This is a genomic window from Streptomyces sp. NPDC001744 (genome assembly GCF_042892575.1).
In the GTDB taxonomy this organism is placed as follows: Bacteria; Actinomycetota; Actinomycetes; order Streptomycetales; family Streptomycetaceae; genus Streptomyces.
The window spans coordinates 111886-160216 of the sequence record NZ_JBIAUG010000019.1 but is presented as its reverse complement, the minus strand read 5'-3'; the positions used below and the strand labels follow the sequence as shown (position 1 = coordinate 160216).

43 protein-coding genes and 1 pseudogene are annotated in these 48331 nt (G+C 73.6%); 19 read left to right on the top strand and 25 right to left on the bottom strand.

The window, feature by feature from the left end; genetic code table 11:
- Both ACFYZY_RS22570 and ACFYZY_RS22565 read left to right on the top strand, forming a co-directional pair.
- Positions 1-233, top strand: a 233-nt coding sequence (locus ACFYZY_RS22570; protein WP_388696957.1) for a transposase family protein, incomplete at its 5' end; no start/stop codon positions are given.
- Positions 234-345: 112 nt separating this feature from the next.
- Entirely contained in the window at positions 346-858 is a 513-nt protein-coding gene (locus tag ACFYZY_RS22565; RefSeq protein ID WP_388696954.1) for an SUKH-4 family immunity protein, read from the top strand.
- 23 nt (positions 859-881) lie between these two features.
- Here ACFYZY_RS22565 and ACFYZY_RS22560 read toward each other — a convergent pair whose 3' ends face one another.
- Together ACFYZY_RS22560 and ACFYZY_RS22555 are read right to left on the bottom strand one after the other, a co-directional pair.
- On the bottom strand, positions 882-1409 hold the full coding sequence (locus ACFYZY_RS22560; protein WP_388696952.1) for a transposase: 528 nt from the start codon (positions 1407-1409) through the stop codon (positions 882-884).
- Complete coding sequence (locus ACFYZY_RS22555) at positions 1406-1945, bottom strand: winged helix-turn-helix domain-containing protein (RefSeq protein ID WP_388696949.1); 540 nt, start codon at positions 1943-1945, stop codon at positions 1406-1408. The genes ACFYZY_RS22560 and ACFYZY_RS22555 overlap by 4 nt, the downstream gene beginning before the upstream one ends.
- 132 nt (positions 1946-2077) lie before the next feature.
- Between ACFYZY_RS22555 and ACFYZY_RS22550 the strand changes: the two genes are divergently transcribed.
- Positions 2078-2992, top strand: coding sequence for a transposase family protein (locus ACFYZY_RS22550; RefSeq protein WP_388696978.1), 915 nt, complete (start codon positions 2078-2080; stop codon positions 2990-2992).
- Between the two features lie 66 nt (positions 2993-3058).
- On the opposite strand, the gene ACFYZY_RS22545 is transcribed toward ACFYZY_RS22550, so the two are convergent.
- A complete protein-coding gene (locus tag ACFYZY_RS22545) occupies positions 3059-4270 on the bottom strand; it encodes a multiprotein-bridging factor 1 family protein (RefSeq protein WP_388696947.1) in 1212 nt (403 codons plus the stop codon).
- Positions 4271-4459: 189 nt separating this feature from the next.
- On the opposite strand from ACFYZY_RS22545, the gene ACFYZY_RS22540 reads away from it, so the two are divergent.
- The gene (locus tag ACFYZY_RS22540) at positions 4460-4630 is read left to right on the top strand and encodes a hypothetical protein (RefSeq protein ID WP_388696945.1); all 171 of its coding nucleotides are present in this window, start codon (positions 4460-4462) and stop codon (positions 4628-4630) included.
- 176 nt (positions 4631-4806) lie between these two features.
- Here the strand turns inward: ACFYZY_RS22540 and ACFYZY_RS22535 are convergent, their stop codons facing one another.
- The 5 genes from ACFYZY_RS22535 to ACFYZY_RS22515 form a co-directional block, all read right to left on the bottom strand.
- Complete coding sequence (locus tag ACFYZY_RS22535; RefSeq protein ID WP_388696942.1) at positions 4807-5679, bottom strand: glycosyltransferase family 2 protein; 873 nt, start codon at positions 5677-5679, stop codon at positions 4807-4809.
- A gap of 66 nt (positions 5680-5745) precedes the next feature.
- A complete protein-coding gene (locus ACFYZY_RS22530) occupies positions 5746-6546 on the bottom strand; it encodes a nucleoside phosphorylase (protein WP_388696941.1) in 801 nt (266 codons plus the stop codon).
- Positions 6543-8342, bottom strand: coding sequence for a radical SAM protein (locus tag ACFYZY_RS22525; protein ID WP_388696939.1), 1800 nt, complete (start codon positions 8340-8342; stop codon positions 6543-6545). Before ACFYZY_RS22525 ends, ACFYZY_RS22530 begins: the two co-directional genes overlap by 4 nt.
- 16 nt (positions 8343-8358) lie before the next feature.
- On the bottom strand, positions 8359-9570 hold the full coding sequence (locus ACFYZY_RS22520; RefSeq protein WP_388696936.1) for a DegT/DnrJ/EryC1/StrS family aminotransferase: 1212 nt from the start codon (positions 9568-9570) through the stop codon (positions 8359-8361).
- Between the two features lie 2 nt (positions 9571-9572).
- Positions 9573-10076 carry an RpiB/LacA/LacB family sugar-phosphate isomerase gene (locus tag ACFYZY_RS22515; protein ID WP_388696934.1) on the bottom strand — a complete coding sequence of 168 codons (504 nt, stop codon included), beginning with the start codon at positions 10074-10076 and terminating at the stop codon, positions 9573-9575.
- Between the two features lie 220 nt (positions 10077-10296).
- Here ACFYZY_RS22515 and ACFYZY_RS22510 point away from each other — a divergent pair, with 220 nt between their 5' ends.
- Both ACFYZY_RS22510 and ACFYZY_RS22505 read left to right on the top strand, forming a co-directional pair.
- Positions 10297-11751: a sporulation protein gene (locus ACFYZY_RS22510; RefSeq protein ID WP_388696931.1), complete on the top strand. Its 1455-nt coding sequence runs from the start codon at positions 10297-10299 to the stop codon at positions 11749-11751.
- Between the two features lie 60 nt (positions 11752-11811).
- Positions 11812-11946: pseudogene (locus tag ACFYZY_RS22505) on the top strand (hydroxymethylbilane synthase); the annotation flags it as partial.
- A 225-nt stretch (positions 11947-12171) separates the two neighbouring features.
- Here the strand turns inward: ACFYZY_RS22505 and ACFYZY_RS22500 are convergent.
- Entirely contained in the window at positions 12172-13326 is a 1155-nt protein-coding gene (locus ACFYZY_RS22500; protein ID WP_388696928.1) for an acyl-CoA dehydrogenase family protein, read from the bottom strand.
- A 115-nt stretch (positions 13327-13441) separates the two neighbouring features.
- Between ACFYZY_RS22500 and ACFYZY_RS22495 the strand changes: the two genes are divergently transcribed.
- The 5 genes from ACFYZY_RS22495 to ACFYZY_RS22475 all read left to right on the top strand — a co-directional run bounded on the left by ACFYZY_RS22495 (position 13442) and on the right by ACFYZY_RS22475 (position 16309).
- Positions 13442-14047, top strand: a complete 606-nt coding sequence (locus tag ACFYZY_RS22495) for a TetR/AcrR family transcriptional regulator (RefSeq protein ID WP_388696927.1) — start codon at positions 13442-13444, stop codon at positions 14045-14047.
- Between the two features lie 219 nt (positions 14048-14266).
- Entirely contained in the window at positions 14267-14959 is a 693-nt protein-coding gene (locus ACFYZY_RS22490; protein WP_388696924.1) for a TNT domain-containing protein, read from the top strand.
- Positions 14956-15198: a hypothetical protein gene (locus ACFYZY_RS22485; protein WP_388696922.1), complete on the top strand. Its 243-nt coding sequence runs from the start codon at positions 14956-14958 to the stop codon at positions 15196-15198. Before ACFYZY_RS22490 ends, ACFYZY_RS22485 begins: the two co-directional genes overlap by 4 nt.
- A 142-nt stretch (positions 15199-15340) precedes the next feature.
- The gene (locus ACFYZY_RS22480) at positions 15341-15565 is read left to right on the top strand and encodes an EF-hand domain-containing protein (RefSeq protein ID WP_388696919.1); all 225 of its coding nucleotides are present in this window, start codon (positions 15341-15343) and stop codon (positions 15563-15565) included.
- A gap of 126 nt (positions 15566-15691) precedes the next feature.
- On the top strand, positions 15692-16309 hold the full coding sequence (locus ACFYZY_RS22475; protein WP_388696917.1) for a hypothetical protein: 618 nt from the start codon (positions 15692-15694) through the stop codon (positions 16307-16309).
- Between the two features lie 301 nt (positions 16310-16610).
- On the opposite strand, the gene ACFYZY_RS22470 is transcribed toward ACFYZY_RS22475, so the two are convergent.
- A complete protein-coding gene (locus tag ACFYZY_RS22470) occupies positions 16611-17486 on the bottom strand; it encodes a hypothetical protein (protein WP_388696975.1) in 876 nt (291 codons plus the stop codon).
- 248 nt (positions 17487-17734) lie between these two features.
- Positions 17735-18097 carry a hypothetical protein gene (locus ACFYZY_RS22465; RefSeq protein ID WP_388696914.1) on the bottom strand — a complete coding sequence of 121 codons (363 nt, stop codon included), beginning with the start codon at positions 18095-18097 and terminating at the stop codon, positions 17735-17737.
- A gap of 314 nt (positions 18098-18411) precedes the next feature.
- On the opposite strand from ACFYZY_RS22465, the gene ACFYZY_RS22460 reads away from it, so the two are divergent.
- Complete coding sequence (locus ACFYZY_RS22460; RefSeq protein ID WP_388696912.1) at positions 18412-18585, top strand: CsbD family protein; 174 nt, start codon at positions 18412-18414, stop codon at positions 18583-18585.
- Between the two features lie 94 nt (positions 18586-18679).
- Positions 18680-19465 carry a restriction endonuclease gene (locus ACFYZY_RS22455; protein WP_388696910.1) on the top strand — a complete coding sequence of 262 codons (786 nt, stop codon included), beginning with the start codon at positions 18680-18682 and terminating at the stop codon, positions 19463-19465.
- Between the two features lie 117 nt (positions 19466-19582).
- On the opposite strand, the gene ACFYZY_RS22450 is transcribed toward ACFYZY_RS22455, so the two are convergent.
- From ACFYZY_RS22450 to ACFYZY_RS22430, 5 genes are all read right to left on the bottom strand, one after another.
- Positions 19583-20755: an XdhC family protein gene (locus ACFYZY_RS22450; protein ID WP_388696908.1), complete on the bottom strand. Its 1173-nt coding sequence runs from the start codon at positions 20753-20755 to the stop codon at positions 19583-19585.
- 39 nt (positions 20756-20794) lie between these two features.
- Positions 20795-22261: an NCS2 family permease gene (locus ACFYZY_RS22445; RefSeq protein ID WP_388696905.1), complete on the bottom strand. Its 1467-nt coding sequence runs from the start codon at positions 22259-22261 to the stop codon at positions 20795-20797.
- Between the two features lie 200 nt (positions 22262-22461).
- Positions 22462-24867, bottom strand: a complete 2406-nt coding sequence (gene pucD / locus ACFYZY_RS22440; protein ID WP_388696902.1) for a xanthine dehydrogenase subunit D — start codon at positions 24865-24867, stop codon at positions 22462-22464.
- Complete coding sequence (locus ACFYZY_RS22435; RefSeq protein WP_388696972.1) at positions 24864-25454, bottom strand: (2Fe-2S)-binding protein; 591 nt, start codon at positions 25452-25454, stop codon at positions 24864-24866. The genes pucD and ACFYZY_RS22435 overlap by 4 nt, the downstream gene beginning before the upstream one ends.
- A gap of 2 nt (positions 25455-25456) precedes the next feature.
- Positions 25457-26347, bottom strand: coding sequence for an FAD binding domain-containing protein (locus ACFYZY_RS22430; protein WP_388696899.1), 891 nt, complete (start codon positions 26345-26347; stop codon positions 25457-25459).
- 307 nt (positions 26348-26654) lie between these two features.
- Between ACFYZY_RS22430 and ACFYZY_RS22425 the strand changes: the two genes are divergently transcribed.
- Together ACFYZY_RS22425 and ACFYZY_RS22420 are read left to right on the top strand one after the other, a co-directional pair.
- Positions 26655-28352, top strand: coding sequence for a PucR family transcriptional regulator (locus ACFYZY_RS22425; protein ID WP_388696896.1), 1698 nt, complete (start codon positions 26655-26657; stop codon positions 28350-28352).
- Positions 28353-28746: 394 nt separating this feature from the next.
- Positions 28747-29535, top strand: coding sequence for a hypothetical protein (locus ACFYZY_RS22420; protein ID WP_388696893.1), 789 nt, complete (start codon positions 28747-28749; stop codon positions 29533-29535).
- A gap of 33 nt (positions 29536-29568) precedes the next feature.
- Here ACFYZY_RS22420 and ACFYZY_RS22415 read toward each other — a convergent pair whose 3' ends face one another.
- The 3 genes from ACFYZY_RS22415 to ACFYZY_RS22405 form a co-directional block, all read right to left on the bottom strand.
- Complete coding sequence (locus tag ACFYZY_RS22415) at positions 29569-31239, bottom strand: hypothetical protein (protein ID WP_388696891.1); 1671 nt, start codon at positions 31237-31239, stop codon at positions 29569-29571.
- A 131-nt stretch (positions 31240-31370) separates the two neighbouring features.
- Positions 31371-31700, bottom strand: a complete 330-nt coding sequence (locus ACFYZY_RS22410; protein ID WP_388696889.1) for a hypothetical protein — start codon at positions 31698-31700, stop codon at positions 31371-31373.
- Between the two features lie 367 nt (positions 31701-32067).
- On the bottom strand, positions 32068-32922 hold the full coding sequence (locus ACFYZY_RS22405) for a GntR family transcriptional regulator (RefSeq protein WP_388696888.1): 855 nt from the start codon (positions 32920-32922) through the stop codon (positions 32068-32070).
- Positions 32923-33113: 191 nt separating this feature from the next.
- Here ACFYZY_RS22405 and ACFYZY_RS22400 point away from each other — a divergent pair, with 191 nt between their 5' ends.
- Positions 33114-33980 (top strand): (2Fe-2S)-binding protein, encoded by an 867-nt coding sequence (locus ACFYZY_RS22400; RefSeq protein WP_388696886.1) that lies wholly within the window; start codon positions 33114-33116, stop codon positions 33978-33980.
- Between the two features lie 216 nt (positions 33981-34196).
- The gene (locus tag ACFYZY_RS22395; protein WP_388696883.1) at positions 34197-35306 is read left to right on the top strand and encodes a DUF2637 domain-containing protein; all 1110 of its coding nucleotides are present in this window, start codon (positions 34197-34199) and stop codon (positions 35304-35306) included.
- Between the two features lie 105 nt (positions 35307-35411).
- Here ACFYZY_RS22395 and ACFYZY_RS22390 read toward each other — a convergent pair whose 3' ends face one another.
- From ACFYZY_RS22390 to ACFYZY_RS22375, 4 genes are all read right to left on the bottom strand, one after another.
- Positions 35412-35816 (bottom strand): ATP-binding protein, encoded by a 405-nt coding sequence (locus ACFYZY_RS22390; RefSeq protein ID WP_388696880.1) that lies wholly within the window; start codon positions 35814-35816, stop codon positions 35412-35414.
- An 87-nt stretch (positions 35817-35903) separates the two neighbouring features.
- The gene (locus tag ACFYZY_RS22385) at positions 35904-37646 is read right to left on the bottom strand and encodes a pyruvate dehydrogenase (protein WP_388696877.1); all 1743 of its coding nucleotides are present in this window, start codon (positions 37644-37646) and stop codon (positions 35904-35906) included.
- Between the two features lie 27 nt (positions 37647-37673).
- Positions 37674-39278, bottom strand: coding sequence for a protein phosphatase 2C domain-containing protein (locus tag ACFYZY_RS22380; protein WP_388696875.1), 1605 nt, complete (start codon positions 39276-39278; stop codon positions 37674-37676).
- A gap of 81 nt (positions 39279-39359) precedes the next feature.
- The gene (locus ACFYZY_RS22375) at positions 39360-43121 is read right to left on the bottom strand and encodes a S8 family serine peptidase (protein ID WP_388696872.1); all 3762 of its coding nucleotides are present in this window, start codon (positions 43119-43121) and stop codon (positions 39360-39362) included.
- Positions 43122-43350: 229 nt separating this feature from the next.
- On the opposite strand from ACFYZY_RS22375, the gene ACFYZY_RS22370 reads away from it, so the two are divergent.
- Positions 43351-44334 carry a helix-turn-helix domain-containing protein gene (locus ACFYZY_RS22370; protein ID WP_388696870.1) on the top strand — a complete coding sequence of 328 codons (984 nt, stop codon included), beginning with the start codon at positions 43351-43353 and terminating at the stop codon, positions 44332-44334.
- 184 nt (positions 44335-44518) lie between these two features.
- Positions 44519-45001 carry a DUF456 domain-containing protein gene (locus tag ACFYZY_RS22365; RefSeq protein ID WP_388696868.1) on the top strand — a complete coding sequence of 161 codons (483 nt, stop codon included), beginning with the start codon at positions 44519-44521 and terminating at the stop codon, positions 44999-45001.
- 208 nt (positions 45002-45209) lie between these two features.
- On the opposite strand, the gene ACFYZY_RS22360 is transcribed toward ACFYZY_RS22365, so the two are convergent.
- Positions 45210-46646 (bottom strand): AlkA N-terminal domain-containing protein, encoded by a 1437-nt coding sequence (locus ACFYZY_RS22360; protein ID WP_388696866.1) that lies wholly within the window; start codon positions 46644-46646, stop codon positions 45210-45212.
- A gap of 99 nt (positions 46647-46745) precedes the next feature.
- Positions 46746-47861 (bottom strand): ribosome small subunit-dependent GTPase A, encoded by a 1116-nt coding sequence (gene rsgA / locus ACFYZY_RS22355; RefSeq protein ID WP_388696863.1) that lies wholly within the window; start codon positions 47859-47861, stop codon positions 46746-46748.
- Between the last annotated feature and the right edge of the window lie 470 nt (positions 47862-48331).

Here is a 48331-nt window from a genome sequence, read left to right as displayed (position 1 = left end):
GTGCCTACATCGGGGCCGGGCCCTGGGTGACCACACCGATCAGACGGCTCCCGAACCGGGACCTCACCACGACCCAGCAGACGATCAACCGGGCCCTGTCAGCGGCGCGAGCACCGGTCGAACGGAGCGTCGCGCGACTCAAGTCCTGGCGCATTTTCCGCAAAGCCCGCTGCAGCCCCAATCGCATGACCGTCATCGCCGCAGCCGTCCTCACCCTGGAGCGTCAACGCTGAAAACGCTCACTGAACTTGATTGGGTGATGTCGGGGTCGGCCGCCTGGCAGGAGTCACGAGTCTCGCGGGCCTGTGGGTGTTGCCGAGCAGCCTGTCGGGAGAGGATCCTCCCGTGAACCAGCCCCTGCCGCAGTTGCCGAAACCCGAGTTCGTCTTGATTCCTGTTGAGGCCCCGCCCGAGGTGCCCACCCAGGTTGCTGTCGATCTCCGGAAGACCGGCATCCCAGCCGGGCTGATCGGTTACGAGTACCGACCACTGAGCAAGCCGGTGTACTTCGCGGACCTCGGTGAGCGGGGGCTGGTAGGTATCGCGGTGAGTGGCCTGTTCGGAAGCATCACCCTCGCCGTTGATGTGGCCAGCGGTCACGTAGTGGAGATTCCCACTGGCGAGCCAGCAGCGATGAGGCACGTGAACCGGGACCTCGCATCGTTCAACCGATGCGTCGAGGCCGTGATCGCACGCTTCCCGTTCCATGCCGAGGGCGATGAGGAGACATACGAGGTGGCGGAAGAGTTGCGCGACCTGCTTTCCGGCATCGACCAGACCGCTCTCGTGCCCGATGGGTTCTGGGAGACCTTCTGCGACGACGTGGAGATGGGGGACTACGCGGACTGGGATGCATGATCCGGGACTGCTCCCGGTCACGGTCAGCCATCCAGAGTCAGGCCGGTGGCAGCGATGCAGCCGTCGACGAGGGCAGGGCGGTACTGGATCTGCTTGAGGCTGCGCTTCACAGCCCTGGCCATCTGGTCGAGATTCGCGGCGGCGAGGTTGCCGATGGTCCGCTTGACCAGGGCCCAGATGCCTTCCTGCGGGTTGAGGTCCGGCGCGTACGACGGAAGCTGGAAAACGGTCAGCCAGTCGGCGTTCGCCTCGATGAACGCTCTCATCTGCGGCATCAAGTGAGCGCGCAGGTTGTCCCAGACCAGGACGATCGGGCCGCCGAGCTGGATGTGCGCCCTCACGATCAGGTCCCGGTAGTCCCGCCAGGTGAAGCCCTTCGGCTCGCCCTTGCGGCCCCGGTAGACGTGGAAGCTGTAGAACAGCCGCGATCTCCTGCCCTGCTTGAAGCAGCTCATCCCGGCCATCGAGACCCGTCCGGATCCCCGGGCGCGGACGCGGACGACGGGCGTGTGGCCAATCCGCCCCCAGGTCCTGGCGCGCGGCGGCCTCATGGACTGTCCGGCCTCGTCCTCGAAGACGACCCAGGCTCCACGGGCCGCCGCGGTGCTTTTATCCGCGGCCAGACCTCCTTCTTCCACAGCTCGACCGCCGAGTCGTCGCGCTCGATCGCCCGGCGTGCCGACTGTTGCCACGACCACCCGTGCCGCTTGAGCAGTGGCCAGGTCCCCTCCACCGTGTAGGAAACGTGGAACAGCCGGCCGATCGGCGTCTTCACCCGCGCCAACGTCCACCGCTGATCAGCCCAGCCATGCGCCAGCGGCCCGCGTTCCAACTCGCGCTCCAGCCGGGTTATTTGCGCATCGCTCAGCCTTGGTCGTCCCGGGGAGCCCTTCGAGCGCACCCCGGACACTCCGGCCTCCCGCCATCGCCGGCGCCACCGCTCCACCGACCGCTCCGACACCCGCAGCGCGGCGGCGATCTCCCGGTTCTTCTCCCCGCCCTCGAAGCGTTCCACGGCCTGCAACCGGATCCGCTCCCGCGCGGCCCTCCCGACATCGGTCAACCCGCCGCCCTGCGCGTATCTCACAGTCCAGGGCTACCGGAACGGACCAGGAGCTGTCAGGCGAACGGTCCCGGCATCACCCAATCAAGTTCAGTAGTGCGTGATAGCGGGTGAGGCATCCGGGCTGGTGGGTGGCATGATCCGATCGTGACGATCATGGTTAACCGGATGGTTCTCGCGGATCAGGTGTTCACGGGCATCTCCCGGCTTCATCTCGCCTGCCTGCTTGAGGAGTTGGCCGACCCGTGGAAGGCCGCTGTCGAAGGACGACGTCACCAGACACGCGGCGGGGCCAGGAGACGGGCTGCGGGGGCCGGCGCCCGTCACCGATTGGTCTTCGTAGACCGGCTGGTCGCCACACTGATCCACCTGCGGCACGATCTCCCGCACTCTCTCCTCGCCCTGTTGTTCGGTGTCGACCGCTCCACCGTCACCCGCGCTATCGGAGAGATACGCGGGCTCCTGGCCGAGCGGGGATGCGCGGTCCCCGACCGTCCTGGCCTGCGGCTGCGGACCCTGGCAGACGTGTTCGCCTATGCCCAGGCCGAGGGCGTCGAGCTGAGGCTGGATGCGACCGAGGTCCAGGTCTGCAGGCCCCTGGCCGGCCGCGGCGGACGACGCGCGTTCGTCTCGGGCAAGAAGAAGCAGAACACCATGAAGGCCACTGTCGTCGCCGACCACCAAGGCCGCACGCTCTGGACCGACGCCCTGCGACCAGGGCGGATGCACGATGCGACCGCCGCCCGCAATGAGGGCATCGGCGTCTGCTTCCAGCACTTCCCCGACGTGGAGGTTCTCCTGGACGACGGATACCTCGGCCTCAGACGCGACCACCCCGGCAAGGCGATCACACCACCCAGAAAGCCGAACAAGATCGCCCTCCCACACGTGCACGCAGCCAGAGAGGAAGCCCGGCACCGACACTCATCGAAGCGCATCACCGTCGAGCACGCACTCGCCGACCACAAACGCTGGAAGCAGCTGACCCGCTGGATGCACCGGCGAGATGCCCTGCCCGACACCTACCGGGCCATCGCCGGCCTCATCTCCGACCGCACCGCCAACACCTGAGAACAGGCCACAACCAGGCGAAACACGCCTACACCGCTATCACGCACCAGCTCGTTAGAAGGGCAGTTAGCTGACCAGTTCCATGTTCCGGATCAGGCCGGACAGGGTTGACGCCTGCGACGGCACGCCGACCTTCGCGAGCGACGACACCAGCGCCCGGGACATCGGGTCCGAGAAGACGTAGTACGGCGCCGCCGCGGCGGCCTCCCGCAGCTTGACGACAGCCGACGGATTCCTGCCCATGCGGTGCAGCGCACGGGCCTCGTCGATCGCATAGTGCGTCCGGCGCTCCTTGCTCGGCACCTCCGCAATGTCCACCTGGGGAACCCGCTTGAGCCCGGCGTCCGGCTGGTCAACCTCCACACCGGCCTCGGCCGCGTGGACGGCGACGGTACCCCGGCCGAACACGGTGTGCCGCTCGAGGTCGTACCACTCCGGACCGAGCCGGTCGGCGTCCTCCAGGGCGGCGTCGATCCGCGCCCAGGTGTCCTCCTTCGATCCGGCGCCCCGGGCCAGAGCAATGGAGCACCGCAAGTGCAGAGCCCCGCGCAGGGAGACCGCGACGTCGTCCGGCTGCCGCGCCGACGCGAGCGGTTCGAGGTCCCGCAGGGCGGCCTCGGCCACGGTCACGGTCTCCCGCAGGGACGCCTGGTGCAGCAGTGCGCCACACCGGTCCCAGGCGACGGCGGCCTTGACCACGGGGTCACCGAGCTGCGTCGCGGCGCCGGCCGCGACCTCGGCGGCCACCCAAGCCAGATCCGGGTAGCCGATCTGGTTCAGGCACATGCGGGCGGTGCGGGTGGCGTCCGCGAGCAGCCGGAGCGCGTCCTCCCGGCCCTGGCCGCTCGTGGTCAGCACCGCCGTGTTCAGGTCCTCTACCAGCGACGGCAGGATCGTGGCGACCGCCGGAAGGTTCGCGGCCTGCCTCGCCGTGTTCGCTTTCCGCACCCGAGCCCGCATGCCTTCCAGGTCCACGGGCCCGCCCTGCGGGGTCAGCCCGGGATGCCCCGAGAGGATGAGCCCGGCCCGGCGCAGGCCGGTCCGCAGGGCGGGAACGTGCGCGTGCGCCAAGCCGCCTTCGCCGCGCTGGAGCCGGTAGGGCTGCCCGAGCAGCCACACCACGTCGACGTCACAGCGCTCCGCGATGGCGGTGATGATGCTGTACCGGTCGAGGGGCTGACGGCCGCTCTCCACGTTCGCCACCCACGACTCCGAGCGCCCGAGGAAGCCCGCGAGTTCAACTTGAGTCAGACCCGCCGCGTTTCGGGCAATCTGCACGCGCGCGCCGATGTGCTCATCACTGGAAGAGGGCATACTGAGTTCCGTACTCCGTGCTGACCTAGACACTCAGGACGGTACTCCGGATCGCGCCCCTGCACAGCCCTGAGCCGCAGGGGCGCGATCCGTAAACCCCGTGTACAGCACGAGGAGTTACGGGCCGTCAGTAGCAGCCCGTACGCTCTTCTCATGCCCTCCTACCCACGGCCCCGCGGCCGCCCGCGCCCTGCGGCCCGGGTCAACGCAGCGATCCGCCGGCTCATGGAGGAGCCCCACGGCGAGCGTCGGGCCCGGGAGTACCGGCGTCTCCTGGTCGAGTGGGGCAAGGCCACCCGCTGCGACCTCGTGAAGGCAGCCTGACCCCGGCGCCCCGCCCCACTGCGACGACCAGCTCCTCGGCGCGGCAGGCGCCGTGAGAGCGGAGTGGAACGCCGGCTCACGCGCAGCGCTGCGGCACAGCTCGTGCTGAGGCCCCGCCCGGATTCGGGGACGTACACGGTGCCTCTGGTTGACGTCGCTCCCTGACTCCGGGCAGGTCAGACAATGGGCGGCCGTCCGGCGCGGGTGAGGCGGGCGACGGTGCGCCAGCTCATGGGCGCGCGCCGGCCGTGGCCGCCGCGCAGGCCCTCACGGAAGCCCGCCGCGGTGGCGCGGAGCGCGGCCCGGTCACGGAAGCGCCAGAGGGTGAGCAGGGCGAAGGCGGCGAGGTTCAGGGGAATCAGCGGGGCGGGGAGGCTGCGGCGGGCGAGCCAGACGCGGTTGCGGGCGTTGAGCCGGTAGAAGCGTTCGTGCCGGGCGGGGCTGGTCGCGGGGTGGTGGACGACGATGTCGGGCAGGTAGCGGCCGGTGCCGCCGTGGTCCCAGAGCCGCCAGGCGAGATCAATGCCCTCGTGGAAGAGGAAGAAGTGACCGGGCCAGCCACCGGCGGCGTCGAACGCACTGCGGCGGATCATGACGACGCCCTCGGCCATCACCGTGACGATCCCGGGGCGGGTCGGATCGCCGGCGCGCAGGCGGGGGACCCAGCGGCGCAGGGTGATCCCGGTGTCTGAGTCGGCGATCCGGGGCTGGGCGTAGGCGAGACCGGGCTCCTGGAGGAGGGCGGCGGCCAGGCGAGCAAGGGCGTCGCTGTCGGGGAGCACGGCGTCGTTGTCGAAAAAGAACAGCAGGTCGCCGTCGACCGCCCTGGCGCCGATGTTGCGTCCCTCGGGGATGCCGACGTTCTCCGGCAGGGCCACGGTCTTCACCCCGGGCGAGACCTGGGCGGGGTCACAGCCGTTGCCGACCACGACCACGTCCAGGTCGACGCCCTGCTGAGCGAGAAGCGAGTCCATGGCCTTGGGGAACTCGTCGGGGCGGTCGTTCATCGTCAGGACGACCGCCCCGATGCGGGGCACGCCAGTGCTCAAGGTCCGGTCCTCTTCCGCGCCGGGAACCTTCCCGCCGCCGTCTCGTCATCTGGGAGACGGCCCACCTTAGTCGTGCGGCTGCTCGTGTGCGGCGGTGGACAGCGCGGCGAGCCCGGCTTCGACGGCGGCGTGCAGGGCTGTCTCAGTGCGGGGGTGATCGCGGCGGGACCGACGCTCGGCGAGGCAGTCGGCGACCGCGAACACCGCGGCGGCGTCGATGCCGCGGTGCTCGGCGACCGCGAAGATGCCGGCGGCCTCCATGTCGGCGGTCAGGACCCCGAGGGAGCCGTAGCGGGAGACCTCGGCGGCCGTCTCCCGGTACACGGCACTCGTTGTCCACCCGCTCCCCTGCCGGGCATCGGTGCCCCGTGCGGCCAGGGCGCCAACCAGGTGCCGCGTCAGCTCGGGCGAGGGCTCTGCGTACGGGGCGGGCGGAAGGTAGTGGTAGGAGAGTCCGTCGTCGCGCAGGGCCCGGGTGCACACCACGAGGCTGCCGGGGACGAGGCTGGTGTGCAGGGAGGCGGCAGTACCGACGGTCACGACCCGGCGGATTCCGAGGGAGATGAGCTGTTCGAGAACGAGGGCAGCCGCGGGGGCGCCGAGGCCGAAGCCGCCGCAGACCGCCAGGCGCCGGCCTCGGCGCTCGATCAGGCGCAGGTTGCCGCGGACCCAGTCGGTACGACGACCGCCGTAGTTGGCGACCGCGTGGGCCAGGAGGCGGTCCTGGTAGATGAGGACGGCGCCGTCGTGGTCCGTGAGGGTCGCCTCGGGGGCCCGGCTGCGGACGTGGTGCGCGTGCTCGGCCGGGTCCGGGATCGCGGGCAGGGCGTGCTTGCCGGGGTGAAGCGGCAGGACTGGGCGAGTCACGGGCGGGCCTCCCGCTTCGCGAGCGCGTCCGCCAGCTGCTGTTCGGCGACGCGGTTGACGGAGTCGACGGTGTGCCAGGGCAGTACGGCCTCGTCCATGTGCCGCAGGTGGTGCTCGTAGTCCAGGCCGTGTGCGGCGAGCGCGACGGCGAGCTGATCCCGGGTGACGGTGTTCGGGTCTGTGCCTGTGTCGTAGAGGTCTTCCAGGACGTGGCCGACGCGTCGGTCCCCGCGCAGGCACACCGCCTCCAGGTGCATGCGGGCCGTGCACGGTCCCTCGACGCGGTAGTGCCGGGCGAAGACGGCCGGGCCCACGAGATCGCGTAGGTCGTCGGTGATCTGCCGGACGTACTCCTGGACGGTGTCCGGGTCGGCCATGGCCAGACGCTGGCCGAGGGTACCGGGGGTGGGCTGGAACTGGGTGATCTTGACGATGACGGCGGTGTCGCCGTCTCCGAGACGCTTTCGGACGTCGCGGGCGTAGTCGGCGATGGCGTGCCGGTCGGCGGCTGTCTCTCCGGGGGCACCGGCGATGAAGTACAGCATGACCGCGCTGACGTGCCCGCTGGTACGGCACAGGTCGATCGCCCGGTCTACCCGCTCGCGCTTGAGGGTCTTGCCGTACAGGGCGACCAGGTCGCCGGCGGCGAACTCGGGGGCGATGGTGACGATGCCCCGGGGCCGGTCGAGGGCAAGCTCGGTGAACAGGTGCCCGAAGTCCCCGAGCTCGCTGATGGCCTTCAGGTAGTCGGCGGTGATCTCGTCGGCGCGGACGGACCCGATGATCGTGGACACCTTCTCGCCCTTGGCCGCGGCCCGGTCGGCGTAGGCCCTGATGTGTTCCAGCAGCGCGCGCTTGTGCCGGTACTGGGTGAAGGTGGGGGCGCTGATGATGATCTGGCGGATGCCGTGGGCTTCGAGGCGGTCGACGTAGCCGGTGAGGAGGTCGAGCGGGGCCTGGCGGAAGGCGGGGACGCCCAGGGTGCAGAAGTGGCACTCGTGCAGGCAGCCGAGGACCGGACTGATGACGGCGGCGCTGCCGTCGCTGACCGGGGAGCAGAAGTGCGCGGCGGGCAGCTCGGTGACGGACAGGTAGGGGGCGTGGACGCGGGCCGGGATGGTCGGTGCCACGGGCCGGACCGAGCGGACTCCGCCTCCGGGGGCCGGGTCGTACTCGTAGGCGGCGGGGACGTACAGGCCGGGGATACGGGCGAGCTGCCGGTGCAGCGGAATCGTGTCGGGGGCGAGCCGGTGGGAGTGCACCACGCGCAGCAGCTCGGGAATGGACTGTTCGGCCTCGCCGAGGGCAATGGCGTCGAGGTAGTCCGCGAGGGGTTCGGGGTTCGTCAGACCCGGGCCGCCGCCCACGACCAGCGGGTGGCGGCCCGGCGCGCGGTCGGCGGCCCGGCGCGGAATCCCGGCAAGGTCCAACAGCCGCAGCACGCTGTACAGGCCGCCGGCGTTGGTCACCGAGACACCCAGGACGTCCGCGGCGCCGACCGGTGCCGGGGACTCGATGCTGCGGTACACCTCCTCGGCAGGAGTCCGCAGGCGGGCGCCGGTGCGGACGAGGCAGTCGTACTCGACGGCCCGCTCGGCGACGGCCGGGATCGCCGGGTCGCGGTTGATCAGGTCGTACAGGGCCATCAGGCCGCTGCACAGCAGGCTGTAGGCGTGCCCGTACGGCATCGCGAAGACAACACGGAGCCGGCCGGTGGGGTCCTTCGGCTCGTAGGGGTCGGCGAGGGAGATCTCGCCCGCGCGGATGCGGTCGGCCTCCTGCTGGAGAAGGGACATCGGGGGCTCCCCTGGTTCAGGTGGTGGGGCGGGTGCGGGCGACGTCGGCGACGGCCCGGCGGATCGCGTCGCAGATGGCGGCCTCGTCGGCGTCGCTGATCCGCGGGTGGAAGACCGGGCACAGCAGCCGCGCGGCGAGCCGTTCGGCGCGCGGAACGTGCTGGCCGGCGGTGTGGCTGCGGATCAGGGCCTTGCTGTGCGGGGTGACGGGGTCGCTGATGATGCTGCCGACCCCGTACTGGGCGGCGAGCACGTACATCAGCTCGTTCCGGCCGGCTCCGGCCCAGGCGTCGGGGACGAGGAGGTTGTGCCGGTAGTACAGGTGCCGTCTCTCGTGCCAGGTCGGCGGCAGCGTCAGCTCGGCGACGCCGGCGAGCGCTCGGGTGCGAGCGTGCGCGCGGGCGATCCGCGCGCCGTTCATCTCATCCAGCCGTGCAAGCTGGACGATCCCGACCGCGGCCTGCGCTTTCGAGAGCATCTGGTTGGTGCCCCAGGACTCCCCCAGCCCGCCGTAGCCGCGCAGGAGCCGCAGCCGCTCGTCGAGCGCGGGGTCGCCGGTGGTGACCATCCCGCCCTGCCCGAGCGTGGTCATCAGCTTCTTCGACTCGAAGGAGAAGACCGTGGCCCAGCCCTCGGCGCCGACCCGCCCGCCGTTCGGCGTCCGGCCGCCGCAGGCGCGGGCGGCGTCCACGATCACCTTCGGCGGCCCGTGCACCGGGTGCGGGTGCCGCGCGGCCAACTCCACGAACCGGTGGACGTCGGCGACGGCCCCGTTCCAGTGGGTCAGCAGGATCGCCCGGGTGCGCGGGGTGAGGCGGCGCTCGGTATCAACAGGGTCGAGACCGAAAGTGTCCGGGTCGGGCTCGGCGAGCACCAGACGCCCGCCTTGCCCGATGACCGCGACGTGCGGGCCGACGAAGTTGACCGCGCAGGAGATCACCTCGTCCCCGGCCTTCAGCTCCAGGGCCCGCAGAACCATCTCCAGGGCGGTGCCTCCGGAGTTGAACCCGATCGCGTGCCCAGCGCCGCAGTACGCCGCGAACGCCTCCTCGAACCGGCCGAGGTAGACGGCTTGGCGCCAGCCGGTGCGCCAGTCGTCCGACTCCCTGATGACCCGGTCCAGCACCTCGTGCTCGGCGTCGGTGTACCAGCCGCCCTGCTGCGGCTCGACCGGCCACCGCAAGAGCGCCGGGTCGACGTCCGGGACCGTGCTCGTGTCCACCGCCATCGTCAGCACCCCCGTCCGGCCACCGCGCCGCTCGCGCGGTTCTCCTCGTAGTCGCGGATCGCGGCGAGCTTCGCCGTCGCCGACGTGCCCGGGGCGAAGCGATGGGTCAGCCACTCGTCGACCAGGCGCCGGGCCAGCGCGAGCCCGATGACGCCCTGCCCGAGCGCAAGGACCTGGGCGTCGTTGGACAGGACCGACGCCCGCACCGACACCACGTCGTGCGCCGTGACGGCCCGAATCCCGGGCACCTTGTTCGCGGCGATGGCCATACCGAGACCGGTGTGGCACACCAGCAGCGCCCGGTCCGCGAGGCCGTCGGCGACCTGCTCGGCCGCAGCGAGCGCGACGAGCGGGTAGGCGGCCCCGGCCGCGAAGCCGTCGGCGACGTCCCGAACCTCGGCGACACGGCCGTCAGCCCGCAGTGCCTCGGCGAGGAGATCCTTGTACGTACGGCCGGCGTCGTCGGAGCCGACGGCGATCCGCAGCTGCTCGGGCTCAGAGGGCATGAAGTACCTCCGGGAGAAGACCGTCCGCTCCTTCCGCCCGGCCAGCCGGGCGGAAGGGGGCGAGCCGACGTCCGGCTCGCTGGCGGAGGTTCAGGAAAGCGCCGCTCGCCCGGCACGGGGAGGCGAACTAGCGGGGCGAACTCCACGGGGGGCGAACTCGGGGGGCGAACAACGCCGTTCGTCTTCGGGCAGCGACTCAGCGGTCCTAGGCTCGTCTCCCATGCCGCCGAAGGCCACGGCGGCGCCGGCTGAACGCGAGGTCGCGGTGGCAACAACTACACGGCGTCAGACCCACCCCAACGCAGACCTGACGCGCCTCCTCGCCGAGGCGAACCTGAGCCACAAGGCTCTGGCCCGGCTGGTGAACGAGCGCGGTCGGCTGGCCGGAGTCACCCTGCGGTACGAGCACACAAGTGTCACCAGATGGGTGAATCTGGGGATGGTCCCGCGCGGGCGGACGCCCGAGTTCGTGGCCGCTGTCCTGGCAGAACGCCTCGGGCGACCCGTCAGCACCGACGACATCGGCATGTCCACGACGTCAACACCGGTGCCGACCATGGGGTTGGATTTCCCCCGCGACCCCGCTGACGCCGTACGCGTCGCGTCAACGTACTGGAGGACCCCCGTGGACAGCCGCAGACGATTCCTCACCACAGGGTTCGCCCTCGGCGCCTACACCACGCCCGTCACCCGCTGGCTCGCCAAACCCGCCACCGCCGCCACTCCGCCCAGCGCCCCCGTCACCTCCAGCGCTCGCCGGGTGGGGCGGACCGACGTGGACGGGCTATGGGCCGCATCAGAAGAGGCCCGAGTGTGGGACTCCCGCTTCGGCGGCGGCCACTGGCAGAACAGCTCGATCACCCGCTGCCTCCAGACCCAGGCCGCCCCGATGCTCCGCGGCACCTACACCGAGGCCGTCGGCCGCGAACTGTTCGCCGCCACCGCCGAACTCTCCCGCGTGGTGGGCTGGGCCGCCTTCGACGCCGGCCACCACGACGTCGCCCAGCGCCACTTCATCCAGGCCCTCAGCCTCGCCCGCTCCACTGGCGACATCGAGACCGGCTGCTACGTCCTGACCACCATGGCCCTCCAGGCCATGCTCCGGGGATTCCCCGAGCAGGCAGCCGACATGGCAGAAGGCGCCTACGAGCGCGGCCATGGCCACGCGGCCCCCCGCGTCCTGGCCTTCGCCAAACTCGCCGAGGCCCGCGCCCACGGCCGCATGAAGGACCGGGCTGCCGCCGGAGCCGCCCTGGCCCAGTCCGAACTACTCCTCGACGCAGTCCGCCCCGGCGCCCACGATCCCCAGCACCTGGCCTACTTCACCCCCGAGCGCCTGGCGGCCGACGCAATCGAAATCCACCGCGACCTCGGCCAGCCACAAGCCGCCCTCAGATGGAACCGCCTTGCCGAACCCATGCCCGCCAGCCGCTTCACCCGCGCCACCGGCATCCGCCACGCGGTCCTGGCCAGCAGCCACGTCCACGCAGGCGACCTCGACCGCGCACTCACCTCAGCCGACCAAGCACTCGGCATCCTCAGCACCGTGAAGTCCACCCGCGCCCACGCCTACCTCCACACCGTCACCGCCGACCTCCAGCAATGGCCGCGCGACCCGCGGGTGAGGGACTTCGCTGTACGCGTGCACACCGTAGTTGGCTCCCCCCACAAATAGAGCGTCCTGCGCCCTCGAAATCCTGGCAGGGGAGCAACGAGGCAGATCTGTCGCTCAGGCAGTCCGGACGGCAAGACGGTGCTCAACGTCCACGAATGGGCGGGCCGCCTCGACCCGGCCACACTCGGCACGTCCGTCGCCGTCGCCCTCCTGCGGCAGGGAGTTCGGGACGTCATCGACAGCATCCCGCACTGACCTGGTCGTCCCGCATCACGAAGGCGCCCCGATCGGTTCCGGAGAGCGGAGCGCCTTCACCGAGTAGCACCACGGAATCGACGTCCCCACGGCACGAGGAGCACGTGCGGTCGGGCCCTCGCCACGCATGAGCCCGGCCGCGCGGGGTGGGAGGTGCGCGGCCGGACTCACGGCGGTGCCGCAGAGGGGTGCGGCACCTTTCTCGCTCGCCCAGGCGTCGACCCGCTACTTCTCCGCCCGCACCAGCCCCCGGCTGATCACCAGCCGCTGGATCTGGTTGGTCCCCTCGAAGATCTGCATGATCTTGGCCTCGCGCATGTAGCGCTCCACGGGGAAGTCGCGGGTGTAGCCGTAACCGCCGAGGACCTGGACCGCGTCCGTCGTGACCTTCATGGCCGTGTCGGTGGCGATGAGCTTGGCCGCGCTGGCCTGGCGGCTGAAGGGGCGGCCGAGGTCGCGGCGGCGGGCCGCGTCCAGGTAGGTGGCGCGGGCCGCGTCGACGGCGGCGGCCATGTCGGCGAGGAGGAAGCCGAGGCCCTGGTGGTCGATGATCCGGCGGCCGAAGGTGGTGCGCTCGTTGGCGTGGTCGACGGCGGCGGCCAGGGCGGCCTGGGCGAGGCCCGTGGCGCAGGCGGCGATGCCGAGGCGGCCGTTGTCGAGGGCGCTGAAGGCGATCTGGAGGCCCTGTCCCTCCTTCCCGACGAGGCGGTCCTCCTCGATGAGGGCGCCGTCCCAGTGGGCGGAGGTGGTGGGAACGGCCTGGAGGCCCATCTTGCGCTCGGGCACCCCGAAGCTGAGGCCCTCCGCGGTGCCGGGGGCGAGGAAGCAGGAGACGCCGTGGCTGCCGGGGGCCGTGCGGGCGAAGAGGGTGTAGAAGCCGGCCCGGCCGCCGTGGGTGATCCATGCCTTGGTGCCGGTGATCCGGTACCCGCTGCCGTCGTCCTGCCGCTCCGCCCTGCAGGTGAGGGCGGCGGCGTCGGAGCCGGCCTGCGGCTCGGAGAGGCTGTAGCCGCCGATGGTCCGGCCCTCCAGCATCGCGGGCAGCCAGCGCTCCTTCTGCTCCGGGGTGCCGAAGGCGTGGAGGGGGTGGCAGGCCAGCGTGTGGACGCTGGTGGCGACGGCCACGGCCGCCCAGCGCGCCGCCAGCTCCTCCAGGACCTGGAGGTAGACCTCGTAGGGCTGGCCCCCGCCGCCGTACTCCTCGGGGTACGCGAGGCCCAGGAGCCCCGCCTCCCCGAGCTTCGCGAAGAGCCCTTCGGGATAGGTCTCGGCGGCCTCGTGCGCGTCCACCCGGGGGGCGAGTTCCTTGTCGGCGATCTCCCGGGTGAGGGCGATGAGGTCCGCGGCTTCGGGGGTGGGAAGCAGGCGGTCGACATCCATGGCGACTCCAGCGGCGCGCAAAGTGGTACTGGCAGAGGTACTGCAGTACCGCTGAGAGTAGCGCAGGCGGGAGCCGCCGCAACCCCCCGGAGGGGCGGCCTGGAATACTGGCGGGGTGATCGAGACCACCGCCGCCGACACCCCGCACCTGACGGGCCGCGGGGCGGCACGCCGCTCCGCCCTCTTCGAGGAGCTGGTCGCCCTCCTCGTCGACGAGGGCTTCGCCCGGCTGACGCTCGACGATCTCGCCGCCCGGCTGCACTGCTCGAAGCGGACCCTGTACGGTCTGGCCGGCAGCAAGGAACAGCTGGTCCGCGCGGCGGTCGTGCACTTCTTCCGGCGCGCCACGGCCCGGGTCGAGGCCGTCCTCGCGGCCGCCACCGGCCCGGCCGAGCGGCTCGCCGCCTACCTGCGGGCCGTCTCGGCCGAGCTGGCACCGGTCTCGCCGCGGTTCTTCGACGACGTGGCGGCCTTCGAGCCGGCGGCCGAGGTGTACGAGCGCAACACCCGCGCGGCGGCCGGCCGGGTCCAGCAGCTCATCGAGGAGGGCGTGCGGACCGGCGTCTTCCGCGAGGTGCACGTGACCTTCGCCGCCGACGTCATCTCCTCCGTGATGGTCCGCATCCAGCGGCGCCAGGTCGCCGCCGCGACCGGCCTGGCCGATGCCGAGGCGTACGACCAGCTGGCCGAACTGCTCCTCAGCGGACTCCGGAAGGCCTGAGCCGGACCCCGGGGACGCCTCCGGGACCGGGGACGCCTCCGGCTCCCGGACGCGCACGGGCCCCGCACGCCCACGGGCCCGGAGGCGGTCCCGGCGCGCCCCGCCCGGACGGCCCGGCGCGAATGGCCGGTTTCCACCCCACCCCCTCCGTCACTCCGCGTCCGCGCTCCGTTACCGTGTGCCGCGCCCCTGGCCGATCCGTTCCGAGGAGACCTCCGCGTGGAGCACAGCCGTACCGTTCTCAGAATCCGTGCCGTACTCGCCGCCACGGGCGTCACCGCCGCCCTCACGGCGGCCCCCGCGGCACAGGCCGCGCCCGTCGCGCCCACCGGGGAGCACCGGGCTGCGGCGCACGCCCCCTGCACCGGGGAGTTCCAGGACGACGGCCGGCTCGGGCCGCGGTACCTGCCGAAGAAGAACCAGAAGCCGGTCGGACCGCTGCTCGACGGGTACCACCGGACCGGGAAGCTCTCCCCCGCCGCCTTCCTCAAGAAGTACTGGGAGGGCCCGGCCGACACCGGGGGCTGGAAGTACCCGCCGAACGACGGCTTCGGCGAGGTCAACGGCGAGGTCGACAAGTCCCCCGACCTCCTGACACCGGGCGAGCGCCTGGACCGCTTCGGTTCGGAGTACGGCGGCTACCTGGCCCCCGCGGGCGACGCCTACGCCGAACGGGCGCTGCCCCCGCAGAACCTCAACACCCGTGACGCGGCCGTTCCCTGCGACTACCGCGTGTACGAGGTGAGGCGGGCGTTCGTGGTCTGGGAGGGTTCCGTCGCGCCCTGGTTCGAGCAGCCGGGCGGCGGCCGCCAGATCAAGCTGGACCCGGTCTTCCTCGACCCGGGCGAGGGGCAGCGCCTCAACGTGAAGTGGCTCCTGGACCACGGCTACCTGGCACGGGTTCCCGCGTGACCGACCTCCGCGCGCTGGAGCGGGCGCTCGGCGACGCCGGTGTGCCCGCCGGGTACTACTGGATCGAGGGCGTCCACGAACCGTCCCCCGTCCCGACCGACTTCGCCTACCTGCGGGCGGCGCCGGACGGGAGCGGCTGGGAGACCGGGGTGTACGAGCGGGGCGCGTACGAACCGGTCGCCGTGCACCCCACCGAGGCGGACGCCTGCGCCCACCTCCGGTCCCTCCTGGGCGTCTGACCCGCTCCGGAAGGGCGGCCGGGCGGCGGACCCGTCGCGCGCCGGACGGTGCCGCTCCCGGGCGGCACCGTTTGGCACGCGCGAGGAGCGGGCAGCCGGTCCGCATCCGGCGACGGGGCCGGGGCGACGACGAGGAGACCGCATGAGCGACGGGGGCGCGCCGACGGAAGTCCGCGCGGTGTTCGGGGAGTTCGACACCGACGACGACTGGCGGCTCGATGTGCGCGAGTTCGGCCGTGCCGTGAGGCGGCTGACGGGGCGGGAGCACGACGACGAGGCCCTGCGGCACCTGTTCCGCAAGGCCGACGTCGACGGCGACGGCCTGGTGACGCTCCCCGAGTTCGAGGACTGCCTGAAGCGGCTGTGACCGCCCCGCCACCCCACCGGCCGGGCGGGGGCGGACGGGAGCGGCGGTACGCCCGTGCCGGGAGCGGGGGCGGCCGGCGGGGCGCCGGGCAACGGTCCTGTCGTAGGCGGTGGATACCCTGCGGGGATGAACAACGCGATGTGGGACGCCCTGGCGGCGACCCCCCTTCCGGAGGTGCGGCGCCGCGCGGCCGTCGTGGACGAGCTCACCGGGGTCGAACCGGTGACGGTGCCCGGCGCGTGCCGTCCGGCCTGGAACGACGGCGGCGGCCAGTCCGCGGTCTGGTACTTCGCGGGGGACGGCCGCGTCCTGCTGCTGACCTTCGACCACGAGTCGGAGCTGAACCTGTACGCCGAGGGGGACTTCGCCCTCCAGGAGTCCTTCTACGAGGGCGTCCCCGAGTCCCTCGTCGCCCTGGTCCGCGACCGTCCCGAGAACTACGAGTCGCTGAACCTCACGGACCCCGCGACGGGCCGGACGATCCATTACGCGGGCGGCGTCTTCTGGTACGACGGCGCGCGCTGGCACGTGTCCGACGGCCTGGCGGAGCACTGCCGCCGCGAGGACGTGGACCTCTTCGGCGAGTCCGGCTTCGACTACTGCCTGGACGCCTACCGCTTCGGCCGGGACCTCACCCCGGAGACCGTCGTGGCGGCGCGGGACGAGGACGGCCTGTACGAGGACGAGAAGGAGAGGGAGGCGGACCTCGCCCACGTCCGCGAGGTCTTCGCCCGGCACGCCTGACGCCCGTCCCGTGCCCGGCGGCCTTGGGGCACACCAGTACAGCGGTTGACGCCAAGCCGACGATCTTGGGCGTGCAGCACACGGGGCCGCCCCGCTGGCGGGGGTCGGCAGAAGATCTTTGGTCAGCGTGCTGTTCATAGCCGCGATCTTGCCAAGTGACTCCGACAACGGAGCTCGCTGCCGCCTCGGGACAACTGTCTCCCAGGCCGTACATCCGGAACGGCCGTGTCCTCGTTCGGCTGAGTGGCCGGCTGTCGGAAGAGCCTCCCGCCCCGGCCGTCGCGGGGGCTCCAGCACTGACTCATTGGATCAGGTCGGTATGCGTGTAGCACGTCGGGCAAACGTAGAGCTGCAGATGATTCGCGTCGGAGACCTGGATCCCGGGCGGGTTCGACACGGGGTCGTTGTCGAGCACGGCGACGGCTTGGTCCTCGTGCGGGGTCCAACCCCTTCTGTAGTCACGGCATTCGTCCGAGGCGATGGTCAGCAGCGGATTCATCGCGGCGCCACAGTTGATACAGAACCGGGCGATGGGATCGGTGAGGCCCCAAGGTGCCCATCCACCGACCTTCCAGCCAGGGGCCTCCGACAGCTCGTTCATGTAGAACTCTTGCGGAGCGGCCTCATAGCGATCGTCTATCTCGACTCCGGCCGCCTTCCACAGGCTCCAGTCGCTCAGCTGCTGCCGCAACCCCTCGCCCAACTCCAGAAAGTTGGGGTACTCGGTGACTTGCTCCGGTGCGAGCACGCACGGCTCCGGCAGGTAGCCGTACTGCACCTCGCTCGGCTTGGGCGGCGAGGCAAGGACGTGGGTGACGTCGGCGGCGGTTCGCCAGAACAGCTCGGTCGTGGGCTTGTACTCCGGCGGGTGCTCTGAGGGACACCACAGCACCTGGAGCAGATCGGTCCGTCCGGGCGGCCGCAGCAGGGGCACGTCGCGCACGTACAGCTGGGCCACTGGCAGAAGAGGGGAAACCGGACCTTCGTGCCACTTGTCGCAGTACAGCCACGGCTGGCTGGAGGGCCACAGCAGCGGCCCGCCGACCGAACTGTCGTATGGGGACGGAGAGCCGGGGCGGGGATGCAGCCGGGTCGCCGTGCGGGCCAGCGGGGCCAGCTGAGGGAAGGCCGCGGCCACGTCGAACGGCCGTGGTGGAGTGGTACGGGTGACGTTCACGGCGGCGATATTGCCAGCGGCCTCTGACAATCGGCGGGCGACGGCCCACCGATGCGGCCCAAGCCGGTACGCGTCCGCCGCCCCGGGGATCCGCCCACCGCCGAGCTGCGCGAACGGCTCCAGGCCCAGCCCCACCCGAACGTCTGGCTGCGGCAGTCCCGCCCATGAGCCGACCCGATCCCTGATCACCGGCTCAGCGTTCACCGCTGTACGGATGTGCCCCAAGGCCGGCCGGGGCGGCGGAGGAGTCAGAGGGCCGTGAAGAGGTCCCCGGGCGCCCCGTCCACGACGAACCCGTTGTCGAAGCGGACGCGGACGCGCGGGCGGGGTCCCCGCTCCCGGTGCGCGGTCCACGCCGGTTCCAGGGAAGCGATCTGCTCTTCGAGCCGCTTCCTGCTGTCCGGGGGCATCTGGTGGCCGAAGTCGCCCAGGAGCGACGTGAGCCGTTCGTACTCGCGGACGTCCCGCTCCGGTTCCCGCTCCTCGTCCACCCGCTCGACGGTGCCCTCGGCGCCCGCCCCCAGGGCCAGGAAACAGGCGTCCGTCCCCGGTACGGACCCACCGGCCGGGACGGCCTCTCCGGACAGCCCGAGATCCACCGCCAGCCTCACGCGCCGGCCTTCTTCCCACATCGTCGTTCCTTCGTCCGCGAGACGGCCGGACCGTGCCCGCGTACGCGCGGCACGGTCCCCTGACGGCCATTGTCGCGGGTCGGGCGCGGAGTTCCGGCGCCGCCTCCGGAAGGGCCCCGGAGAGACCGGAAGGACCGGGGGCACCGGAAGGGGCGCGGGAGCCGGAAGGGGCGAAGAATCCGGTTCCCCGCGTTTCGGGAACGGGTTCACGGTTATGCGGATTTCCACCACGGACAGAGGAACGCACGAGAACACGGGAACCCGGAGCCACGGTTTCCCGGAGAGGAGTCACCATGTCGGGCGACGAGAAGATGCGGGCCAAGGGCGAGCAGGTCAAGGGCGCGATCAAGGAGACCACGGGCCGCGCGATCGGCAACGAGCGGATGGCCGGCGAGGGCCGCGCCGAGCGGGCGAAGGGTGACGCCCGCGAGGCCAAGGAGAAGACGAAGGACGCCTTCAGGCACTGAGCCGCAGAACCGGCGCCGCCGCGGACCCCGCACCCGTCCCGGGTGGGGGGCCGCGGCGCGCGTGGAGCCGTACACGAGCGAGGGAGGGGTCCGGATGAGGGCGACCGGGAAGAACAGCGCGACGGCCCGGCGCGGCCCCGTGGCCGTCGGGCGCGATCTGGTGCTCGCGATCGGGCTCACGGGGATATGCGTCGGCGGTCTGGCCCTCTTCTTCAAGACGGCCGAGGCGGCTGAGAGCCGCGGGTCGGGGGTCCCGGCCGCCGTGCTGGTGGCGCTCGCCGCCCTCGGCGCGCTGGCCGTCGGTCTCGCGATGGTCCGGAGGAGCGCGTCGGCCGTCCGCGACCGCCGGGCCCGGCGCCCGGCCGGGCCCGGGACGGTGGCCGGCCCGTACGTCCCCGGCGTGCCCGACACGGCGGGCGCGCCCGGTGAGCCCGTGGTGCCCGACGTCGGGGCCGAGGCCCTGGACCACGCGGCGGTCGACGCGGACGGTTTCGAGCACACGGTGGCCGCGCTCTGCGCCCGGGACGGCTGCACCCCCGTGGAAGTGGTGGGCGGGGCGGGCGACCTGGGCGCCGACGTGATCGCGACGACCGTGGACGGCCGCCGCCTGGTGATCCAGTGCAAGCACTACGCCGAGACCAACCGGGTGGGCTCCCAGGACCTCCAGAGGTTCGGCGGCACCTGTTTCACCGTCCACGGGGCCGACGTGGCCGTGGTCGTGACCACCAGTTCCTTCACCGCGCCGGCCGCCGAGTACGCCGCCACGTGCGGGATCCTCTGTGTCGACGGCGAGGCCCTGACGGCCTGGACCGACCAGACCGCTCCTCCCCCGTGGGACGCGCTCCCGGCGGACCCGGCCTCCCTGGCCGAACCGGCGTGACCTCCCCGGCCGCACCGGCGTGCGGCCCGGCGCCGGCCGCCCCCTCCGCCCGGTGAACAGCGTTACCGGCACCGGCACCTGACACCCCGGCCGGCCGCCCCCGTGTACCGACCCCGGCTACAGCTCCCCGGCCACCGCTTCCCGGGCCGTGTCCCCCGGCCCGCCGGCCGGGTCCGGGGGTCCGTCGTGGTGGATGGGGGTGTGGGCGCCGGCGAGGGGCACCCCGCTGCCGCCCCGGCGGTGGGCGACGATCTCGGCGCCGATCGACAGGGCGGTCTCCTCCGGCGTACGGGCGCCGAGGTCCAGGCCGATCGGGGAGCGCAGGCGGGCGAGTTCGGCCTCGGTGACGCCGGCCTCGCGCAGCCGTTCGTTGCGGTCCTCGTGGGTGCGGCGGGAGCCCATGGCGCCGACGTAGGCGACGGGGAGCCGGAGGGCCACTTCGAGCAGGGGCACGTCGAACTTGGCGTCGTGGGTGAGGACGCACAGCACGGTCCGTCCGTCGAGTCCGCCCGCGGCGGAGGCGGCCTCCAGATAGCGGTGGGGCCATTCGACCACGATCTCGTCGGCCTCGGGGAAGCGGGTCCGGGTGGCGAAGACGGGCCGCGCGTCGCAGACGGTGACGCGGTAGCCGAGGAACTTCCCCACCCGTACGAGCGCGGACGCGAAGTCGACGGCACCGAAGACGATCATGCGCGGGGCCGGGACCGAGGACTCGACCAGGAGGGTCAGCGGCTGCCCGCAGCGGCTGCCGTCCTCGCCGATCTCCACGGTGCCGGTGCGGCCCGCGTCGAGCAGCGCGCGGGCCGCACCGGCCGCGGCGCGGTCCCGTGCCGGGGGGCCGCCGAGACTTCCCTCGTACGAGCCGTCGGGGCGGACCAGGAGCGCGCGCCCGAGCAGGCCGTCCGGACCGGCGACGATCCGCGCCAGGGCCGCCGTCTCCCCCGCCGCGGCGGCCGCGAGCGCGGCGGGGACGACTCCGCCGCGGACCGGGGAGACGAGGACGTCGATGGTCCCGCCGCAGGTCAGACCCACCGCGAAGGCGTCCTCGTCGCTGTAGCCGAAGCGCTCGGCGACGGTCCGGCCGTCGTCGAGCGCCTGGACGCAGAGGTCGTACACCGCGCCCTCCACGCACCCCCCGGAGACCGATCCGATCGCCGTGCCCCCGCCGTCGACGGCGAGGGCGGCGCCCGGCTGCCGGGGGGCGCTGCCGCCGACCGCCACCACGGTGGCGACGGCGACGTCGCGCCCCTGCCCGACCCACCGGTGCAGCTCTTCGGCGATGTCCAGCATCTCGGTTCTCCTCGGGAGGTGCGGGAGGGCCGCCGGGCGTCAGCCGACGCCGAACCAGCCCTCGATCGGATGGATGGCGAAGTACACGAGGAAGATCGCCGTCAGGGCCCACACGAAGGCGCCCACCTCCCGCACCTTCCCCTGTGCCGTCTTGATCACCGCGTAGGAAATGACACCGGCGGCGACGCCCGTCGTGATGGTGTAAGTGAACGGCATCAGGACCACGGTGAGGAACACCGGGATCGCCACGGAGCGGTCGCCCCAGTCCACGTGCCGGGCGTTCTGCATCATCATCGAGCCGATGACGACCAGGGCGGCGGCGGCGACCTCCTGCGGCACGATCGCGGTCAGCGGGGTGAAGAAGAGGCAGAGGGCGAAGAACCCGCCGGTGACCACGGAGGCCAGGCCCGTGCGGGCGCCCTCGCCGACGCCGGTGGCGGACTCCACGAAGACCGTCTGGCCCGAGGCGCCGCCCACGCCGCCGACGATCCCGCCGGCGCCGTCGATGAAGAGGGCCTTGGAGAGGCCGGGCATGCGGCCCTGTTCGTCGGCGAGCTTCGCCTCGGTGCCGACGCCGAGGATGGTCGCCATGGCGTCGAAGAAGCCGGCGAGCACCAGGGTGAAGACGATCATGGTGATCGTGAGGTAGCCGACGTCGCCCCAGCCGGTGAAGGACACCTTTCCGAAGAGCGAGAAGTCCGGTGCGGAGACCGCGCCGCCACCGAGTTCCGGCGGACCGGAGAACCACGCCTTGGCGGGTATGTCGGCGACCGCGTTGACGATCACCGCGACGACCGTTCCGGCGACGATGCCGATGAGGAGCGCGCCGGGGACGTTGCGGGCCTGGAGCGCGAAGATCAGCAGCAGGGTGACGGCGAAGATCAGGACGGGCCAGCCCTGGAGCTCACCGGCCGGGCCGAGGGTGACGGGGCCGCCGCCCGGGGCGGGGTTCTCGTGCACGAAACCGGCCTTCACGAAGCCGATGATCGCGATGAAGAGGCCGATGCCGATGGTGATGGCGTGCTTCAGGGCGAGCGGGATCGCGTTCATCACCATCTCGCGGAGGCCGGTGACGACCAGGAGACAGATCACCGCGCCGTAGACCACGGACATGCCCATGGCCTGCGGCCAGGTCATGACGGGGGCGACCTGGGAGGCCATCACGCCGGAGACGCTCAGGCCGGCGGCCAGGGCGAGCGGCACCTTGCCCCAGAAACCCATGAGGAGGGTCGTCACGGCGGCCGTGAGGGCGGTGGCGGTGATGAGCGCCGGCTGGCCGAGCAGGTTCCCCTCGACGTCCTTGCCGCCGAGGATCAGGGGGTTGAGGAGGAGGATGTACGCCATCGCCATGAAGGTGGTGACGCCGCCGCGCACCTCCGTGGCGACGGTGGAGCCTCTCTCCGAGATGTGGAAGTACCGGTCGAGCCAGGACCTTCCCGCGGGGTTGCGCGAGCCGGGGCCCGCGTCCTCCGCGGTGGTCCTGGGCTCCACTGACGACTGGGTCATGGGGCCTGCTCCCAAGGTTCAAAGGGGCACCCGCGCCGGGCTCCGGAGGGTTCCGGTCCGTCGAAGAGCGCGGGATTCGGGATGGTGCGTGGCCGCACGACCCGGGGGACGGCCCGGGGCGGACGGGGTGGTGCGGACTCCGGGCGGTACGGGCGGGGAAGGGTGGCGTCCCCGGGACGAGCCGTACCGCCCGGAGGCGTCTACTGGGTGCCGGTGAGCGCTTCGGGGCGGACCGGCACCCTGGTCAGCTCCCGTCCCGTCGCGTCCCGGATCGCCGCGAGGACGGCCGGGGTGGACGACAGGGTCGGGGCCTCGCCGACTCCCCGCAGGCCGTACGGCGCGTGGGGGTCGGCGAGTTCGAGCACGTCGACCGGGAGGTCCGGCGTGTCGAGGATCGTCGGGATCAGGTAGTCCGTGAAGGAGGGGTTGCGCACCTTCGCGGTCTCCGGGTCCACGACGATCTCCTCCATCAGCGCGATGCCCAGGCCCTGGACGGTGCCGCCCTGGATCTGGCCGACGGTGGAGAGCATGTTGAGCGCCCTGCCCACGTCCTGGGCGGTGGCGAGTTCGACGACCTTGACCAGGCCGAGCCCGGTGTCCACCTCGACCACCGCGCGGTGCGCGGCGAAGGCGTACTGGACGTGGCCGCCGCCCCGGCCGGTGACCGGGTCGAGGGGGACGGTCGGGCGGTGGCGGAACTCCCGCACGACGTCGATCGGGTCCTCGCCCTCCAGGACGTCGACCAGGGTCGCGAGGACCTCGCCGTCGCCGGTGACGATCCCGCCGTCCGCCAGGAGGAGCCCGGCGGCCGCCCAGGCGGGGTGGCGGGCACCGTTCTTGCGGCGGGCGATCTCCAGGACCTCCTCGCGGACGGCCTCGCACGCCTTCTTCACCGCGCCGCCGGTCATGTACGTCTGCCGGGAGGCGGACGTCGAACCGGCGGACCCGACCCGGGTGTCGGCGGGCTGGATGGTCACCCGGGCGACGCCCAGCTCCGTGCGGGCGATCTGGGCGTGCACGGTGACGCCGCCCTGCCCGACCTCCGCCATGGCCGTGTGGACGGTGACGACGGGTTCGCCGTTGACGGCCCGGAGGACCACGCGGGCGGTCGAGTAGTCGTCGAAGCCCTCGGAGAAGCCGACGTTCTTGATGCCGACGGCGTAGCCGACGCCCCGGACGACGTCCTCGCCGTGGGTGGTGTGGGAGAGGCCGCCGGGCAGCGCGCGGACGTCCGCGTCCTCGCCGGCGGTCTCCCACTGGCGCTCGGGCGGCATCGGGCGCTCCTTGACCCGGCGCAGCAGTTCGGCGACCGGGGCGGGCGAGTCGACGACCTGGCCGGTGGGCATGACCGTGCCCTGCTCCATGGCGTTGATCCGCCGGAACTCCACCGGGTCCATGCCGAGTTCCTTCGCGAGCCGGTCCATCTGCGCCTCGTACGCGAAGCACGCCTGGACGGCGCCGAAGCCGCGCATGGCGCCGCAGGGCGGGTTGTTGGTGTAGAGGGCGAGCGCCTCGATCTCGACGGCGTCGATCGCGTACGGTCCGGCGCCGAGCGAGGCCGCGTTGCCGACGACGGCCGGGGAGGACGAGGCGTAGGCGCCGCCGTCGAGGACGATCCGGGCCCTGAGGTGGGTGAGCCGGCCGTCCCTGGTGGCGCCGTGCTCGTAGTGGAGTCTGGCCGGGTGGCGGTGGACGTGGCCGAAGAAGGACTCGGAGCGGTCGTAGACGATCTTGACGGGTCTGCCGGTGCGGAGCGCCAGGAGGCAGGCGTGGATCTGCATCGACAGGTCCTCGCGGCCGCCGAAGGCGCCGCCGACGCCGGAGAGCGTCATGCGGACCTTCTCCTCGGGCAGGCCGAGGACGGGGGCGATCTGGCGCAGGTCGGAGTGGAGCCACTGGGTGGCGACGTAGAGGTCCACGCCCCCGTCCTCGGCGGGTACGGCGAGGCCGGACTCCGGGCCGAGGAACGCCTGGTCCTGCATGCCGAAGACGTAGTCGCCCTCCACGATCACGTCGGCCCGCCGCCGGGCCTCCGCCACGTCGCCGCGCACGACCGGCTGGCGGCGCACGACGTTGGGGTGCGGGACGTGACGGGCGTGGTGGTCGTCGCGGTCCCCGTGGAGCAGCGGCGCGCCGGGGGCGAGGGCGGACGCCTCGTCGGTGACGAGGGGCAGTTCCTCGTACACGACCTTGATCCTGGCGGCGGCGCGGCGGGCGGTCTCCGGGTGGTCGGCGGCGACCAGGGCGACCGGTTCGCCGTGGTGGCGGACCCGGCGGTGGGCGAGGACGGGGGTGTCCCGGATCTCCAGGCCGTAGTGCTTCGTCGCGGTCGGCAGGTCGTCGTGGGTGAGGACGGCGTGCACGCCGGGGGTCGCGAGGGCCTCGGAGACGTCGAGGGAGACGATCTCGGCGTGGGCGACGGTGGAGCGGAGGGTCCGGCCCCACAGCATGTCCTCGTGCCACATGTCGGAGGAGTACGCGAATTCGCCGGTGACCTTGAGGACGCCGTCGGGGCGGAGCGTGGATTCGCCGATGCCGCCCCCGGTGTGGTGCTGGGTGACGTGCGCGGGCGTGCCGGCGGGCACGGTGCGGGTGGTCCGCTTCATGTCCGGTCCGTCCCTCCCCGGCGGGCGGCCGCCAGGCGGACCGCGTCGAGGATCTTCTCGTAGCCCGTGCAGCGGCACAGGTTGCCGGAGAGGGCCTCGCGGATGTCCTGGTCGGACGGGTCGGGCAGCCTCTCCAGGAGTTCGTCGGCCGCGACCAGCAGGCCGGGGGTGCAGAAGCCGCACTGGACGGCGCCGGTGTCGAGGAACGCCCGCTGGACGGGGCTCAGTTCGACGCCCTCGCCGGTCTGCGAGTCCTGAACGGGCCCGGCCTCCCGCTTCCCGGCCGTGCCCGTCGGGGCGGCCGGGGCGCCGCCTTCCCGGCGGGCCTTCTCGCGCCGCCCGGCGAACTCCGCCAGGCCCTCGACGGTGAGGATCTCGCGGCCCTCCGCCTGGCCGGCGGCGACGAGGCAGGAGCAGACGGGCACGCCGTCGAGGCGGACCGTGCAGGAGCCGCACTCGCCCTGCTCGCAGGCGTTCTTGGAACCGGGCAGCCCCAGCCGTTCGCGCAGGACGTGGAGGAGGGACTCGCCCTCCCAGACCCCGTCGGCCACCTGCGGGCGCCCGTTGACGGTGAAGGCGACGCGCATCGTCATGCGGCCCCCTCGGACGCGCGGCCGGTGCCGCGGTACCGCTCGCAGGCCCAGCCGAGCTGGCGGCGGGCCATGACGCCGACCGCGTGACGGCGGTACCGGGCGGTGGCCCGGACGTCGTCGATCGGGTCGGTGGCACCGGCGCAGAGGTCGGCGAACCGCCGCGCGACCGACGGGGCGACGGCCCCGCCGCCGTCCCAGAAGCCGCTCTCCTCCAGGGCCGCGTTCAGGAACGCCTCGGCCGCTTCGGCGCGGACCGGGGTCGGCGCGGCGGAGCCGATGCCGGTGCGCACGGTCCGGGTCTCCGCGTGGAGGGCCAGGCCGAAGGCGCAGACGGCGATGACCATCGCGTTGCGGGTGCCGACCTTGGAGTACTGCTGGGGGCCGTCCGCCTTCCTGATGTGGACGGCCCTGATGAGTTCGTCCGGCGCGAGGGCGTTGCGCTTCACGCCCGTGTAGAACGCGTCGATCGGGATGAGGCGGCTGCCGCGCACCGAGGCGGCCTCGACCTCGGCGCCCGCGGCGAGCAGGGCCGGGTGGGCGTCCCCGGCGGGCGAGGCGGTGCCGAGGTTGCCCCCGACGCCGCCGCGGTTGCGGATCTGCGGGGAGGCGACCGTACGCGAGGCGAGCGCCAGGCCCGGCAGCTCGGCCCGCAGGTCCTCCATGATGCGGGTGTACGGGACGCAGGCGCCGAGGCGGACGGTCTCCTCGCCGACCTCCCACTCGCGCAGCGGTCCGATCCGGTTCAGGTCCAGCAGGTACTCGGGACGCCTCCGGTCGAAGTTGATCTCGACCATGACGTCGGTGCCACCCGCGATGGGCACGGCCGTGGGGTGCTCGGCCTTGGCGGCGAGCGCTTCCTCCCAGTCGGCGGGGCGAAGGAAGTCCATGGGGGTTCTCTTCCCGTGGTTCTGGAGATCGGGGGGACGGGCCCGGAGAGACGACCGGCCCTCGGCTTCGGTTCATGTGCTGTTCACGCGGTGTGTGACCCAGTACACAAGTCCACGATCGCCCGGGTGCAGTCACCGAAAACATGAAGGAGTTGGCTGGGGTCCGTCGTCGTCTTGTAGATTCGAACGAAAGACGGAAAAGACGGAAAGCGGCGGCCTCACCGTTTCCCCCCGGAAACGCGGGCACCGCCGCACCGTCCCCTATGCGACACCCACCACCACTGACGAGAAGGACGGCGGCGACACCATGCGGCTGCGCGCACTGCTGGAGAACGACGCGCTGGGGCTGCGCCTGCTCGGCGGCGAGGACGAGATGGACCGCACCGTCCGGGGCGTGATGACGACGGACCTCAAGGACCCCAGCCGGTACCTGTCCGGCGGCGAACTGGTCCTCACCGGTCTCGCCTGGCTGCGGGAGCCGGCCGACGCCGAGCCCTTCGTCCGCATCCTGACCTCGGCGGGGGTGGCCGCCCTCGCGGCGGGCGAGGCGGAACTCGGGGACGTTCCCGACGCTCTCGTACAGGCGTGTTCGCGCCACCGGCTGCCGCTCTTCGGGGTCAACGAGTCCGTTGCGTTCGCGACGATCACCGAGCACGTCGTCCGGCAGGTCTCCGGCGAGCGGGCCGGGGACCTGGCGGCCGTCGTGGACCGGCACCGGCGCCTGATGACCTCCGGCCCGGCGGGCGGCGGCCCCGAGGTCGTCCTCGACCTGCTCGGCTCCGACCTGGACCTGCGGGCCTGGGTCCTCTCCCCCACCGGCCGCCGTATCGCGGGCGCCGGGGAGCCCCTGGACGGCGGGCTCGCCGCCACCCTGGCCGGTGAGCACCTGGCCGCCGCGCGAAGCGGCCGGCGCGGACCGCACCGGGTGACCCGCGGCGGTACGACGTACTCGCTCTTCCCGATCCGCAACACCGGCCGGGGAGCCGCCCCGGTCCCCCGGGACGCGCGCGAGACGGTCCTCTCGGACTGGCTGCTCGCCGTGGAGGCGGACGCCGGGGACTGGCCGGCCGCCCGGCTGGACCTGCTCCAGGGCGTCACCCAGCTGATCGCGGTCGAGCGGGACCGGCGCGACGCGTCCCGCGCGGTGCGGCGCCGGCTCGCCCAGGAGGTCCTGGAGCTGGTGCAGACGGGCGCCGCGCCCGCCGAGATCGCGGCCCGGCTGCGGGTGGCCGCCCCGGTGCTGCTGCCCGGTCTGGGCACGGCGCCGCACTGGCAGGTGGTCGTCGCCCGGGTGGAGTGGGAGCAGGAGGCGGGGCAGGGTCCCGCCGCGGACAACGGACCGGTCGCGCAGGCGCTCCTGGAGGAGATCCTGGTCGACCCGGCGGCCGTCGGCGCCGACTCGGCCGACCGGATAGCCGTCGCCCACAGCGGGGACGAGGCCGTCGCGCTGGTCCCGCTGGCCTCCGGACCGGCGCCGGACGGCGGGGACGGCGGCCGGACGCCCGCCGTCGGCCTGCACGCGGACGCGCTGCTGGCCGCCGTACGGGCTCCGCTCTCCGCGGGCCTCGCCGACGACGGGCGCCTCACCCTGGGCGTCAGCGCGGCGGTGCACTCGGCGGAGGGGCTGCGGGGGGCCCTGGAGGAGGCCCGGCACGCCCGCCGGGTCGCCGCCGCCCGGCCGGGCCGGGTCTGCGCGGCCGGCCACCACGAGCTGGCCTCGCACGTACTGCTGCTGCCGTTCGTGCCGGACGACGTCCGCCGGGCGTTCACGGCCCGTCTGCTCGACCCGCTGCGCGACTACGACCGGCGCCACCGGGCGGAGCTGATCCCGACCCTGGAGGCGTTCCTGGGCTGCGACGGTTCCTGGACGCGCTGCGCGGCCCGTCTCCACCTGCACGTGAACACGCTGCGGTACCGGGTGGGCCGGATCGAGCAGCTCACCGGCCGCGACCTGTCCCGCCTGGAGGACAAGCTCGACTTCTTCCTGGCGCTGCGGATGAGCTGAGGCGCTCCCCGGAGGAGGGTCCGGGAGGACCGCGCGGACTCGCGGAGCCCCCGGGGGCTCGCGGCGGGTTCGGGAAGGACTCGGCGGGTTCGGGGAGGGCCCGGAAAATCATCCGGGAATTCACTCCTTCGGAGGAGTCCGAAGGAGTGGTGTCCGGGCTGGTGGGACCCGTCGGCGGGGACGGCCGACGGGTCCTCCCGAGGGCCGGGTCCCGGGCCCTGCGGCGACCTGACGGGTCCTCGGAAGCGTCCCCGGGCACGCTCTCCGCACCGGTCACCCCCTTGTGAAATCTTTCACCCGACCCCTTGGCCGGGTGCTGCCCTTCGTGCTGAGATGCGGGTCTACTCAACAGCTCGATGGCGCGCTCGGGGAGGGCAATGTGGCGGACACCGCCATGTCTGGTTCCGAATCAAGGGGCGGCGAAAAACCGTCCCTCGCCCACGACGGGGAGACGCCCGTGGAGACCGCCGTGTGGCGGCTCCGCTCCCGGGGCTGCTGGACGGACGCGGCCGCCCTGCTCGCGCCGCGCGCCGCCGAACCGGCCGCGGCGCTCGAACGGGCCGCGCTCCTCATCGAGCGCTGCCTCTACACGGAGAAGGGCTGGGCCGACGCGGAGGAGGCCCTCCGGACGGCCGAGGCGGTCGCCCGTACCGACGAGGAACGCGGGGCGGCCGCCTGCGAACGCGGTTACCTCGCCTACGCGTCCACCCTGCTCGGGGTGCGCGACCGGGCCGACGAGGCCCGGATGGCGCTCGGCCGGGCGGCGGCGCTGATCGCCCCCTCCGCCGACGGCCGGCCGCTGCTCGACTTCCGGCGCGGGCTGATCGCGCAGAACCTCGGCGACTCCCCGCAGGCGGCCCTGGCCGCGTACCGCAGGGCGCACGCGGGGGCGACCGCCCAGGGGGACTCGCTGCTGCTCTCCTCCACCTGGCGGCACCTCGCCGGACTGGCCCTGAGGGAAGGCGAGGTGGCGGAGGCCCGGCACGGTTTCGCGGAATCCCTGCGCATCCGGGAGGAGTTGGGCTACCTCGTCGGTACGGCCCCGGCCCTCACCGCCCTGGCCACCACGGAGACGGAGCCGGAGGCCGGGCGCCTGCGGGCCGAGGCACGGCGCCTGTTCCGCCTGCTCGGCGGCGTCCCCACCTGGCTGGCCTCCCAGCTGATTCCACGCCCGGCCACCTGAAAAGGCCGCTGCCGGAAGGCGCTTGACCGCTCGTCACCCGTTCGGCGCGAGGCAGAGGAGACTCTCGTCCGTGCCGACGAGGAGGGAACCGGCTCCGGTGACGGCGACGGCGCGGACCGGGGGTCCCGGCCGGACGGAGAGCGTCGGGCCGCCCTCCGTCCGGTGGAGCTCCACGAGGCCGTCGCCCCACGCCACCGCGACCAGGGGGCCGTCCGGGGTCTCCGCCGCGTGCAGGGAGACCACCGGCGAGGGACGTGCGGCGAGGGGTTCGGGGCGGGGGTCCCGGCCCGGCGTCCAGAGCCGTACGGTCCCGTCGGCACCGCCGGAACAGACGAAGGGGGTCGCGGAGCCGACCGCCGTGACCGCGGTGACCCGGCCGCTGTGGGAGGCGGCCTGGTGGAGGCCGGTGAGACCGAAGGCGTGCACGGAACCGAGCCGGTCCCCCACCACCACCGAACCGGCGACGGCCGCCAGGGCCGTGCCCGGGTGACGGGCCAGGGTCGCGGAGACCGCCTCGGTGAGGCGTTCCAGGTACGGGGGGCGGGGCGCCGCTCCCCGTACGACGTGCAGCCTGCCCCGGTCGTCCAGGAGCAGCACCGTGCCGTCCGGCGCGGGCGCCAGGGCCGCGATCCGGCCGGGGACGGTGTGCGCCAGGCGCCCGGCGGAACCGGCGTCCGACTCGTGGAGCAGGCGTACGGTGCCGGTGCGGTCGCCCACGAGCAGGGTGCCCTCCAGCGGCCCGCCCGCCGCGCCGAGGACGGTGACGGGGCCCGGCCAGGGCGGGGTCAGGTCGCCCCGGTGACGGGCCCACCGGAGCCGCCAGGGCGCCGTCCGCGCGAGGTCCGCGAGGGCGGGGCGCAGCCGGGGGTCGGCCCCGTCGCCGAGGGCGGCGAGCAGGATCAGGGCCCGGTCCGCCGGGGCCTGGTCGCGGCAGAGCGACTGGCCGGCCCGCATCCAGGCGGTCCGGAGGCCGCCGTGGTCACCGGCGGACCCGCCGGGGCGGCCGGACGGTTCGGGCCCGTCGGGGGTGCCGGGCACACCGGCGGGCGCGGCGCCCGTGACGTACGCCGTGGTGACGAGGAGCGGGTCCGCGACGCAGACGGCCACCGGATCGGAGAGGTCCGGCGGCGGTCCGGCGGGCCCCACGGGTATGCCGGGGGCGGCGGGGGCGGGATCGCCGCCGAGGTCCACGAGGGCGACGCCGCGCGCGGAGCGCGGGGCGGCGGGGGCGGGGAGCCCGCCGCGGGTCTCCACCACGAGGCGGACCCGCCCCACGTCCGCGAGTTCCGCGATCAGCCGGGTGAGCGCGGCGGGTTCGGCGGCGGCGTGCAGGTCGGTGAGGAGCAGGACGGGCCGGCCCGTGGACCGGGTCTCGCCGGTGGCGAGGACATCGACGAGTTCGTCCGCCGACCGGGCCACGACGCCGAGGCGGTCCGCGACGGTCCAGGCCGCGCCGAGCGCGCTCTGTCCGGCCAGCGGGACGAGGACGCGGGCGGGACGGCGGCGGGCACGGGCGGAGCGGGGGGCGTGTGCGGCGAGCCGGTGGAGCAGGGCGGTCTTGCCGCTGCCGGGGGCGCCGGTGACGAGGCAGAGCGGGGGCGCGCCGGGATCGGTGAGCCAGCCGAGCAGGGCGTCGGCCCCGGCTTCCGCGTCGGCGGCGGGCCGGCGTCCGTCCCGGGCCGGGGGCGGGGTCGCGGACGGCATGGGGACACCTCACGGGCGGCACGGTGCGAACGGCTGACGTCCACGACCTTAGTCGCCCGGCCCCGGGAAGCCTCCCGCCGTCCGGGCCGGGGGTGCGGGGAAGCCCCTCGGAGAACCGGCCGACGCACGGATCACATGTCCCCGGGGGCGCCCCGCGCACGGACGGAGACGTCGCCCGAACGGGGCTTCACGATCGCCGGGCAGGAGTTCCACAGCTCCACCCCGGCCGTGATCAACTCCCGTACCGCGCCCCGCTCGTCGGGAGTCCACGCGGAGCACTCGTCCCCGAACAGTTTCTCGTAGGCGCTGTCGTGCGCCGCGCCCTGCCGGGGCAGCCGGTGGACCTCACCGATTCCCCGGGCCAGATCCTCGAAGAAGTTCCACGCCTCCAGCAGCACGCCCGGGGGAACGCGTCGGCGCACCGGGTCCTCCAGCCAACGCTGGACACGGACGAGCTCCAACGTGCCGGCCTCGGAAGTGACCGGTCTCCGTCCCCGCCGGCTCGCATACATCCGTGCCTGCCGGACGGTCACGAACACCGGTACCCGACGGCGATCGGCTTCCGGCAACGCCGGCACCCGATCGGGTTCGTCGTCCCCGCCACCGATCCACAGGACCACCCCGGCGCGGTCGGGCCCCCGCACCCGATACGCGTAGAGCCTCCCGCCCCCACCACGGCGCCCGGCCGCGAACACGTCCGCCCTCCCTGTCTCCGCCACCCGCGCACACTGGCACGACCCGTGCGAACCGTCGCGGGATTTCTCCGCGGGGGCCGGCGTCGTCGAGAACCCGGAGATGCCCTCACCCGGCCGACGATCCGGCACGGTTCTAGTACTCCGAACCCGTGAAGTGCTCCCGTACCAGCGACTGGACGACCGTCAGGTCCTGGGCGGCCAGCGCGTCGAGCAGGGCGGTGTGTTCGGCGGCGTCCGCGACGAGCACGCCGTGGCGGAGGGCCGGGGCGCTGAGCAGGGGCCACTGGGACCGGCGGTGGAGGTCGTCGGCGACGACGAGCAGCTGGTCGTTCCCGGCGAGGGAGAGGACGGCCCGGTGGAAGGCCCGGTCGGTCTCGGCGTAGTGGGCGCGGTCGCCCCGGGCGGCGGCGGTCGCGGTGGCCTCGGCCAGCGGACGCAGCGCGGCCCAGCGGGCGGCCGGAACGGTGCGGGCGAGCCGCAGCATGACGGGGACCTCGATGAGCGCGCGGATCTCGGCCAGCTCGGCCAGTTCGCGGGAGGTGCGTTCGACGACGCGGAAGCCCCGGTTCGGCACCACCTCGACGGCGCCCTCGACGGCCAGGCGCTGCATGGCCTCGCGGACGGGGGTCGCGGAGACGCCGAAGCGCTCCGCGAGGACCGGGGCCGAGTACACCTCGCCGGGGACCAGTTCGCCGCCGACGAGGGAGGCGCGGAGGGCGTCGAGGACCTGCTCCCGGACGGAGTGCCGCCGTACGGCCGGGTGGGCGGGGACGGCCGGGCCGTCCTCCTGCGGGCGCGCGTCCCGGGTGCCGTGCCGCGTCCCGCCGTCCCGGACGGGCCACGGTTCCGCGCCCCGGCTCTGGTCCGGGAGGCGTACGGGCGTCTCGCGCACGGTTCCGGCGGGTCCCGCGTGCGCGGGGCGCGCGGCCCCGGCGGAGGGCGGGAACGGGCTCTCCGTCTCCCGCTCGCGCGCCGCGCCCTGCTCCACCCGGGTCCTCCCGTGACCTCGTACCGGTCCCGGCTCGCGTCGCGCGGGTCCCCCGTGCACCATAGGCGAACGGACCGGCACCCGGGACACGAGGGACCCCGCAGGTCGGAGCGGTGCGTCGGTGGTGAGACACCCGACCGAATCAGGTAAGGTAAGGCTTACCTGCCAACGCTCGCGATTCGGTGGTCCGCATGACCGTCCCCACCCTGCTGCCCGCCCCGCCCGCCTCTCCCGTCGCGGCCTCCTACGCCCGCCTCGCCGAGGTCTTCCCGTACCTGCGGGTGGAGGAGCACGCCCGCGGCGCATCGCTGCCGCACGGCGAGGGATGGGTGGACGCGGAGGCGCTCGCGGCCGGTGGCGCCGCGCTCGACGCCTTCCTGGCCTGGGACGACGAGCAGGTGCTGCGCGACTACGGCACCCGGGGCCGCCCCGACGTCGTCGCCGGCTTCGGACTGCACCGCTACGCCTGGCCCGCCTGCCTGCTCGTCACCGTCCCGTGGTTCCTGGAGCGCCGGGTGCCCCGGCTCCCGGTCCGGAACGTGGCCTTCCACCGGACGCTCGGACGTCTGGCGGTCCGGATCGAGGAGTTCGCCTGCCTGCCGGACGATCCCGCCGCGGCCCTGCCCGGCGCCCGGGTCGTCCCCGGCGAGGAGGCGCTGCGGGCCGAGGTGCGCTCGTCGCTCGCCGAGCACTTCGAGGCGGTCCTCGACGGCTTCGGCTCCCGGATGCGCCGGGGCCGCCGGGCCCTGTGGGGGATGGCCACGGACGAGATCGTGGAGGGCCTCTGGTACGTCGGCACCCTGCTCGGCGAGGAGCGGCGGGCGAGGGACGAGCTGGAACTCCTCATGCCCGGCACCGTCAAGCCCCACAAGCCGTACGCGGGTTCCGCCGGCTTCCGCGACCTTCCCGGCACCGAGGGGCCGGAGGGCGGTCCGCTCACCACCCGCGACCGGGCCACCTGCTGCTTCTTCTACACGCTGCGCCCCGAGGACACCTGTGTGACCTGCCCGCGCACCTGCGACGCCGAGCGGGTCCGCCGGATGAGCGCCACCGCCTGAAACGCCCCGTCGGCCGCGCGACGATTCACGCCACCCGGAAGGGTGATGCGAATCGAACCCAACCCCCTTTCCCTGAGCAGGCGTTCGACCAGGACGTCCTCATTCGCATGGCTCGACACCCCGATGGCGTGCACTTGCCCGGAAACACCGTGGGTGCCCCGCGAGGTCCGCCAGTATGGGCGGCCAAACGCCCTGACGCGATGCAAGGGACACCGCATGAGACTGACCGACATATCGCTGGACTGGCTGCTCCCGGGCGGCGTGATGGTCGCCGGAGTCCTGACGGCGGTGGCGGTGCTCGCGCGCGGGAAGCGCGCCGGTGACCAGGCCCCGGCCGAGGACTCCTGGGAACGCAGCGAGGAGCGCCGCAGGCGCAAGGAGGCCGTCTACGGGTTCGCCTCGTACGGCCTGCTCTTCTGCTGCGCGGCCGTCGCGGCCGCGCTCTCCTTCCACGGCCTCGTGGGCTTCGGCCGGCAGAACCTCAACCTCTCCGGGGGCTGGGAGTACCTCGTGCCCTTCGGCCTCGACGGGGCGGCCATGTTCTGTTCGGTGCTCGCGGTCCGCGAGGCCAGCCACGGCGACGCGGCCCTCGGCTCGCGCCTGCTCGTCTGGCTGTTCGCGGGCGCGGCGGCCTGGTTCAACTGGGTGCACGCGCCCCGGGGCATCGGCCACGACGGGGCTCCGCACTTCTTCGCGGGCATGTCCCTCTCGGCGGCGGTCCTCTTCGACCGGGCGCTGAAGCAGACGCGCCGGGCCGCGCTGCGCGAACAGGGCCTGGTGCCCCGTCCGCTGCCGCAGATCCGGATCGTCCGCTGGCTGAGGGCCCCCCGGGAGACCTTCGCGGCCTGGTCCCTGATGCTCCTGGAGGGCGTACGGACCCTGGACGAGGCGGTCGACGAGGTGCGCGAGGACCGGCGGGAGAAGGAGCAGAACCGGATGCGCAGGAGGGACCAGGTCAAGCTGGACCGGGCCCGGCTCCGGGCGATCAACCGTCAGCACCGCGCCTTCGGGCTCGGCCGCGGCGGCGACCGGGGCGAGATGGCGGCCCTGAACGCCACGGCCCCTTCGGGGGCGGTGCCGGCCCCGGGTTCCGGGCCGGGCTCCACGACGGCCGCCGTCCAGGCGCCCGTCGTGGAGCCCGCCATAGCGGACCCCGGACAACTGCCGCTCCGCTCCCGGCCGTCCCTGCAAGCCGTGAAGGGCGATGAGCCCCGGACGGGAGACCCCCGGACGGTGGACCCCACCGCCGAGGACGACACCCAGGCGCTGCCCCGCCTCGACTCCCTGGAGCGCAAGCTCAAGGACCTGGAGCAGCAGTTCGGCTGAGCACGGGAACGGAAGAACGCGAGGAGCGGGGCCGTCCTCGGACGGTCCCGCTCCTCGCGCGTTCCCGCCGCCCGCCCGGACGCGTCGGGTGCGTGGCGCGACCGCTCACGCGGCCTCGCCGCTCAGTTCGAACCACACCACCTTGCCCGTCCCCTGGTCCTCGACGCCCCAGGAGTCGGCAAGGGACCGGACGAGGACGAGCCCCCGTCCGTTCGTGCCGTCGTCGGCGGGCGGGGCGGGCGGCGTCCTCAGCCCCGGGACGAAGTCGCGCACCTCGACCCTCAGTTGCTCGGGGACGACCGTCGCGGTCACGACGGCCCCGTGGTCGGTGTGGACCAGGGCGTTGGTCACCAGTTCACTGGTGAGCAGCTCGGCCACGTCGGAGGCGCCCGGCCCGCCCCACTTCCCCAGCAGTTCGCGCAGGGCGTGCCGCACCTCCGGAACGGCGGCGAGATCCGCGCATCCCACCTTTCTGAGCAGTTGAGTCGGCTGCCGTGCCTCCCCGGTCATGTCCCCCCACCCGTGGTCGCGTCGAACAGGCTCACGGGGATGCATGCCCCGCAGGGCCGCCGACACACATGGAGTGGTCGCGGAGGGTCAGGGCCTGGGTACGTTCCGCAGGTTCGAGCGGGCCATCTGGAGCATCCGCCCCACTCCGCCGTCCAGGACCATCTTGCCGGCGGAGAGCGCGAAGCCGGTGACCATGTCGGCCTTGATCTTCGGCGGGATGGAGAGGGCGTTGGGGTCGGTGACGACGTCCACCAGGGCCGGCCCCTTGTGCCTGAACGCCTCCTTGAGGGCGCCCGCGAGCTGCTTGGGCTTCTCGACCCGGACGCCGTAGGCCCCGGCGGCGCGGGCGATGGCGGCGAAGTCCGGGTTCCTGTTCGTCGTCCCGTACGAGGGGAGCCCGGCGACCATCATCTCCAGCTCGACCATGCCGAGCGAGGAGTTGTCGAAGACGACGACCTTCACGGGCAGGTCGTACTGGAGGAGCGTGAGGAAGTCCCCCATGAGCATGGAGAACCCGCCGTCGCCGGAGAGCGAGACGACCTGGCGGTTCAGGTCGGTGAACTGCGCGCCGATCGCCTGCGGGAGCGCGTTCGCCATCGAGCCGTGGCTGAACGAGCCGATGATCCTGCGCCGTCCGTTCGGGGTGAGGTAGCGGGCCGCCCAGACGTTGCACATGCCCGTGTCGACGGTGAACACGGCGTCGTCGTCGGCCAGTTCGTCCAGGACGGAGGCGACGTACTCGGGGTGGATGGGGGTGTGCTTCTCGACCTTGCGGGTGTAGGCCCTGACGACGCCTTCGAGGGCGTCGGCGTGCTTCTTGAGCATCTTGTCGAGGAAGCGGCGGTCCTTCTTGGCCCGGACCCGGGGCGTCACGCAGCGCAGGGTCTCCCGGACGTCCCCCCAGACGGCGAGGTCGATCCGGGAGCGGCGCCCGAGGCGTTCGGGCCGGACGTCCACCTGGACGATCCTGACGTCGTCGGGCAGGAAGGCGTTGTACGGGAAGTCGGTGCCGAGCAGGATCAGCAGGTCGCACTCGTGGGTGGCCTCGTAGGCGGCGCCGTACCCGAGCAGGCCGCTCATGCCGACGTCGTACGGATTGTCGTACTGGATCCACTCCTTGCCCCGCAGGGCGTGTCCGACCGGTGCCTTGATCCGCTCGGCGAACCGCATCACCTCCTCGTGCGCCCCGGCCGTGCCGCTGCCGCAGAAGAGCGTCACCCGGTCGGCGTCGTCGATCATCCGGACCAGGGCGTCCACCTCGGCGTCCCCCGGACGGACGGTGGGCCGGGTGGTGACGAGGGCGCTCTCCGCGCTCTTCTCCGGGGCCGGCTCGGCGGCGATGTCGCCGGGCAGCGAGACGACGCTGACGCCGCCGCGGCCGACGGCGTGCTGGATCGCCGTGTGGAGCAGCCGGGGCATCTGCTGCGGGTTGGAGATGAGTTCGCTGTAGTGGCTGCACTCGCGGAAGAGCTGGTCCGGGTGGGTCTCCTGGAAGTAGCCGAGGCCGATCTCGCCGGACGGGATCTGCGAGGCGAGGGCGAGGACCGGGGCCATGGAGCGGTGGGCGTCGTACAGGCCGTTGATGAGGTGCAGGTTGCCCGGACCGCAGGAGCCCGCGCAGGCGGCGAGGCTCCCGGTGATCTGAGCCTCGGCGCCCGCCGCGAAGGCCGCGGTCTCCTCGTGCCGCACGTGGACCCAGTCGATCCCGCGGGTGCGGCGGATGGCGTCGACGACCGGGTTCAGGCTGTCGCCGACCACCCCGTAGAGGCGCTTCACGCCCGCGCGCACGAGGATGTCGACGAACTGTTCAGCGACGTTCTGTTTGGCCATGGTCCCATCAACACACGGCCCGCCGGGTTACGCCTCCCAGACGGCCGCCGCCGTACGGTCATCGGCGTAACCGGTCACCCTCAGCTGGGTGTCGGCGAGGAACTCGGCGAGGCCGGGCGGCTCCGCACCGGTCCAGCGGCCGGCCAGCTCCCGGGCGAGACCGGGTTCGCCGCGCATCGGGTCGGCCAGGCCGGACGAGGCGAGCAGCAGGACGTCACCGGAACGGGCTACGGAGGCGCGGAAGCGGAACGGTTCGGCCGGCGGCGGTACGGGCTCCTCGACCAGCGGTCCGGGCGCGGTGGTGATGCCGAGGTCCATGGTGAGCCGGTCGCCCTCCTCGGTCGCCTCCGGAGCGGACGGCGAGCCGGGCCCGGCGGCGGGGGCGCCGGTGGCGGCGGCCGGTTCGGGCAGGAGCGGTTCGATGTCCTGCCAGGCACCGTCGCGGAGCCGAAAGAGACCTCCGCCGCCGACCCCGAAGAAGATCCGGGTGCGGCACTCGGGGTCGGCGGGGAGGAGGAGGCAGCGGAGCGACGCGGTGTACCCCTCGGGGGCGAGGCCCTTCTCGGCGGCGCGGGCGCGCAGCTTGCCGTACGTGCGGTCGGTGAGCCGGTGCAGTCCGGACTTGAGGTCGCGCCGGCGGCCGGACCTGATGTCCTCGGAGAGCCGGGCGTGACTGCGGCAGACGGCCTCCGCGATCCACCGGCAGGCATCGGCCGCGGCGACGTGGGCGTCCTCGGCGGCGCGGGAACCGGCGGCGACGGCGACGAGGACGAGCGCGGCCTCGTCGTGTCCGAAGCGGGCGGTGAGGAGGGCGTCGCGGCGGAACTCGCCCCGGTAGCGGGCGGAGTCGCCGCGTACGGAGGCGGCGCGCAGGGCGCAGGTCCCGTAGCGGGCGCCGTCGAGGACGGTGTCCGCGACCAGCCCGGCGAGTTCGCCCGGACGGGCGGCGGGCAGGGCGGTGGGTTCGGGGTCGTAGGTCGGCGGCCGGCTGCCGACGAAACCGGCACGGGGGCGGGGCACGGCGGTCCGTACGGCCGGCTCGGCGGCACCGTCCGCCTGTACGGGGCCGGGGTTCCGGTCCGGGTTCTGGTCCGGGTCCGGGTCCGGGTTCTGGTCTGGGTTCTGGTCCGGGGGCGCCGGCGCCCGGACTGCGGGTGCGGGCGGGAGGGGAGGCGCGGGTGCGGGGGGAACGGGAGGTGCGGGAGGAACGGGAGGTGCGGGCGTGGAGGCGGAAGGCGCAGGGGGCGCGGAAGTGGGGGCGGGTGGCGGGGTGGCCGGACTCGCCGTGGGAGGCGCGGGCGTCGTGGGGGGCGGAGGCGCCGTGGGGGACGAAGGCGCTGCCGGGGCCGGGACGGTGACCGGGGCCGGCTCCGCCGTGGCCCTGCCCGGACCGGAGGCCGGGGCCGCCGGGGCCGGTTCCGGCCGCGCGGCCCGGGGGTCCGGGGGTGGTGTGTCGCCCGGTGGGCCCGCCGTGGCGCGGGCCGCCGTGGCGAAGTGGTCGTCGAGCGTGTCACCCGGGACCGCCGGGGCCGTGTCCGGCTCCGACTCGTCGTAGAGCTTGTCCCACCAGCTGTCCGCCTGCTGAGTCATGCCCTTATTGTCCACCGGGCGGGGGTCCCGAAAACGGGACATCGCGAAAAGCGTCGTGGCACACGGGTGGTCCGCCGGACGACCCCACCCCCCACGGGAAGGACGTCCGGCGGACCGGCGTGGTCAGCGCACGTCGTAGGCGCGGACCACGGTCTGGGTGACGGAGTTGCCGTTGGCGTCCGTCAGTTCGGCCTTCAGGGTGACCGGTTTGCCGGTCGCGCCCGCGTGGTTCACGGTCGCGGTCCAGCGGCCGCCCTGCTGGGAGACCCGCGCTCCGGTCCAGGTCGCGCCCCCGTCGTAGGAGTACGAGAGCCTGGCCGAGGTGAGCGGCGCGGGGGTGTAGCCCGCGTGACCCGTCACGGTGAGGCCGATGTGCTGGCCGTCGGTCGCGGCGAGGGTCTTGAGGCCGTCCTCCGGAAGGTCGTACCGGGGGAAGAGAATCGGGATGCCCTGAGAATAGACGTTCTCGTCAAGCTTGGAGGTGAATTTCCACACCGAGTTGACGGAGGTGGAGCGGGCCCACACCTTGCTGCCGATCTTCGTGGTGTTCTGTTCGAGGGTGTACGTCCCGGCTTCGGCCGGTACGTCGAAGACTCCGGAGGGCCAGGCGGACTCGCCGATGAGTTCGCCGTCGCGGCGGAGGCGCAGGTTGCCGAGGTCACCGAAGGAACCGGGCAGGGCGTAGTGGGTGTTGTCGCCCCACATCGCGGCGGCGAAGCCGATGAGGCCGCCCTGCCGTTCGGCGGCGAGGACCGGCTTCCCGGTGGTGTCGCGCGGCGCGGTGGGGGCGATGACCCCGTCGTACCAGCGTTCGGTGCGCTTCTCCCCCGCCGTGTAGACGTGCCGGGTGCCGACCATGAGTTCGCCGAAGGGGAAGTTGCTGCCGACCAGTTGCTCCCAGGCGGTGTCGCCGGTGGAGTGGTACTCGATCCGGGTGCCGGGCATCGGGACCGCTTCGAGGGCGGCGAAGGAGACGCGGACGCCGTTGGGCCGGTGGGCCGCCGGGCTGTCCATGAAGTCGGTGGCGGTGCCGGTGGAGCCGTACGTGGAGTCCGTGCGGCCCAGTTCGCGGTCGCGGACCCGGTACTCCTTGCCGGCGCGGATCGTGCCGGTCTCGGGGAACGCGAGGTTGTAGACGTACGGGCTCTTCGCGGTGGCCTTCCAGGCGAGGGTGACCGGGCCCGCCGCCAGCCTCGTCAGGAGCGCGGTCGCCTCCGCGGACGGGACGGAGAGGGCCGGCAGGCCGGCGCCCATGAAGCCGCCGCTCGGGTACCAGCGGCCGGGGGCCGTGTGGTACGCGACGACGGCGACGGCCCCGGCGGCCTTGGCCGCGCGGACGACGGGAAGCACGTCGTGGGAATCGTCCGGGAGGCGGACGAGGGCGATGCCGTCCTTGACGCCGGCGGCCTTCAGCTCGTCCGGGGTGCCCGTTCCGGCGTCGGCGAGGCGGGCGGAGCCCGTGCCGTCGAGGTTGTCGGAGGCGATGGACGCGGTGAGCGGGTGCAGGGTCAGCCCGTCACCGGTGCGCAGGGAGGTGATCTGCGGGGCGGCGCCCCGCCAGTAGCTGCCGAACTCGAAGTCGCCCTCGTGGGCACGGCCTTCGACGGAGGCGTAGTAGCCGAGGACGCCGCGTGGTCCGGCGGCGGTGCCGGCGTGTATCCAGGAGTCGCCCCAGGAGCGGGCGAACCCCAGGGTGGCGCCCCGGAGTTCGACGGCCCGGTCCGTCTTCACCGACAGCTTGTGGGCCCTGCGGGCGTCGAGGACGACCGTGGTGTCCTTCGTCAGCTCCACCTGCGGGCGGCCGAAGTAGGTGAGCGAGTCGTCCAGGGTGGCGCCCTCGCCCGCGTCGGGGGTGGTGACGAAGGAGGAGAGGAAGTAGCTGCCGGGGCGCAGGCGGTAGACCTGGTCGGCGGCGCCCTCGTTGAAGCGGCGCTCCCCGGTGGCGTCGTCCGTGCCGATGAGGTCGAGGGAGGAGAAGCCGGCGGCGGGCGCACCCAGGCGGTCGATCAGCTTGACGCGCAGGGTGACGGTCTCGGGCTCGACGTACAGGGAGAAGGGGGTGGAGACGCGGACGCCGCCCCTGCCGGTGGCGATCACGCGGCCGGTGACGTCGCCGTACTGGGCGCGGTCCAGGCGGGCGGCCGGGTCGATCTCCAGCGGGACCCGCACGGTGGCGCCGGCCGGGACGGTGACGGTCCGGGCGCCGGGGCGGGCGACGGCCGACCGCACGCGGGAGCCGTCGTTGCCGGTGACCTTCTCGACGGCCAGGTCCAGGGTGACCGGGGCGGCGGAGGTGTTGGTGTACGGGACGGAGACGGTGGTGCGGTCGCTCCTGTCCTGCGGCCAGGCGAAGGTGCCGCCCTGGACGGCGGGGGCGCCGAGGACCTTCTGGTCGACGGCGGCCTTGACGTCGAGGCGGCCGGCGCCGACCTCGCGGACGTCGCCGGGCAGGTCGCTCTCGGCGGAGGCGACGAGCGCGGCCTTGATCCGCCGGGCCGTCCAGTCGGGGTGGCGCTGCTTGACGAGGGCGGCGGCGCCCGCGACGTGCGGAGTGGCCATCGACGTACCGGACATGGACCGGTAGGCGTACAGGCCGCGACCGCCGGCCGCGGCGGCGGAGATGCCGACGCCGGGCGCCGCGATCTCGGGCTTGAGGGTGTGGTTGACGAGCGTCGGGCCGCGGCTGGAGAAGTACGCGGTGGAGTCGTCGCGGTCGGTGGCGCCGACGGTGAGCACGCTGGGCGCGCAGCCGGGCGAGGAGACGGTGTTGAGGGAGGGGCCCGCGTTTCCGGCGGCGACGACGAAGAGGGTGCCCTCGTTCTGCGCCAGCTGCTCGGCGGCGACGCTCATCGGGTCGGTGCAGTCGGTGGGGACGGGGGAACCGAGGCTCATGGAGACGACGTCGGCGCCCTGGGCGACGGCCCACTCCATGCCGGCGATGATCCAGGAGATCGCTCCGGAACCGGAGTCGTCGAGGACCTTGCCGTTGAGGAGCTCCGCGCCGGGCGCGACGCCCTTCTTCTTGCCGCCGCTCGCCGCGCCGGAGCCGCCGACGGTGGAGAGGGTGTGGGTGCCGTGGCCCTGGCGGTCGTCGGTGGTGTCGGACTCGGTGAAGTTCTTCGAGGCGGTGACGCGGCCCTTGAGGTCGGGGTGCTCCACGTCGGCGCCGGTGTCGAGGACGGCGACCCTGGTGCCCTTGCCGTCGTAGCCGGCGGCCCACGCCTCGGGGGCGTGCACCTGCTTCGTCGAACGCTCCAGGGTGGCCTCGACCTTGCGGTCGAGCCACAGCTTGCGGATGCCGGAGGCGGTGCGGGCCTTCGGGGCGTCGATCTCGGCCCAGAAGGTGGCGGCCCCCTTCTTCTCCGTCGTGAGCGCGACGCCGTCGACGGCCGCGAGGACCCGGCCGCGCCGGGCGCCCCGGGGGGTGAGGGGGACGGAGCGGGCGACGTCGGAGCCGTAGACCGCGATGAGGGGCAGGGTCGTGGTGGCGTCGTCGTCGTAGCCCTGCCGGATCAGGCCGGTGACGTTGAAGAGCTCCTCGTCGACACGTCCGGCGGCGAGCGCGGCGGTGGCGGCTTCGGGGTAGACGTACAGGTCCTTGCCGGAGCGGCGGGTCTGGACGGAGGGAACGGTCCCGTCCTCGCGGGGCAGGGCCGTGGCCGCCGGGTTGCCCTCGGTGTCGTGGGTGACCAGGACGCGGTCGCCGGTGACCAGGGTGACCGTGGTGGCCTGTGCCCCGGTGCGGGCCTGGGCCTCGCTGCCGACCAGTGGTCTCTTTCCGGTCGTGCCGTCCGTCGGCTCACTCGCCACGGACGGCGCGACCGCGGTGGCCGCCAGGACGACGGCGGTCGCCGCTCCCAGGGCCGTACGCGAAATCGGGCGCATCGCTCTCTCCATCTGATTCCGGGAAGAGGGCGCAAGGAACCCGCTCCCAGGGGCCGTTGGTGCTGCGGTGGCGCCACATTGGCAGAGGTGGGGGCGGTGCGGGGATGATGGGGCGGGCGGGAATACGCCGTGGCCGTTTCCCGCCAGGTCACCGACGGAACGAATGCCTCCGGTGGACGTCCCCGGTTCGTCGGGGCGCCCGGCGGAAGGGGACGAGGGGCGGGCACCCATGCTGGGAGCGATAGGGCTCGACGAACGCCAGGAGTCCGCGTACCGCGCCCTGGTCGCGCTGGGAGCGGCCGAGGTCACGGACCTGGCGCACCGGCTCGCCCTGCCCGAGCGGGAGACCGAGCGGGCCCTGCGGCGCCTGGAGGCGCAGGGGCTCGCCGCCCAGTCCTCGGCCCGTACGGGCCGGTGGGTCGCGGCCCCGCCCGGGGTGGCGCTCGGCGCGCTGCTGACCCAGCAGCGCCACGAGCTGGAACGGGCCGAGCTGGCGGCCGCACTGCTCGCCGAGGAGTACCGGGCGGAGGCGGCGGAGGCCGCCGTGCACGACCTGGTGGAGGTGGTGACCGGCGCGAGCGCGGTGACCCACCGCTTCCTCCAGCTCCAGCTGGGCGCGTCGGAGGAGGTCTGCGCCCTGGTGACGGGCAGGCCGATCGCGGTCTCCGGCCTGGAGAACGAGGCGGAGGAACAGGCGGCCGGACGCGGGGTGCGCTACCGGGTGGTGATCGAGCGCGAGGTGCTGAGCCTGCCGTCCGGGCTCCTGGAGCTGGCGGCGGCGCTGGGCCGCGAGGAGCGCATCCGGGTCGTGGACCGGGTCCCCACGAAGCTGGTGATCGCCGATCAGACCCTGGCGATGGTTCCGCTGACCGGGCGGGGCGCGGAGCCCGCCGCGCTCGTGGTGCACGCGAGCGGGCTCCTCGAATCGCTCACGGGCCTCTTCGAGTCGGTGTGGCGGGACGCGCTGCCGCTGCGGCTCGGGGCGGGCGCGCGGATCACCGAGGACGAGGCGCCGGGCCCCGACGTACTGGACCTGGAGATCCTCTCCCTGCTGCTGGCCGGGATGACCGACGCGAGCGTGGCGAAACAGCTGGACCTGGGGCTGCGGACGGTGCAGCGGCGGGTGAAGGGGCTGATGGAGCTGGCCGGGGTCTCGACCCGGCTGCAGCTGGGCTGGCACGCGTACGAGAAGGGCTGGGTGGCCCGGAGCTGACCCCGGGCCTCTGCCCGGGGCCCCGGGAGCCGGCTCCGGCGCTCTCCCGGGCGGCCCGGAGTCGTCCCCTGCCCCTCTTCCCGGGCGGCCCGGAGCCGGCCCGGTCCTCTCCGCCCCGTGCCCGTGGTACTCCGTCCGCCCGACGCGGCCTGCGGGAGTCCGTGCCGTCGTGCACGCTGGCACCGTGGGTGTGTGGCAGCTCCTGATGATCGCGACGGTGATGCTGCTCGGCCTGTCCGGGGTCCTGGTGCCCGGTGTGCCGGGAACGTGGCTGGTGTGGGCGGCGATGCTCTGGTGGTCGCTGCACGAGCGGACGGGCCTCGCCTGGACCCTGCTGGTCTCCGCCACGGGTCTGCTGCTCCTCACCCAGGTGATCGTCTGGCAGCTGCCGCCGCGCCGCTTCCGGGGCGTCGGGATCACCCGCCGGATGGTGGCGTACGCCGGGACGGGCGCGCTCCTGGGCTTCGTCGTCGTTCCGGTGCTCGGCGCGGTCCCCGGCTTCGTCGGCGGGATCTACCTCGCGGAACGGCTCCGCCTCGGCGGGCACGGACAGGCCCGGGCGGCGACCCGGGCGGTGATGCGGGCGGTGGGCACGAGCGTGCTGGTGGAACTGTTCGCCTGCCTGCTGATCGCGGGGGCGTGGACGGGCGCGGTGCTCTGGGGCTGAACCCGGGCGGGGCGGGGCGGGGGGTACGAGGGTCGGCCGACGCGGCTGTCCCGTACGGGAGCCGACCCCCGGGGGACCCGTACGGGACTCGCCCCCCGGGGACCCGTACGGGAGTCGCCCCCGGGGGGACCCGTACGGGAGTCGGCCCCTGGGTCCCGTACGGGAACCGGTCCGGGAGTCCCGTACGGGAAGCAGCCCCACCGGGTGGTCATCCGGTGCCGTGGCCCCCGGGCGGGGTCCCGAGGTAGCGGGCGGCGTACGAGCGCCACGGCCGCCACTCCTCCGCGCCGGGACCGGCGCCCCGGAACGCGTACGGGCCGTCCGCCGGGGCCACGTCGGGGTCGCCGAGGGCCCGCATGCGGATCAGGGCGGCGGTCCCCGGAGTCACTCCGGGGACGGCGAGCAGCGCCCGCTCGGCCTCGTCGCGGTCGGCGCCGGGGTCGAGGCGTACGGCTCCGTCCGCGAGCGCGCGGGCCAGCGGGCCCGCGACGGGGTGGCCGGTCAGGTCCCGGGGCGCCGGGAAGAGGTGGGTGAGGCCGCCGCAGGCGGTGGCCAGGGGCGTGCCGTGCTCCTCGACGGCCCGCGCGGCCCCCTCGGCGCCGAGGAGGGCGCGCAGCGCGAACTCCTCCGGGTCGGCCGCGCCCGGGGACCGCACACCGGGGCGGGCGGCCACCTCGGCGGCGAGGGCGGGGACGGCTCCGAGGCGTTCGGCGACGGCGTACGGGTCGGCGTCCAGGTCGAAGAGGCGGCGCAGCCGGTGCACGGCGGTGGTCAGGTCGCGCAGTTCGGTGAGGTGGATGCGGGCGTCGAGCCAGCGTCCGGCGGAACGCTCGTCCACGGAGACGACGCCGGTGCCGTACGGGAGGCGGAGGGTGCGCCGGTAGGCGCGGGCGCCCGGGGCGCCGACGACCTCCTCGACGCGGGGCACGGCCTCGGCGGCGAGGAGGTCGAAAACCTCTCCGGCCGCGTAGGGGCCCCGGTGGGCGAGCCGCAGCGGCACCCCGGCGGCGAGGGCGGTACGGGCTCCCGCGCCGGTCCCGGCCTCGGCGCGCAGGGCGGTGGGGGTGCGGGCGTAGACGGCGCGGATCGTGTCGTTGAACTGGCGGACGCTGGCGAAGCCGGACGCGAAGGCGATCTCGGTGACGGGCAGGCCGGTGGTCTGGAGCAGCAGCCGGGCGGTGTGGGCCCGCTGGGCGCGGGCGAGCGCGACGGGTCCGGCGCCGAGTTCGGCGGTGAGCTGCCGCTGGACCTGCCGGGCGCTGTAGCCGAGGCGTCCGGCGAGGCCGGGCACGCCCTCGCGGTCGACGACGCCGTCCCCGATCAGCCGTACGGCGCGCCCGACGACGTCGGCCCGTACGTTCCACTCGGCGGAGCCGGGCACGGCGTCCGGCCGGCAGCGGCGGCAGGCGCGGAAGCCGTGGCCCTGGGCGGCGGCGGCCGTCGGGAAGAAGGCGACGTTGCGCCGCTTGGGGGTGACGGCGGGGCAGCTGGGACGGCAGTAGATGCCGGTGGTCCGGACGGCGAAGAAGAACGCTCCGTCGAACCGCGCGTCCCTGCTGCTGACCGCCTCGTAGCGGGTGTCGTCGTCCCTCACGGGTTCCAGTGTGCGGCCGCCGGGCCCCCGGGGCTCGCGGTTTTCGGACACCGCGTTCCCCGGGGCCGTACCGTCGCACCACCGCGCGTACGGGACGGTCGTACGCGTGCGTCCCGTACGGGACGCCACGGCCACACGCATCCGTACGGGCTACCGCAGGCGGCCGTGGCGCTTGAACTCCACGGCGGCGCGGCCCGCGGTCATCGTGCGCTTCCAGTCCCTGCGGATCTCGCCGCGCAGACGGGCGTCGGTCTTGGCCACGATCCGCTGGTTCTCCCGCAGCAGCTTGCGGTAGCTGTCCAGGCGCCGCTCGGGCAGGGTGCCGTCCTCGATCGCCGCCGTCACCGCGCAGCCCGGCTCCGCCTCGTGGGCGCAGTCGTGGAAGCGGCAGTCCCGGGCCAGTTCCTCGATCTCCGAGAAGACCTGGCCGACGCCGGCCTCGGCGTCCCAGAGCCCGACGCCGCGCAGGCCGGGGGTGTCGATGAGGACGCCCCCGCCCGGCAGGACGAAGAGGTTGCGGGTGGTGGTGGTGTGACGGCCCTTGCCGTCGACGTCGCGGGCGGCCTGGACCGACATGACGTCCTCGCCGACGAGGGCGTTGGCGAGGGTGGACTTGCCGGCGCCGGAGACGCCGAGCAGCACGGTCGTACCGCCCGCGACCACGGCGGAGAGCACGTCGAGCCCCTCGCCCGTGGCCGAGCTGAGGGGCAGCACCTGGACGCCGGGGGCGACGGTCTCGACGTCCTCGACGAGGTAGGAGAGCCCGACGGGGTCGGGGACGAGGTCGGCCTTGCTGAGGACGACGACCGGCTGGGCGCCGGACTCCCAGGCCAGGGCGAGGAAGCGTTCGATCCGGCCGAGGTCGAGCTCGACGGCGAGCGAGACGGCGATGACGGCGTGGTCGACGTTGGCGGCGAGGATCTGCCCCTCGGACCGCTTGGAGGAGGTGGAGCGTGCGAACGCGGTCCGGCGCGGCAGGCACGCCCGTACGTACCGGGGGTCGCCGGCGCCCGCCGGGTCGAGGGCGGCCCAGTCACCGGTGCAGATGACCCGCAGGGGGTCGTGCGGGGTCACGAACGCCGTGTCGGCGCGGACGGTCCCCTCGGCGGTGGCGACGTCGCACTGGCCGCGGTCGACGCGGACGACCCGCCCGGGGACGAGCCCCTGCGCGGCGTACGGCTCGAAGGCGGCGGCCCAGCCGGAGTCCCAGCCGTGGGCGTCGAGCGAGGAGGAGTCGGAGGTGCGGGAGGAAAGCGGGAAAGACAAGGGGGGACCCTTCGAAGGGCGGCCCCGGCGGCGCGCTCCGAGCGCGCGAATCGAGTGGGTGTCAGCCGGAGGCCACGGAAGTGGGAACGATGAACTCCTGAATGCGGGCAGAGCCCGTCACCGTGACAGTCATCAATGTCCTCACCTCCTGCTTCTTCTCCACGGACCGACACCGCTCGTTCGGAGCGGGCGAGCAGAACCATAGCCCCGTCCGGGGCGCGGCACCACCGATTAAATACGGGACTTCACACCCGTGGCGTCCGCGACCGGCGGACCGGCACGAGGCCCACAAGGCCGCCTCCGGAGCGACGAGTTCACGGACCGGGGCGCCACGCTCCACCGACGAACCCCGACAGGGCCACAACGGCCTTGCTGCCGACGCGCTGTTGAGCTGACGCGGCGGGGGGGGGGGGCGGCGTCGTGGGTGCGGGACAGGACGGCCCGCCCGACGTGCCGCTACCGGGCCGGCC

What these genes read in the sequence shown, in the direction of transcription:
- ACFYZY_RS22560 (WP_388696952.1), bottom strand. Translation starts at nt 1,409, where the DNA reads ATGAGGCCGCCGCGCGCCAGGACCTGGGGGCGGATTGGCCACACGCCC.
- ACFYZY_RS22550 (WP_388696978.1), top strand. Translation starts at nt 2,078, where the DNA reads ATGGTTAACCGGATGGTTCTCGCGGATCAGGTGTTCACGGGCATCTCC.
- ACFYZY_RS22540 (WP_388696945.1), top strand. Translation starts at nt 4,460, where the DNA reads ATGCCCTCCTACCCACGGCCCCGCGGCCGCCCGCGCCCTGCGGCCCGG.
- ACFYZY_RS22525 (WP_388696939.1), bottom strand. Translation starts at nt 8,342, where the DNA reads ATGTCCCTTCTCCAGCAGGAGGCCGACCGCATCCGCGCGGGCGAGATC.
- ACFYZY_RS22520 (WP_388696936.1), bottom strand. Translation starts at nt 9,570, where the DNA reads ATGGCGGTGGACACGAGCACGGTCCCGGACGTCGACCCGGCGCTCTTG.
- ACFYZY_RS22515 (WP_388696934.1), bottom strand. Translation starts at nt 10,076, where the DNA reads ATGCCCTCTGAGCCCGAGCAGCTGCGGATCGCCGTCGGCTCCGACGAC.
- ACFYZY_RS22510 (WP_388696931.1), top strand. Translation starts at nt 10,297, where the DNA reads ATGCCGCCGAAGGCCACGGCGGCGCCGGCTGAACGCGAGGTCGCGGTG.
- ACFYZY_RS22500 (WP_388696928.1), bottom strand. Translation starts at nt 13,326, where the DNA reads ATGGATGTCGACCGCCTGCTTCCCACCCCCGAAGCCGCGGACCTCATC.
- ACFYZY_RS22480 (WP_388696919.1), top strand. Translation starts at nt 15,341, where the DNA reads ATGAGCGACGGGGGCGCGCCGACGGAAGTCCGCGCGGTGTTCGGGGAG.
- ACFYZY_RS22475 (WP_388696917.1), top strand. Translation starts at nt 15,692, where the DNA reads ATGAACAACGCGATGTGGGACGCCCTGGCGGCGACCCCCCTTCCGGAG.
- ACFYZY_RS22460 (WP_388696912.1), top strand. Translation starts at nt 18,412, where the DNA reads ATGTCGGGCGACGAGAAGATGCGGGCCAAGGGCGAGCAGGTCAAGGGC.
- ACFYZY_RS22455 (WP_388696910.1), top strand. Translation starts at nt 18,680, where the DNA reads ATGAGGGCGACCGGGAAGAACAGCGCGACGGCCCGGCGCGGCCCCGTG.
- ACFYZY_RS22450 (WP_388696908.1), bottom strand. Translation starts at nt 20,755, where the DNA reads ATGCTGGACATCGCCGAAGAGCTGCACCGGTGGGTCGGGCAGGGGCGC.
- ACFYZY_RS22445 (WP_388696905.1), bottom strand. Translation starts at nt 22,261, where the DNA reads ATGACCCAGTCGTCAGTGGAGCCCAGGACCACCGCGGAGGACGCGGGC.
- pucD (WP_388696902.1), bottom strand. Translation starts at nt 24,867, where the DNA reads ATGAAGCGGACCACCCGCACCGTGCCCGCCGGCACGCCCGCGCACGTC.
- ACFYZY_RS22435 (WP_388696972.1), bottom strand. Translation starts at nt 25,454, where the DNA reads ATGCGCGTCGCCTTCACCGTCAACGGGCGCCCGCAGGTGGCCGACGGG.
- ACFYZY_RS22430 (WP_388696899.1), bottom strand. Translation starts at nt 26,347, where the DNA reads ATGGACTTCCTTCGCCCCGCCGACTGGGAGGAAGCGCTCGCCGCCAAG.
- ACFYZY_RS22425 (WP_388696896.1), top strand. Translation starts at nt 26,655, where the DNA reads ATGCGGCTGCGCGCACTGCTGGAGAACGACGCGCTGGGGCTGCGCCTG.
- ACFYZY_RS22420 (WP_388696893.1), top strand. Translation starts at nt 28,747, where the DNA reads ATGTCTGGTTCCGAATCAAGGGGCGGCGAAAAACCGTCCCTCGCCCAC.
- ACFYZY_RS22415 (WP_388696891.1), bottom strand. Translation starts at nt 31,239, where the DNA reads ATGCCGTCCGCGACCCCGCCCCCGGCCCGGGACGGACGCCGGCCCGCC.
- ACFYZY_RS22400 (WP_388696886.1), top strand. Translation starts at nt 33,114, where the DNA reads ATGACCGTCCCCACCCTGCTGCCCGCCCCGCCCGCCTCTCCCGTCGCG.
- ACFYZY_RS22395 (WP_388696883.1), top strand. Translation starts at nt 34,197, where the DNA reads ATGAGACTGACCGACATATCGCTGGACTGGCTGCTCCCGGGCGGCGTG.
- ACFYZY_RS22390 (WP_388696880.1), bottom strand. Translation starts at nt 35,816, where the DNA reads ATGACCGGGGAGGCACGGCAGCCGACTCAACTGCTCAGAAAGGTGGGA.
- ACFYZY_RS22385 (WP_388696877.1), bottom strand. Translation starts at nt 37,646, where the DNA reads ATGGCCAAACAGAACGTCGCTGAACAGTTCGTCGACATCCTCGTGCGC.
- ACFYZY_RS22380 (WP_388696875.1), bottom strand. Translation starts at nt 39,278, where the DNA reads ATGTCCCGTTTTCGGGACCCCCGCCCGGTGGACAATAAGGGCATGACT.
- ACFYZY_RS22375 (WP_388696872.1), bottom strand. Translation starts at nt 43,121, where the DNA reads ATGCGCCCGATTTCGCGTACGGCCCTGGGAGCGGCGACCGCCGTCGTC.
- ACFYZY_RS22370 (WP_388696870.1), top strand. Translation starts at nt 43,351, where the DNA reads ATGCTGGGAGCGATAGGGCTCGACGAACGCCAGGAGTCCGCGTACCGC.